General features: G+C 37.8%; 40 protein-coding genes (2 of these 40 cut by a window edge). 7 read left to right on the forward strand and 33 right to left on the reverse strand.

The features are described from left to right. Window positions 1–157 carry the start of a Crp/Fnr family transcriptional regulator gene (locus tag ABH902_RS09280; protein ID WP_404590483.1) on the reverse strand. 500 nt of this gene lie to the left of the window's left edge, so 157 of the gene's 657 nt are visible here — the first part of the coding sequence; it begins with the start codon at window positions 155–157; the stop codon falls past the left edge of the window. Window positions 158–396: 239 nt separating this feature from the next. Between ABH902_RS09280 and ABH902_RS09285 the strand changes: the two genes are divergently transcribed. Together ABH902_RS09285 and ABH902_RS09290 are read left to right on the forward strand one after the other, a co-directional pair. Beyond that, window positions 397–1,641: an MFS transporter gene (locus ABH902_RS09285; protein ID WP_404590440.1), complete on the forward strand. Its 1,245-nt coding sequence runs from the start codon at window positions 397–399 to the stop codon at window positions 1,639–1,641. Window position 1,642: 1 nt separating this feature from the next. Next, entirely contained in the window at window positions 1,643–1,825 is a 183-nt protein-coding gene (locus ABH902_RS09290) for a hypothetical protein (RefSeq protein WP_404590441.1), read from the forward strand. Between the two features lie 51 nt (window positions 1,826–1,876). Here the strand turns inward: ABH902_RS09290 and ABH902_RS09295 are convergent, their stop codons facing one another. The 8 genes from ABH902_RS09295 to ABH902_RS09330 form a co-directional block, all read right to left on the reverse strand. Further along, window positions 1,877–2,695 carry a MetQ/NlpA family ABC transporter substrate-binding protein gene (locus tag ABH902_RS09295; protein ID WP_404590442.1) on the reverse strand — a complete coding sequence of 273 codons (819 nt, stop codon included), beginning with the start codon at window positions 2,693–2,695 and terminating at the stop codon, window positions 1,877–1,879. A gap of 18 nt (window positions 2,696–2,713) precedes the next feature. Further along, window positions 2,714–3,388: a methionine ABC transporter permease gene (locus ABH902_RS09300; RefSeq protein ID WP_404590443.1), complete on the reverse strand. Its 675-nt coding sequence runs from the start codon at window positions 3,386–3,388 to the stop codon at window positions 2,714–2,716. Continuing rightward, the gene (locus ABH902_RS09305; protein WP_404590444.1) at window positions 3,385–4,116 is read right to left on the reverse strand and encodes a methionine ABC transporter ATP-binding protein; all 732 of its coding nucleotides are present in this window, start codon (window positions 4,114–4,116) and stop codon (window positions 3,385–3,387) included. Before ABH902_RS09305 ends, ABH902_RS09300 begins: the two co-directional genes overlap by 4 nt. A 13-nt stretch (window positions 4,117–4,129) precedes the next feature. Continuing rightward, on the reverse strand, window positions 4,130–5,143 hold the full coding sequence (locus ABH902_RS09310; protein WP_404590445.1) for a lipoate--protein ligase: 1,014 nt from the start codon (window positions 5,141–5,143) through the stop codon (window positions 4,130–4,132). A 434-nt stretch (window positions 5,144–5,577) separates the two neighbouring features. Next, complete coding sequence (locus tag ABH902_RS09315; protein WP_404590446.1) at window positions 5,578–7,002, reverse strand: glycoside hydrolase family 1 protein; 1,425 nt, start codon at window positions 7,000–7,002, stop codon at window positions 5,578–5,580. 24 nt (window positions 7,003–7,026) lie between these two features. After that, complete coding sequence (locus tag ABH902_RS09320) at window positions 7,027–8,886, reverse strand: beta-glucoside-specific PTS transporter subunit IIABC (protein WP_404590447.1); 1,860 nt, start codon at window positions 8,884–8,886, stop codon at window positions 7,027–7,029. Window positions 8,887–8,890: 4 nt separating this feature from the next. Continuing rightward, entirely contained in the window at window positions 8,891–9,739 is an 849-nt protein-coding gene (locus ABH902_RS09325; RefSeq protein ID WP_404590448.1) for a PRD domain-containing protein, read from the reverse strand. Window positions 9,740–9,942: 203 nt separating this feature from the next. Then, window positions 9,943–11,391, reverse strand: a complete 1,449-nt coding sequence (locus ABH902_RS09330) for a glycoside hydrolase family 1 protein (RefSeq protein ID WP_404590449.1) — start codon at window positions 11,389–11,391, stop codon at window positions 9,943–9,945. 162 nt (window positions 11,392–11,553) lie between these two features. Here ABH902_RS09330 and ABH902_RS09335 point away from each other — a divergent pair, with 162 nt between their 5' ends. Together ABH902_RS09335 and ABH902_RS09340 are read left to right on the forward strand one after the other, a co-directional pair. Further along, on the forward strand, window positions 11,554–12,342 hold the full coding sequence (locus tag ABH902_RS09335; RefSeq protein WP_404590450.1) for a MurR/RpiR family transcriptional regulator: 789 nt from the start codon (window positions 11,554–11,556) through the stop codon (window positions 12,340–12,342). 34 nt (window positions 12,343–12,376) lie between these two features. Further along, the gene (locus tag ABH902_RS09340; RefSeq protein WP_404590451.1) at window positions 12,377–12,982 is read left to right on the forward strand and encodes a hypothetical protein; all 606 of its coding nucleotides are present in this window, start codon (window positions 12,377–12,379) and stop codon (window positions 12,980–12,982) included. A 63-nt stretch (window positions 12,983–13,045) separates the two neighbouring features. On the opposite strand, the gene yeiL is transcribed toward ABH902_RS09340, so the two are convergent. Then, window positions 13,046–13,717: a transcriptional regulator YeiL gene (gene yeiL, locus ABH902_RS09345; protein WP_404590452.1), complete on the reverse strand. Its 672-nt coding sequence runs from the start codon at window positions 13,715–13,717 to the stop codon at window positions 13,046–13,048. Between the two features lie 90 nt (window positions 13,718–13,807). Between yeiL and ABH902_RS09350 the strand changes: the two genes are divergently transcribed. Continuing rightward, window positions 13,808–14,446 carry a hypothetical protein gene (locus ABH902_RS09350; protein WP_404590453.1) on the forward strand — a complete coding sequence of 213 codons (639 nt, stop codon included), beginning with the start codon at window positions 13,808–13,810 and terminating at the stop codon, window positions 14,444–14,446. A 69-nt stretch (window positions 14,447–14,515) separates the two neighbouring features. On the opposite strand, the gene ABH902_RS09355 is transcribed toward ABH902_RS09350, so the two are convergent. From ABH902_RS09355 to queG, 9 genes are all read right to left on the reverse strand, one after another. Beyond that, a complete protein-coding gene (locus ABH902_RS09355) occupies window positions 14,516–15,103 on the reverse strand; it encodes a LysM peptidoglycan-binding domain-containing protein (protein ID WP_404590454.1) in 588 nt (195 codons plus the stop codon). 432 nt (window positions 15,104–15,535) lie between these two features. After that, window positions 15,536–16,804, reverse strand: a complete 1,269-nt coding sequence (locus tag ABH902_RS09360) for a hypothetical protein (RefSeq protein ID WP_404590455.1) — start codon at window positions 16,802–16,804, stop codon at window positions 15,536–15,538. A gap of 21 nt (window positions 16,805–16,825) precedes the next feature. Further along, window positions 16,826–18,571: a glucosaminidase domain-containing protein gene (locus ABH902_RS09365; RefSeq protein WP_404590456.1), complete on the reverse strand. Its 1,746-nt coding sequence runs from the start codon at window positions 18,569–18,571 to the stop codon at window positions 16,826–16,828. Between the two features lie 19 nt (window positions 18,572–18,590). Beyond that, entirely contained in the window at window positions 18,591–19,664 is a 1,074-nt protein-coding gene (locus ABH902_RS09370) for a hypothetical protein (RefSeq protein ID WP_404590457.1), read from the reverse strand. 741 nt (window positions 19,665–20,405) lie between these two features. Further along, on the reverse strand, window positions 20,406–22,355 hold the full coding sequence (locus ABH902_RS09375) for a heavy metal translocating P-type ATPase (protein ID WP_404590458.1): 1,950 nt from the start codon (window positions 22,353–22,355) through the stop codon (window positions 20,406–20,408). Window positions 22,356–22,543: 188 nt separating this feature from the next. After that, a complete protein-coding gene (locus ABH902_RS09380) occupies window positions 22,544–24,178 on the reverse strand; it encodes a peptide ABC transporter substrate-binding protein (protein WP_404590459.1) in 1,635 nt (544 codons plus the stop codon). A 15-nt stretch (window positions 24,179–24,193) separates the two neighbouring features. Further along, a complete protein-coding gene (locus ABH902_RS09385) occupies window positions 24,194–24,571 on the reverse strand; it encodes an OsmC family protein (RefSeq protein ID WP_404590460.1) in 378 nt (125 codons plus the stop codon). Window positions 24,572–24,776: 205 nt separating this feature from the next. Next, the gene (locus ABH902_RS09390; RefSeq protein WP_404590461.1) at window positions 24,777–26,102 is read right to left on the reverse strand and encodes a metallophosphoesterase; all 1,326 of its coding nucleotides are present in this window, start codon (window positions 26,100–26,102) and stop codon (window positions 24,777–24,779) included. Next, window positions 26,099–27,265, reverse strand: a complete 1,167-nt coding sequence (gene queG / locus ABH902_RS09395; RefSeq protein ID WP_404590462.1) for a tRNA epoxyqueuosine(34) reductase QueG — start codon at window positions 27,263–27,265, stop codon at window positions 26,099–26,101. The genes ABH902_RS09390 and queG overlap by 4 nt, the downstream gene beginning before the upstream one ends. Window positions 27,266–27,546: 281 nt before the next feature. Between queG and ABH902_RS09400 the strand changes: the two genes are divergently transcribed. Next, window positions 27,547–29,358: a MucBP domain-containing protein gene (locus ABH902_RS09400; protein WP_404590463.1), complete on the forward strand. Its 1,812-nt coding sequence runs from the start codon at window positions 27,547–27,549 to the stop codon at window positions 29,356–29,358. Between the two features lie 186 nt (window positions 29,359–29,544). Here the strand turns inward: ABH902_RS09400 and ABH902_RS09405 are convergent, their stop codons facing one another. After that, on the reverse strand, window positions 29,545–30,591 hold the full coding sequence (locus ABH902_RS09405) for a zinc-binding alcohol dehydrogenase family protein (RefSeq protein ID WP_404590464.1): 1,047 nt from the start codon (window positions 30,589–30,591) through the stop codon (window positions 29,545–29,547). A gap of 294 nt (window positions 30,592–30,885) precedes the next feature. Then, window positions 30,886–32,340, reverse strand: coding sequence for a MucBP domain-containing protein (locus tag ABH902_RS09410; protein WP_404590465.1), 1,455 nt, complete (start codon window positions 32,338–32,340; stop codon window positions 30,886–30,888). Window positions 32,341–32,625: 285 nt separating this feature from the next. On the opposite strand from ABH902_RS09410, the gene ABH902_RS09415 reads away from it, so the two are divergent. Next, a complete protein-coding gene (locus tag ABH902_RS09415; protein WP_404590466.1) occupies window positions 32,626–33,741 on the forward strand; it encodes an NAD(P)/FAD-dependent oxidoreductase in 1,116 nt (371 codons plus the stop codon). Window positions 33,742–33,990: 249 nt separating this feature from the next. Here the strand turns inward: ABH902_RS09415 and ABH902_RS09420 are convergent, their stop codons facing one another. The 12 genes from ABH902_RS09420 to ABH902_RS09475 all read right to left on the reverse strand — a co-directional run. After that, window positions 33,991–39,501: an InlB B-repeat-containing protein gene (locus ABH902_RS09420; RefSeq protein ID WP_404590467.1), complete on the reverse strand. Its 5,511-nt coding sequence runs from the start codon at window positions 39,499–39,501 to the stop codon at window positions 33,991–33,993. A gap of 351 nt (window positions 39,502–39,852) precedes the next feature. Then, window positions 39,853–46,236, reverse strand: coding sequence for an InlB B-repeat-containing protein (locus tag ABH902_RS09425; RefSeq protein WP_404590468.1), 6,384 nt, complete (start codon window positions 46,234–46,236; stop codon window positions 39,853–39,855). A 200-nt stretch (window positions 46,237–46,436) separates the two neighbouring features. Then, window positions 46,437–47,753, reverse strand: coding sequence for a glucosaminidase domain-containing protein (locus ABH902_RS09430; RefSeq protein ID WP_404590469.1), 1,317 nt, complete (start codon window positions 47,751–47,753; stop codon window positions 46,437–46,439). A gap of 221 nt (window positions 47,754–47,974) precedes the next feature. Then, window positions 47,975–48,547 carry a hypothetical protein gene (locus tag ABH902_RS09435; RefSeq protein WP_404590470.1) on the reverse strand — a complete coding sequence of 191 codons (573 nt, stop codon included), beginning with the start codon at window positions 48,545–48,547 and terminating at the stop codon, window positions 47,975–47,977. Beyond that, window positions 48,544–48,855 (reverse strand): hypothetical protein, encoded by a 312-nt coding sequence (locus ABH902_RS09440; protein ID WP_404590471.1) that lies wholly within the window; start codon window positions 48,853–48,855, stop codon window positions 48,544–48,546. Before ABH902_RS09440 ends, ABH902_RS09435 begins: the two co-directional genes overlap by 4 nt. Further along, window positions 48,852–50,246, reverse strand: a complete 1,395-nt coding sequence (atpD, locus tag ABH902_RS09445; protein WP_404590472.1) for a F0F1 ATP synthase subunit beta — start codon at window positions 50,244–50,246, stop codon at window positions 48,852–48,854. Before atpD ends, ABH902_RS09440 begins: the two co-directional genes overlap by 4 nt. Then, entirely contained in the window at window positions 50,240–51,094 is an 855-nt protein-coding gene (locus ABH902_RS09450; RefSeq protein ID WP_404590473.1) for a FoF1 ATP synthase subunit gamma, read from the reverse strand. Before ABH902_RS09450 ends, atpD begins: the two co-directional genes overlap by 7 nt. 8 nt (window positions 51,095–51,102) lie before the next feature. Next, entirely contained in the window at window positions 51,103–52,602 is a 1,500-nt protein-coding gene (locus ABH902_RS09455; RefSeq protein ID WP_404590474.1) for a F0F1 ATP synthase subunit alpha, read from the reverse strand. Then, on the reverse strand, window positions 52,599–53,759 hold the full coding sequence (locus tag ABH902_RS09460; RefSeq protein WP_404590475.1) for a hypothetical protein: 1,161 nt from the start codon (window positions 53,757–53,759) through the stop codon (window positions 52,599–52,601). Before ABH902_RS09460 ends, ABH902_RS09455 begins: the two co-directional genes overlap by 4 nt. Before the next feature lie 9 nt (window positions 53,760–53,768). Further along, a complete protein-coding gene (locus tag ABH902_RS09465; RefSeq protein ID WP_404590476.1) occupies window positions 53,769–54,014 on the reverse strand; it encodes an ATP F0F1 synthase subunit C in 246 nt (81 codons plus the stop codon). Between the two features lie 13 nt (window positions 54,015–54,027). Beyond that, complete coding sequence (locus tag ABH902_RS09470; protein WP_404590477.1) at window positions 54,028–56,412, reverse strand: hypothetical protein; 2,385 nt, start codon at window positions 56,410–56,412, stop codon at window positions 54,028–54,030. Then, window positions 56,409–57,671 carry the end of a hypothetical protein gene (locus ABH902_RS09475; RefSeq protein WP_404590478.1) on the reverse strand. Its footprint extends 4,659 nt past the window's final position, so only the last 1,263 of its 5,922 coding nucleotides appear in the window; the start codon falls outside the window, past its right edge — the gene reads right to left on this strand; it ends in the stop codon at window positions 56,409–56,411. The genes ABH902_RS09470 and ABH902_RS09475 overlap by 4 nt, the downstream gene beginning before the upstream one ends.

A 57,671-nucleotide genomic window follows, 5' to 3' on the forward strand; every position in this document is an offset into this window, starting at 1 on the left:
CGTCTGGAGAAATAACACTTGTTTTGATTATCCCGCTTTTTAAAACGTAAGCATAGCGATCCTGCAACCCTTCGTAGGTCAGATAACTCTTTTTCTTTTTTACAACGACTCGGAAAGAATGTTTGTCTAAATACTCCTGTAATACATGGCTGTCCATCAATGTTAACTCCTTATTCAAATTCTTCTACCTTCTTTATTTAAAATGATACCACACCAAAAAACAATAACAAATGTTAACGTCTTTTGCTATTTATTTTTGATAATGACTTTTTCTTTTAACAAAACCGCATTTTTTTCTTGGGATTTTTTTGTATAGTAAGACCTACAAGGATATTTCAGAAAATTATATGAATTTTCATTTTATCCATACATAAAAGAAAGAGGGAACAGTTTACAATGTCGGAACATGTAAAAGAAAAATTATTCAATAAAGGATTTATTAGCATCACGTTAATTAATTTTATTGTTTATCTCGTTTATTATTTATTAATGGTTATTATTGCAGTAATCGCTCAGGATGCGCTGCACGCAACGTTAGGTCAAGCTGGTCTGGCTTCCGGTATTTATATTATTGGTACGTTAATTGCCCGTTTGTTTATGGGTAAGACGCTTGAATTGATAGGCAGAAAAGCTGTTTTGCGTTATGGTGCATTGTTTTACTTGATTACCACGATTGCTTATTTGTATATTCCAAGTATCGGTATTCTTTATTTGGTTCGTTTGCTTAACGGCTTTGGCTACGGAACAGTATCTACCGCAACTAATGCGATTGTCACTGCCTATATTCCCAAATCAAGACATGGCGAAGGTATTAACTATTATGGCTTAAGTACCAGCTTAGCCGCTGCAATCGGTCCATTTATTGGGATGATTTTGTTAAACACAATGAATTTTCACTTTATCATTTTATTTTCAATTGTTTTGATTTTGTTGACAACGATTGCCTGCTTCATTTTCCCAGTAAAAAATATTCAGTTATCAGCGGAACATAAAGCCAATCTTTCTCGCTGGACTTTGGATAGCTTTATTGAAAAAACAGTGATCTTTATTTCATTTATTGGCTTTTTGATGGGACTTTCTTATTCAAGCGTGTTATCTTTCCTATCTTCTTATGCCAAAACAATCGACTTGGTTGCAGCTAGCTCATTCTTCTTTGTCGTCTATGCGCTAGTAATTACAGCTACTCGTCCGTTGTCTGGTAGAATTTTTGATAAACATGGGGAAAATGCTGTTATGTATCCTAGCTTTGTCTTTTTGGCAGCTGGTTTAATACTATTAAGCTTTACAACTAGCAGCTGGATGCTATTTGTATCTGGTGGTTTGATTGGACTTGGCTACGGAACCTTTATGTCAAATGGCCAAGCGATTTGCTTAAAAGCCAGCCCTAACAGTCATCGTATCGGGATTGCTATTTCTACTTATTTTATTGGCTTGGATCTAGGGCTTGGTGTCGGTCCTTATATTTTAGGTGAATTACGAAATTTCCTTACTTTCCAAAATATGTATTTAGTTGCAAGTTTGATTCCGATTGTTTGTATCATTCTTTATGCAATTTTCTATAAAGCGAAAGCCTTTGATGCAACTGCTGAATCTGCGGAACAATTAAATGCACTGTCAATTAATGATGCGGAGGAAGAATAAGATGAGTACAGATGAACGTATGCTGAAAGTTTTAGAACAAACCTTAACACAAATTGAAGAACTTAACACACGGCTTGAACATATTGAACATGATCTGACTACGTTGGATTCTCACCAAATAGACATGAATCAATATGCGAGAGAATTGGTCTACGCTACTGAAAACAATAATATTATAGGATAAAAAAATGCAGCAAGGGTGATACCTTTCGCTGCATTTTTTATAAATATTTACTTAAAAAGCCGGTACTAAAGTTTCACTATATTTCGTTTCCAAAAGCTCTCTGACTTTATCGCTGGTCATGGCTTTTTTCAAGGCTTTAATCTTATCTGAATCTTTATTGTCTTCTCTGGCTACCAGACTAATCGCAAAGCGGTCATCAACCTTTTTTTCCAATAGAATCGCGTCTTTTGGCGTCAACCCAATTTTTGCAATATAGGTTGGGTAATTGTAAACCATGGCGATATCTTTTTCGTTATATGCTTCTGCCAAATTCAATAAGTCAACGGAAACCCATTCCAGCTTCTTAGGATTTCCCACTACATCCTTGATTGTGCCGTTAAAACCAACGCCGTCCTTTAATTGGATTAAACCCGCATCAGCTAATATTGCCAACGCCCGTCCTTCATTTGAAACATCGCTTGGTAAAGCGATTTTAGCGCCTTCCGGCAAGTCTTTGATCTCTTGATAATTTTTAGAATAAAAACCTACTTTGGCATTATAGATTTTTTGTACGACAACTAAATTGCCGTTTTTTTCTTCGTTAAATTTTTGCATAAAAGGTTCATGCTGGGCAAAATTTGCATCAATTTCTTTATTTAATAATAGCTCATTGTATTGAATATTATCATTGACCTGCACTAATTCTACCTTATAGCCTGGTTCGATATTTTTACCGGCAAGCTCAACAACTTCAACAGTGGACGGGATATGAGAAGCGACCTTGATGACTTTATCCGTCTTTTTTTCTGTTTCCGCCTCTTTTTTTCCTGAACATCCGGCAAACATCAACGCCGCAACAGCTAACATACTAATAACTACTTTTTTTCTCATCTTCTTTCTCCTAACTCTCTATTTTTTATTTATTTTTTGAGCTAGCCAGCTCCCGCTGATCTGAATCATGCTAACCAAAAGAATCATCATAACAATTGCTGTATACATCACGGCATATTCATACCGTTGATAACCATAACGTAAGGCAAAATCCCCAATACCTCCGCCTCCAATGACGCCCATGACTGTCGAATAAGACACCATACTGATAATAACTGTCGTTAATGATAGTACTAAGCCCGAACGCGCTTCTACATACAAAAAGCGAAAAATCAGCTGCCGTTTCGTACTGCCTAACGCCTGCGCTAATTCTATAATATCCTCTGGCACCTCCAGCAATACCTGTTCTGTAAAGCGCGCATACAAAGCCACTGCTACCACACTTAAAGGCAAAGCCGCTGCATATGTGCCAAAAGCAGTTCCAAGTACATAACGAGTAAAAGGAATTAATGCTACCACCAGCAATAGAAAGGGAAAGGAACGAACGATATTAATGTAGCCATTTAAGAATAAACTAAAAAAACGGTTCGTCTTTGTCGGTGCCTTTTGCATTAAATAAACAGCTGTTCCTAAAGGAAGTCCCAGTACTATAGCCGCTATAATCGACAATAAAATCATAATGCCGCTTTCCGTCAGCGCTTTGGTTAATTCTGGTAAATAATAACTAATTTTGTCAAAATAAGCAGTCATCATCTTAAATTCTCCTGCACTCTTTCGTAATAGGAATTGTACTGTTCCTCTTGACTACTATTCGTAATTGCAAAGACCTCCAGTACCTTACCATTTTCCAAAACAGCGGCTTTACTGCAAAGCTGCTTAATCAACGATAATTCATGACTGACAACGATCATGGTAGTCCCGAAAACCTGATTGATTTTCCGTAATAATTTCATGATGTCGTGAGCATTTTGTCCATCTAACGCCGATGTCGGTTCATCGCAAAGTAAGATTTTGGGCTGCGTAATTAATGCTCGCGCAATCCCCACCCGTTGCTTTTCACCGCCACTGAGCTGCTTTGGATATTGCCGTTCTTTGTTCTGTAGCCCAACAAACGCTAATACTTCCTGAACCTTAGCAGCCTCATAATTGCCAGCTAAGCGCAAAGGCAAAGCGATATTTTCATGAACGGTCTGGTTGTACAACAGATTAAATTGTTGAAAAATCATCCCGATCTCCTTACGCTTTTGTCGCTGCTGTTGTTTTGTCAGCTGTTTTAGATCAACGCCGTCAATTTTAACCTGTCCTTGGGTCGGCTGCTCCAGTGTATTAATCATCCGTAAAAGAGTTGATTTTCCGGAGCCGCTTTCGCCAATGATACCGAAGATATCACGAGCAGCGATCGTCAAGTTCACCTCTGTTAAGGCAGCTACCTGATCGGATCCAGAGGTATAGGTTTTTGAAACATTCTCAAAAGTAATCATTTTTCTCCTCCGCTTAATCAACGAGTAATTGAATAAATTCTGCTTTGCTCACATGATTAAAATAATCCTCAATGGAAATCCCCTTCAAGGCTTTTTCCAGCGCTGATCGTTCATAGCGACAGCCGACTAACAAAGCTGCGATTTCTTTTGTCTCTTTTTGCCCGAAATAGTCGCCGAAGATCATGATCGAGCTAATTCGACCTTTTTCTACCGAAATATTTGCTTCAAGTAAGCCGCCGGTAAATTTCGCTTCTCTTTTTATAGTAAATCGCGGTTCTTCACCAAAAACCCAGTCCTCATTGCCATAAATTTCCGCTACCAACTGATCAATTGCTTCTTCGTCCGCTGCCGTCAGCTGATATTCCTTAGAGGCAATTTCGTCCATTGAAGCTGCATCAAACAAGTGCAGCAACAGCTGATTACGAAACTCTTCTGTGGTGATCGTCTGATATTCTTCCTTGAGGTATGGTTTTAAATTCGTCACACGACCTCGTACGGATTTGGTTCCTTTGCCCGCCAGTTTTTTTTCTGAGACGGTCAGTACGCGGCTTACCTCTTCTAAATTGACATCCAGCATTAAGGTGCCATGGGAATACATTTTTTTATTTTTGATGTACATCGCATTTCCAGAAAATTTCTTCCCGTCAATCATCAAGTCATTCCGACCACTGACCTGTGCATCAACTGCACCCATGGCATGTAAAGCTTCAATAATCGGCTTCGTAAATAGTTTGAAATCGCCAAAGGCTTCGTGATCTGCATTCACTACAAAACTAAAGCTAAGGTTGCCTAAATCATCGTAAACCGCTCCACCGCCTGACAATCTTCTGGTAATTGTAATTCCGTGCTCTTTCGCGTAGCTCAAATCTACTTCAGCCCGAACATTTTGGTTTCTGCCCACAATCACACACGGCTTTTGAATATAAAATAAAATTAATGGTTCCTCCAAAGAATACTGGTTTAATAAATATTGTTCAGTCGCTAGATTACGACGGATATCTAAAGACGGCATTAAGACATAGTGCATGCGCTCCCTCTTTTCTGCTAAAGTGCTTTCATAAAATTTGCTATACAATCATTCCATGTTTACCATTAGTCTATCATTCTACGATTGAATGTTACAGTTTTTTGCTCATAAAAAGCTTTTAATATAATAAACGAGCTTTTTTTATATAACAGTTTTACACACTGTTACACTTCCTAACACAGCAAAAAGATTGATAAACTAAAAAGTGTTTGTTTACCAATCTTTTATACATAAATTCAGACCATTGTGTGAGCAATGTTGTTGGGATGTTTTTCGTCATAGCTGCTATTTTCCAGCATTCGTACATAGACAAAGGTGCTTCTTCCTTCAGGATATGACTGTTCATCGTTCCTGTCTGTTGCTTTGCTCCTTTCTATATTCTACAAAAAAGACACCTCTAGTAAATATACGCTAGAAGTGTCCGTTTTCATTTTTTATTTAAATGTTGGCTTTTGACTAATTAATTCTTGGTACCAAGTGAAGGATTTTTTCCTTTTCCGAGTGAGATCGCCTGTTTGATCGTCCTGTTTGTCAACGTAGATAAAGCCATAGCGTTTTTTCATTTCACCGGTTGTGGCACTGACCAAATCAATCGGTCCCCACATTAAATACCCGAAGCAATCCACGTAATCCTCTACGATAGCTTTTTCCATTTGCTCCACATGCTTTTGTACGTATTCAATCCGATAATCATCTTGAATAGTGCCGTCTGCTTCGACCTGATCAACTGCTCCTAAGCCATTCTCCGTAATAATGATTGGCAGAGCATAACGGCGATAGAGATAGTTCATGATATACCGCAAGCCGGTCGGATCAATCGCCCAGCCCCATTTACTTTGTTCCAGATACGGATTTTGCGTACCACCGAAAAGCGTTTCTTCTTCCTGATCATCGCCTTCGTAACGAGCCACACTTGAAGAATAATAGTTTAAACCGATAAAATCCAGCTTGCCTTTTTCAAAGGCCGCAGCATCTTCTGCTCCTATTTCTAGTTTAATTCCTTGCGCCTGATATTCTCTTAGCTTATATTCCGGAAATTTACCCATACACATTGCATCAATTTGATAAAATTCGCGGTCGGTTTCCTTTAAAGAATTCAAAACGTTTTGTGGATCACAGTTCAAAGGATACGCTGGAGTTAAGCCAAACACACAGCCTACTTGATTGCTCGGATCAATTTCCCGCGCCAGCGCAACAGCTTTGACACTGGCTAAGGTCATATTGTAGCTGATTGTCGCTAACGTTTGTTTCTTATCCTGCAGGTCACTATATTTCAACCCGGCAATAATATACGTAAAAATATCAGAAGCCTCAGTTTGCGGATCAATATGATTCATTTCGTTAAAGGTCACCCAATAGCGCACCTGACCTTTCAACGCTTCAAACATTGTTTTACAGTAGTTTAAATAAAAATCAATCACTTTCGGATTTGTCCATGAACCGTATTCTCTTACTAAATGGACCGGCATTTCAAAATGATACAGCGTCACAATCGGTTCGATGTTGTGCTTCAACAATTCTGCAACAACCGCTTGATAAAATTGAACGCCTAATGGATTAGGGCTTGCTTCATCGCCCTTAGGATAAATTCTAGACCAGTCAATAGATATACGTAGTGCTTTAAAGCCCATTTCAGCAAAAAGCGCAATATCCTCTTTGTATCTATGGTAAAAATCAATCCCTGTATGTGACGGATAATCTTTACCCGGCTTGATCGTCTGACAAATCTCACGCGGTGTTTCATAGGTTCCTTTTGTCACTAAATCCATAATGCCAAGCCCTTTGCCATCCTGATCCCAAGCGCCCTCGCATTGATGGGCAGCAATACTGCCGCCCCATAAGAACTCGTTTCTCTCCATTCAATTATCTCCCTACTTCACTTTTTACAAAATAACGGTTAAACATGCCTCTTGCTCTTGATCGACAATTTTTTCTTGTGCTGCCGGAATTACATCTAAATATTCGCTGGTATTTGTAATAACCACAATCACCGTCGGATCATAGCCGGCTTCTTTAATCCCTTCAAAATCAACCGTTGAAAGTAATTGTCCCTGTGTTACTGTATCTCCTTGCTTTACAATTGTATCAAAAAAGCGGCCATCCAGCTCAACTGTATCAATGCCAATATGAATCAACACCTCAACACCTTGTTCTGTTTTGATGCCAAGTGCATGTTTTGTTGGGAAAACCACCGTAATTTCACCCGCAATCGGTGCAACCACTTGCTTGCTTGTTGGAATAATACCTAAGCCTTTACCTAAAGCTCCAGTAGAAAAGGCCTGATCATTAATTTCAGCCAACGGAACGATCTGACCTGCAACAACACTGCTTAGCGGTACTTTTTTCAAGCCAGTATTTTTTTCAGGATGCTTTTCTGCTGTCGGTTCAACTGCTCCTTCTTCATCTTCTTGAGGAATCCCCAAAACAAAAGCGGCAATCGCAGCAGCCACAAAACCAATCACTACGCTAATAACCATAAAGACTAAATTGGAAATATCCTGATTATCCGCATAAGACGGCAAGCCCATGAGACCCCAAACGATGGAATATGTCTTGACCTGCATCAAGCCAGCAAACAAGCCGCCGATACCGCCGCCAATCATCACTGCTATAAACGGGCGTCTGTATTTGATAAAAGCTCCGTAAATAGCCGGTTCAGTTACACCCATTAAGGCACTGAAGCTGACTGTTCCGAATAATTGCTTTTGCTTCGCGTCCTTTGCACGTAAGAAATACCCAAGCATCGCTCCGGAAACCGCAATATCAGAGATCGTTGCCGCAGCTAGAAAAATCGGGTCATAACCCATTTTATTCACAAAGTTTAGCGCTAAAGGCATCATGAAATTCCCTGCCCCCAGCATGATTAAAAACGGCTGCAGTGCTGCATAGAGCATAACAACAATCCAGCTACCAAATGTATTGTGCAGCACTTCAAAGAACCAGCCGATACCGTCGCCAATCCAAATACCGATTGGTCCAAATACTAGTAGCGTTACCGGTAAACAAATGACCATAATCAACAATGGATTTAAAAAATATTGTAAAAATTTAGGTACATATTTCTTTAAAAGCACTGTTAATTGCCCCATAAACCACACTGCCAGAATAATCGGGATAAATGAATTCGCATAAGTCATCTGCGGCAGCTGAATGCCGAAAATACTTAAGCCTGCGACATCATTAATAGAACTGGAAACCAGCACCGCTGCCAAAGCAACCGCTAAATATGGACTAGCCTTTAAGCGCTTGGCACATGACATGGCAATAAAAATCGGTAAGAAGAAAAAGACAGCCGAACGAATGGAATCCAGTAATTGATACGTCGGACTTTCTGCTGAAATCAGGCCAGTAATTGAAAATAGCGAAAGAAAACCAGCTAACAATCCGGAAGCAATGATTGGTTCGATGACCGGCGTCATTGTTTCAGATAAAAGATCCATTACAGCTTTTAACGGATTCTTCTTCACACGTTCAGTTTCTTGCTCAACCGTAGGAGCCAAGCCCAGCATACTGATTAATTCTGCATGTACCTCATTGACATGCGTGCCGATGATTACTTGATAAGCAACATTGTTGGAAACAACATCCAACACACCGTCCAAAGCTTTTAGCTCCTCTGTCTGCGCTTTTGAACGTTCTTTCAAGGTAAAACGCAGACGCGTCATACAGTGAACAACTGCCTGAATATTTTCTTTGCCGCCGACAAGTCGGATAATTTCTTCATTAAATTCTTGGTATTTCATTTTCCTATGTCCTCTCTTTTTGACTCCGATTCGTCACGCGATGGATGTGAAGCATCAGATAGGTTTCTTCGTCAATTGTCAGATCACAGGCGTATTTTTGCTGAATATAGACTCTGATTTTTTGTACACATTCATAAGCATCTGCATATAAGGATTTGATTTGTTCATTTAAAATCGCATCACTTTCTTCATGAACATTCTTCGTAAGAATCCGTTGAATAAAATACTGCAAATGCGTCATCAATCGCATATAATTCAGCGAGCCTTCATCTAGTTTTAGTTGAAAATGATACTGAATAATCGACAGAATATCTCTCAAGCTCTCCATTGAACGAATCGTTTCGTCTAAATTATTCTTATCCTCCTGCAAATTGACAAAATGAAGCGCAATCGAAACCGCCTCGTCTTCTGGAAACGATAATTGAAATTGTTCATTAATCAGCTCCAGTGCATACATGCCAATATCAAAATGCTGCGGATAAAATTTCTTTACTTCCCAAGTTAATGGGCTGCGAATAAATTGTCCTTTGGCTGCACGTTTCAATGCAAATTCAATGTGATCCAGTAAAGTCAAACTTAGATAGTCATTTGATTTTTCACTTAATTTTTCTTCTCCGTAAGCAATGATTTGGTTGACTAATGTAATATGGCTGGCATCAGAATGAGACAATAAATAACTAAAATGCTCCAGCATATCATTAGAATCCAGCACGTAGGTTTTTTCAATTTCAGCCTCTGTGATTACTTGACCGACTTTTTTTCTAAAAGCCAAGCCCTTGGCATATACAATGACCTCATTGTCTCCTCTGCTTACGATCGCAACATTGTTGTTTAAAATTTGACTCACTTTCACTTCGTTTACTCCTTTCCAGAAAAAAAACTCAAACTACCCAGGAAAGGACATCCCTAGGTAATTTGAGTTCTGCCTGCATTATTCAGTAACATACTCTTTAAAATGACTGCCTCGTCATTATCAGTTTTTTTTCTTGCCTCCAGTATAATGCATCTTCGTGAAATTTGCAACGCTTTCATGAAGACTTTTTATCTCTTTGCGAGCTAAGCCAGATCGGCACCGTTAGTATCAATGACTTTTTTATACCAGTAGAATGAATCCTTGCGGGAACGTGCCAGCGAGCCGTTGCCTTCATCGTCTAAATCAACATAGATAAAGCCATAGCGTTTAGACATTTCACTAGTACTGGCGCTGACTAAGTCAATACAGCCCCACGGCGTATATCCCATTAGCTCCACACCTTCATCAATTGCTTGTTCCATCTGCTCGATATGACTTCTCAAATAATCAATGCGGTAGCTGTCATGAATACTGCCGTCTGCTTCGACGACGTCTTTGGCACCCAAGCCATTTTCTACAATAAATAACGGTATTTGATATCGATCATATAGCTTATGCAAGGTAACACGGAGTCCCACAGGATCAATCTGCCAGCCCCAGTCACTTGCTTTAAGGTAAGGATTTTTCTTAGAAGCTAGTAAATTTCCACTTGTAGTATCCCCAGTTTGTTCATGAGACGCGATACTGCTCATATAATAGCTAAAGGACATAAAATCAACCGTTCCTTCACGCAGAATTTGATCGTCGTCCGCTTCTTTTTGAATGGTAATCTCATGCTCACGGAAGAATTTGTTCATGTAGCTTGGATAATAGCCGCGAATTTGGACATCTGAATAGAATAAATTCGTATGATCGCTTTCAATACTTTCCATTACATCCAATGGATTACAGGTTTCCGGATAAGCTTCCATACGCGCCAGCATACAGCCGATTTGTGCTTCCGGTATAATTTCATGACAGGCTTTCACCGCTAAAGCACTTGCGAGAAACTGGTGATGTGCAGCCTGAAATTGTGCTTGCAACAGGTTCTCATGACCGTCAGCTAAAATTCCACCGCTTAAATAGCCGGTCATGCCGATAATATTAATTTCATTAAAAGTCAGCCAATATTTCACCTTGCCTTTGTAGCGATTAAATAACACACGTGCATAACGCTCAAAGGCCGCAATTGTTTCACGACTTTCCCAGCCATTTTGTTTAAAGGCTAAGCCTAAAGGAAATTCATAATGCGAAATTGTCACTAACGGTTCAATGCCATATTTCAAACATTCATCAAAAACAGCGTCGTAAAAAGCCAAGCCCGCTTCGTTCGGCTCCAGCTCATCGCCATTTGGGAAAATCCGCGGCCAAGAAATAGACAAACGAAAGGTCTTAAAGCCCATTTCAGCAAATAAGGCAATATCTTCTTTATATCTATGATAAAAATCAATTCCATAACGCTTCGGATAAATACCTTCTTGATCTTGCATCGCAAATTCAACGTCTGCTTTCGTGGTTGGTTTTAACAGGCCTGTCATGCTAATGCCGTTTTCTTTTACATAGCGAGCGGTATCTGCTGTGGACCAGCCTTTACCGTCTTCTAAAAATGCTCCTTCAAATTGATTGGCTGCTGTAGCGCCGCCCCATAAAAAATTTTGTGGAAATCCGCTCATTTTTTCCATCCTCTCATGCTTCTTTTTAGTGTATAATTGCTTTAACAGCATTATCTTAGCACGAGCGGTGGAGAACTTGTTTTTTTATTTTCCGCACGATTTTCATTATCTCCAACCATTTTCACCTTTATGAAAATAGACCTAGCAAAGGAGCGTTTCCGTATGCTTGACCTCTTTGATTTTTTTCATTATCTAAATACTAATAAACGGGACACCACCTATTCCCGCATTATCATTTATCTCTTCACACATCTGAATGAAGTGCGTATATTGACAATTACCGAAATTGCCGAGCGCTGCTTTGTTTCACCTGCTACATTGACACGTTTTTGTCGGCATTTCGGGATTCAATCATTCAATGAATTAAGAGAAGCGCTGGTTTCCTTCGGCACACTAAAAAGACATAATGGTCTGCGCATGAAAGAACAGGAATTGACCGATTTAAAGGCTGATCCGCAAAGCTATTTAGCCGCTTATGGGGCCGAAATTACTACTGCCGTCAATGATGTGATACAAACGATTGATTTTGAACAGGTTGACCAGCTGCTAGCTACGATTCATCAAGCCCAAGACGTCGTTATTATCGGCTACAGCTCCACGCTTGATTTAGCTCGAGAGCTGCAAACGGCCTTTATTTTAAGTAAAAAACTGACCTTTGTCGCAGAAACCGAGGAACTCCAGCTGTCTTTAGTTGAAGAGCTTCATGAGGAAGCTGTCGTACTTGTAATTTCTTCTTATGGTTCTCTGTTAAACAAAAGCAGCCAGCTGATCCGAAAAATCACAGACAGTCCGGCAACCTCAATTCTTTTGACCCAGCATACACAAAATACAATAACGAATTTATTTGATCTTTCCATCAACGTGACGCAAACAAACTATGTGCGGATCGGTAATTACCCTCTGACTTTTTTTCTGGATTATTTGGCCAGACGTTACGCCAGCTTATATTAAGCTGTACTCAATCTAAACAATAAAGGAGAAACACATGGGCTTTTTTGATAAGTTTAAAAAAGAAACAACTGCCAATTCTATTGATCTCGATCAGGAAGCTGCAAGAATAGCGGCTATTTATAACACCTACCCTGAATTTCCGGCAATGGCTGAGGATCGAAATGTTGATGAATGGCTGCTATCCATAGCAAATGGCACCAACAAGCTGGTTCCTAAAGAAAATATGATTCGAAATGAGGATCACTTACTGCCAGGTGAAGTGATTTTACTGGACTGGTTAAATGGAAGAGCCTCAACAACCGACGAGTTTCCGGACTTTTTCGAGCTGGAGCTGGGTATCCTGCCGCTTGTTGCGGCACAAGAGCTGGTTTCAGAGGATTACGTAGCTATTTTAAACGATAGTTCGGCTCTACATTATTGGTCATTAGAGCAATTGAATGACCTTTTGACTGAAAATGGCTTAAAGGAATGCTCATCAAAGGAACGGGCACTTCGCTGTATAAAAAAAGAATTTTCGAATGCTTATATTTTAAATATCGTTGCTCCCGGCATGTACGTTTTAACAGAGAAAGGCCAACGAATTATTGAAAAATATGCTGAGTTTATTCGTAAGACCTTGGATACACCACCAACAGATTAGCAAGCAGTAAAAAAACGAGTCAGAGATAGGTAGCTCCTTAGAGCAGTTATCCTGACTTGTTTTTTATTCAAGAACCCCTTTGGCTAATTGAGCAAGCTGCTCTCGTTGTATAAGGAATTTTCGGCCTTCTTTTTTGATCATTTCTGCTTCCTGCAAGGCGTGTAGCGTATACAGCAAATGTCTGTAACTAACTCCTAAAAATTCCGCCGTTTCCGTATGCTTTTCGGAATAAATACCGGCAACTTCCGTCTGCAGTATGTAGGCCGCCAGGCGCTGTTTTAATTCATAATTTTGATTATTGGAAAAATGCTCGACACGATTTAAGACCTTTTTTCCTAAATATTTCGCAATAATGGTTAAAAAATGCGTATCCTTCAGCAACAATTCCCGGGCTTTCACATAGGGCAAGGCAACACATACGCAGCGGTCAAGCGCCTCTACATCCTTCACCTGTTCTTCTACCTCCAGTAGTGTTAGCTCACCAATAAAATCCTCACTTCCTAAAAATTGTAGCAAAGATCTGCGGCCATTTTCATGAATTTTGTAAATTTTTGCTCTGCCTTCTAGCATAAAAAACAAATGCTCCAGCGGTTTATCAAAACGGACAATATATTCTTTTTTTTCATAAACAAATACTTCCGCCAGCGATAATAGCTCCCCGGAAAAATAAGAACGGAGGACAGCTTCATGCATTGACGTAACGGCCTCAAATTGATTTAATGGATATTTTTTCACGATTCCACTCCCTACTATGAGATATCTCCTATTATTATGAACCGTTATCGCTTAAATTACTACTAACAAGATATTCTTAGGAGGTTTCTTATGAAAAAATTTTTTATTTCGCTATTTTTTTATGCATTAAGCGGTATCGGCATTAGCTTAACCATTAAAGCCGATATTGGTGTCAGCAGCTTTAACTCATTGAATGTTGCCCTTGCAGCAGTTGCCCACAGCCAAATCGGGACGATTACTTTTTTAATGAATTGCTTGTTTTTATTGCTGTATATTCTTTTATCTAAGCAAAAAATGTATGTACAGTATCTGATGATCTTTATTTCTGTTTTAAGCTTAGGCAGCATAATTAATATTATTACTTATAATCTTTTGGGGTCCTTTTATTTGGAGAATTATATTTTACGCCTACTACTGTTTATTTTCGGCACTTGCTTGGCCGGGTTTGCGACTGGAATGATTATTGCTATTGGCGTTTTATCCTTTCCGATCGAAAGCTTATGTCTTAGATTGTCTGAACTAACGGGATATTCATTTCGTTGCTTCCGTTATGGAATTGACGGATGCTCAATTTTAATTTCTTTGGCACTTTCCATAAACTATCAACAGCCGCTATTTGTTCGGGAAGGAACATTGATTAGTTTACTCCTGTTATCAGGCGTCATTTCTGTGACAAAGAATAGTTATGAAATGATTTTAGCGACTAAATCCATAAAAAAAGAAGTGTAAGAAAAGCATTTTCTGCTTTTCTCTACACCTCTACTATTATTTTTATTGTTTTAAAAATGATTGAATGGATTAGTACCAGCCATTAGCCATCCAGAATGCTTGAGCTGCTTCCCAAGAACCATAACGTCCTGCAACATAGCTATCCGCTACACGTTCTTGATTTGCTTCAGAATAGTCTCCATTTAAGTATGAAGCATCTAATTGGTATCTACCAATGTATCTACCATTTGTCGCACTATAAGAACCGCTAGATTCTTTTTGTGCAATCCATTCCTTCGCAGAAGATGTAGTGGCTGCTGTTGTTGCAGCTGGTTGAGCTTCTACTGCAGCTGGTGCTGCTTGTGCAGTGGTTTCTTCAACTGGTGCTTGTTGTACGGGTGCTTGCGTTTCTTGTACAGGTGCTTGTGCAGCTTCTTCTACCGTACGAATAACTAATTGATCACCTTCAAAAATCATGTTTATGTCAGCAATACTATTGTCTTTAGCAATTTGGTTTACCAGACTATTGTCTCCTCCAAATTGATGTGAAATTGTAGTTAGAGTATCTCCATTTTTTACTGTATATAAGCTATCTGCATGTGCGTCAGATGTTCCCATAAAAATTCCAAATCCAGCGGCCAAAGTTGTTCCTAATAAAATCGTTTTAAGTGATTTCATGTCGTTCTCCTTTGTATAAAAATATTTTTTTGTCGTTGTTTTATCGACTTTGCATACTTTAACACCTAAAAATATTTCATAGGTGAAAAAGCAATGACAATACGTTACGAGTTGTTGTATTTCGTAACAAACTGTAAAAACAACGCTGGAAACACCTGTTCGTACTGGGTTTTCATTTTTCGTTTTCATGTAAATAAAATGATTTTTTTCAGCATTTTTTCTTTTTTTATTTTTATAAATGCTAAAATATTACAAAATTCGCGAAATATTACAAAATAAAGGTTGATTTTTTCTTACATGTATGTCCAATTTCACCTCTCTTTTTTCTTCCTCTAGAATATTTTCAGCTCATTCAAGCAATAAAAAAAGAGAATTTACAGCATATTTGCTGGTAACTCTCCTTTTTGCGTGTTAATATTCATAAATAAAAGTTTAAGACTTGTACTCTTTTTGCTCAATTACTGATTCTAATAATCGATTTTCAGTTTGAATAATATCAAAAAAAGCACTAATCTTTTCTAATTGCTCATAATCAATTTGGTACAATTTTACTTTCGGTTTGAAAAATAGAAAGCCTGAATTTACCTTTACTCGTTCATTAATCAAATGGCATTGCTCCATCATTGCTTGTAGATCCATTTCAGATACGCTATTTTTGACCTTCTCTACACGTGCGCGTTCATAAATCCATTGATCCTTAGTGACGGTCATTCGTTCGGTAATTGTGACTAGCTGCCGATTTAAATGCCAGGATTGTTCAATAAACTTCGCTTTTTTATACATATCATCATAGTGGATCAAATCAATTCGGACTGTTTTATACCATTCTTCTTCTTCAAGAGTGATTTTTTGATGCTTTTTAAATCGTTTTAACCCACTGACCAGTAAGCTATTTTCAATCGCCAGCAGTTCATATTCCAATTTTTCTTTTGCCACACGCAAACGTTCTTTCGAAGCTTTTTCTCGTTTAAGGCTTTCTTTTAAATAAAGAATATCATTTTCTACTGCTGAAGAGTCTACAACTTCCGATTCCTGCCTTTTTTCTTTTGGCATGGCCGATATCGGCTCAGCATCAATCACTGTTTTTTTAGCTTTTTTCTTTTTAGTTCGTACGCGAGCTGCCGGTTTCGGCTCCTCAACCGTCACTTCAACTGGAAAACTAAGTGTGCCAATAGTAGACGCTGTTTCTGGAATAGCTTCTGGCTCCATACTTTCTTCGATGTTTTCCTCATGGAAAGCAGAAACAAGCTTTTTTTCGAGAATGCTGCTGACGGATTCTTTTGCTGAATAGCCCATTTGTTTCAAACTGGATAATACTGAAAATTGAATTGGTTCCTCTTTCTCTTCAATGGATAGAGGAATTAATTCACAAAAATAAGTGCTAAAGGCGCCCTCGACCACTTCCACGATTTTAATCCAAATAAATTGCGGAAACAGCACGTTTAATTCTTCCAATAAAACATCCCAATTTAATTCGATTTGAAAAAATTGAATTTCAATATGCTTTTTTATTGATACAGAATTAAGTTTTCTGGAAAGTTCATTCTTTTCCAGAAAACTTAATGAAATACCTGTTTTACGTTCATATATTTTGTCACAGGCTGCGATGATTTCTTCCGTTTGATTCTTTTGATAGAGAACGGTACCTTTAGTGAATGGAATTGCCTGCTGGTGAAAAAAAACATCAAAATGATCATTCATACGACCGTTCTCCTTTCTTTTTTAGGATGGTAGCTCATAATTTGGAACCAACACAAGTAGTTGGCCTTCCGTTAAGAAGTATTGATCCAAATCATTCCATTCTTTTAATGACCAGACAGAAACACCGGTCTTTTTAGAAATGCTGGCTAAAGAATCGCCTTTTTTCACTTCATATGTCTGTTTGGTTTTCTTACGTGTCGCAGTAATATCGTAATTTTTTGATTCAGTAGTCGTTTTTGCTTCTTTAGTAGAAGAAGCTTTTGTTGTTTTTTCTGAGTCTTTGTTTACTGTCAATTTATCGGAAAAAGCGTTGGATATTTTTTCAACCATATTCAATGAACGATCCACGGCTTCTTCTTCTTTTGCTACTACAGTAACTTTTTCTTTTTGTTTCGGAATATTTAAACGTTGACCGATATAGAGTGTACGACGGTCTAATTGATTTTTTTCTAAAATAGCTAAGGTAGATAAGTCATAAAGTTCGCTAATAGATTTTAAGGTTTCTCCTTTTTTCACCACATGGGTAAAGAATTCAACCTTTTGATCTGTTTGCTTATCTTGTTTTTCAATCTTATCGAAGCTTGTATTGAGCGTTATCTTCTTGGCTTTTTTGTTGGTTTTTAAGGTATCATACTGCGTTAAATTGTATGCTTCAATTAGTCCATTTAATTTCGAAGCATAGCTGGTATCCGTTGCATAACGCCCGGTAAGAAACTTAGTCGCATCCTTATAGGAAGAAGTATTTGATTTCCAGGTTCCTTTATAAAAAGAATTGCTAAAATCTGTACCCCCTCTAAGCAGCTTTACGTAGTCACCCAATGATTCTTTGTACGACGGATATTTTCTAAAAGCAGAACGAATAGTGTACATACTTCCGGAACCATTATCTTCACTTGTTAAAAAGCTCGCGCTAGCTCCTTTGTAATCTCCTTTAATACCAAATAAATTATAATTTGGCGCAGAGGCTAATGCACTGTTTCCAGATGCACTTTCCAGAATGGCTTGTGCAATCATCACTGATGCGTATAGATTATTTTTACCGGCAATTGTTCGAGCATCTTCGCCAATAACCTTAATAAAGCTTTTCGTTGTTAAATTAGGGCTAATGTGAAAGACTTCGTCAGAACCAGCTGCACTGGCTCCCGCTGTATTGCCAGTATAGGTATTATTGCTTGACTGTACCGGCTGATTCACTGTCGGAGCTGGCTGTTGTACTGGACCATAAGTCGGCTGCTCAGGCTGTGGCTGTGGTTGCACAGGTTGAGTTGGTTTCGGTTTTGGCTTTGCTGGCTTAGGTTTTGGTTTTGACGGCTTCGTACTAGTTGATGATGTACTGCTAGTAGAATCAGTAGTCGTTCCGGTTGTGCTGGTCGTTTCGCTTGTTTCATCCATCGTTCCACTCGTACTAGAGCTTGTGGAATCGTTTGTCGTCTCATCTGATGTGCTTGACGTTGTTTCATCTGTCGAGTCCGTACTGCTGGTAGTAGCTTGTGTGTGTGTGGTGCTACTCGTTGTTGTAGAAGACTCGGTCGTTGATGAGCTGCTCTCAAGCTTGTCGTCTGTATCAGTACTTTCTGTTCCTTTTTGTTCTTTAGTTGAAGATAGAACGGTTACTTTCTCTTGTTCATCGGAGTCAGCAACTGCCCGATCGTCTGCTTCCTTAGCAATAATAGGTTGAACATCGGTAACAGAAAGGACAGCACTTGAAGACAATAACCCAACACTTAACAATCTTAGTTTTTTACTATTTAAGTTCCTTTTTTTCATATTGTGTCCTCTCTTTTTTTTATTGATAATGATCATCTTTAACTAAATTGATGATCTGATTAAACGCTTGTTCAGATTCTTCTTTTACATCTTTAATACGTTTATAGTAGTTTTGGTATTCCTGCTCAGCACGTTCCAAACGTTTTAAGACTGCTGTTTTACGTTTCGTATCTTCATCAATCATTTGCGCGCGCTGCGTTGCTTTATTGATGATTTCCTTGGCTTGTTTTTTAGCGCCTAGTAAGACTTCGCCGATGTCTTCTTTAGACAATTGTTCACTTTCAATAGCTTCTTTTTCAGCTAAAAGCTTTTTCGTTCTCTCTAATTCTTGACGCACTCTTGCCAATTCTTCCTGTGCTTTAGTATCAACTGCCGGTTCTTGCGGCATAATCACAATCCGATCCTCAGAAAGCTTATCGATTTCCTCTTGTTTTGCCAGCAGCTCTTGCTCATATTGCTTGATTTTTTCGGCAAAACGCTCAACCTTTTTACGATTCAAGTCATTTTCATCAATTTGTCGATTACTGTCGCGTAAAAGATTATTATATTTACCCTTGATTTGTTCAAGTTCCGCCATCCGAGCTTCGTAGTCCTTCGGCACAGCCTCGACCATAGAAAGCTCGTTTTTTAGCGATTCACTTACTTGGCGGGAAGCTTCTAATTCTGTTTGCAGCTGCTTCACTTCTTTTTTATATTTCCGTAGTTCTGCTCTCACTTCATCTAACTCGTTTTGAAGCTGTTCGTTTTCTTCTTGGAGTTCTTCTAATTCGGCATCATCGATAACTTCAGTGACAGGCGGACGTTTTTTAGACTTTTTAGCACTCGGAGCTTGTCTTTTCTTTTTTGTTGAGAAAAGCGACCGTGACTCATCTTCGTCTTCGTCGTCATAGTCATCGTCATCATATTCTTCATCATACTCATCTTCGTCTTCTTCATCATCATAATCATAGTCGTCATCATCTTCATCGTAGTCGTCATAGTCATACTCATCTTCGTCGTACTCATCATCATACTCATCGTATTCATCAAAATCATCGTCTTCGTAATCGTCATATTTCTTTCTTTTCTTGCCTCTGCCAAATATTTTCAGCATACTTTCACTTCCTTTTACTAAAATAGGCTATTATTCTTTGCTTACTGGTTATAAACATGAAATTAATCATATGAATGGTTGATTTATGTATATCCGGTAATTTCTCTGATACTATTTATATCCAAATATCCTTAAATAACTGCGAAACAATAACTCCAACCTACTTCAATCGCTTTTATTAGAATTGATTTTACTCTTAGCTATCCTTTCTAACTTCTGCCATTTAACTTTAATGAACCAGCAACCATTACAAGCTCAACTTTAATATTTGATTAAATATTCCTTATAAAATCATACCTACCTTTTTCTATTTTAGCAGATATTACCTCAACAAACAAACTGATTTCGCGGTTTATTTTTACTTTTGAAAACTCAAAATAAGATTGAGATATCTTTCTAAAAAAAAAGAATTTTATCATATAAAATAGATGTTTTTTTATAAACTAAAGCTTATTCGTAAAATATAGTAACATTTTCCATACTTTTTTAATTTTTTTTGCCATTTCTTTCATTTAAAGACCGGTCAATGCATCATTCGTTATTGTAAATCACTGAAAAAGGACGTTAACATTAACTTACAGCGCAAGAAAAAATGTATATTTATGTTATTTTTTTGTTTTTTATAAGCAATATAAGTACAACCTGCTTTTTTTTAAAATTAAGAGCCTATTCTTTCGTTAAAGGTATCATTTTTAGACATAAAAAAGAACAGCCTTTAGTCAAAAAGCTGTTCTTTCTTCTTTATTTAGACGGAATTAACAAGCGTAATCCATTAAGAATAACCAGCAGGGTACTGCCTTCATGAGCAACGACCCCCAATGTGATATCCATTTTCCCAAGAATATTCAAGGTTACCAGCAATAGAACAATCAGCATGGAAAAAATAATGTTTTGCCAAACCACTCGATCCAAACGTTTAGCTGTCTTATGGGCATAACTAAATTTGGTCAAGTCATTTTGCATTAATACTGCATCTGCAACATCAATCGCGACATCTGTCCCGTCACCCATGGCTACACCAATATCAGCGGTAACAAGAGCCGGTGCATCATTTACGCCATCTCCTAGCATTGCAACACTGCCAAAGCGTACTTTTTGTTCCGCTATAATATCCGCTTTATTTTCCGGAAGTACGTTGCCGATGACTTCATCAATGCCAATTTGACGTCCCACTGCTTGTCCCGTTTGTTCTGCATCTCCTGTAATCATAGTCGTATGAATTCCCTGTGCTTTTAAATAGCTGATCACTGGTTTTGCTTCTTCATTAGGCACATCCATCATTGCAATAAGACCGATCACTTGGTTATTTTCAGCAAAGTAAACGACCGTCTTTCCTTCTTTAGCATATTGCTGATTGTGTGTTTCGATTTGAGCAGCTACTGCATGGAATGTTTCTGGTTTTCCAAGTTGAAATGTCGCTCCGTTATAAGTAGTAATCAAGCCTTTACCGATAATATTTTCTACTGAAAGATCTAATTCTTTTTCTGCATGAAAATTTTCCAAAATCGCATTGGCTAAGGGATGGTTAGCTGTTTTTTCCATCGCAACAATCCGGTCGATACAGTCTTGTTCCGTTAGTTCTGTTTGACTCGTCAAAAAGTAAGCATCCGTGACAACTGGTTTCCCTTTCGTTAATGTGCCGGTTTTATCAAAAGCAACGGCTTTAATAGTTGCCAAATTAGCCAGATAAGAGCCTCCTTTAAATAAGACGCCGCGTTTGGCTAAATTGGAAATGCCGGATAATGTCGCCGGAACAGCACTCGCTGCTAATGCGCAGGGAGAAGCTGAAATTAGGAAGACCATTCCCCGATAAAAGCTTTCATTCCAGCTCCAGTTAAAGATAAACGGGCCTGCTAGAATAAACAAAGGAACTAAAATCAAAACAATCGTCACGTAGCGCGGCTCCAGCTTTTGAATTTTCGTCGCTGTTTTGGATAGATTGTTTTGCGATTGATTGACTAATGTTAGAATCTTAGCAAAGACTGTGTCGCTGCTGTCTTTGGTAACCTCCATTGTAAAGGTACCATTGCCGTTAATTGTACTGCCGAAAACTTCATCTCCTACTGTTTTTTCCCGCGGGATGCTTTCACCATTAATAGAAGATTCGTCAATGGATGTGCTGCCTGACAAAATTATACCGTCTGTAGCAATCTGATCACCGTTGCGGACTTGTAGCTTATCGCCGATTTTCAAAGCAGCGACATCCACTGTTTTAATCGTACCGTCTGCTTGGATTAAACGTGCTTCTGTCGGATTCATCTTTAGTAAATTCGTAATTTCACGTTTACTGCGACCTTCAGCATATTCTTCAAGAAAATGCGCGCCGGCAAAAATTAAAATTAACAAGGCACTTTCTTCAAATTTACCGATGATCATGGCGCCAAAAGCCGCTAAGGTCATTAGAATATGCACATTTGGTACGAAGGTGCTTTTGGCTTTAGAGGCTTGTATCGTATCTGTCATTCCTTCAATAATAATGTGATAGCCTGATAAAAAGGTTGCGCCGACAAAAAGAAGTGTCTGAACAAGACTGTTTTCTTTAAGGAAAAAACCTGCAATAAATAAAACGAAGCCGGTAAAAAATAAAATGACTGGGGATTTCCCGTGACTGTGATGATGGCTGTGACTGTGTCCGTCTTCGTGTTTATGCTCATTCGTGCATTGGTGAGTGTGTTGCTTTACTGTTTCCATAGTGATCCTCCTTCTCTTGTTTTCTGAAATAATTCATTAAACTTTCACATGAATAAACGTTCATATGTTATATACTTATAATACATGAACAAGCAATCATATGTCAAGAAAAATTCATCTTTTACTGTAAAAAAAGCCTTGTCCTAACAAAGGCAACTTCGTTAGGATAAGACTTTTGAATGAAATGATTAATCTTTTGCTACTTTAATGTACTTAAAGCTATAAGGCGAGCCGAAGCTGTGCTTCACTACACCAGTAATTTTTTTCTTTTGCAGCAAAGCCGTTTGCTGCTGATAAATTGGTGCAATCGTGTAATCCTCTGCCAGCAGAACATGCTCTGCCTGAAGCAGATCATTCCAGCGTTCCAGCTCATCTGCCGCATGTGTTTCCGTCGCCGCTTGAATCAACTGATCGTATTTCGGATTATTATAATTAACATGATTCAACCCGGAAGTAGAAGCGAACATATCTAAAAAGGTAATCGCATCTTTGAAATCTGGCATCCACTGACCAAAAGCAATATCATAATCTCCCGCCAAATAACGTTCTTGCAGATTGTTGCTTGGCAATGTTGTAATTTCAAATTTCACCTGTGGCAATACTTCTTCGATTTGACTCGCTAAATATTCAGCCGTCTTTTTCTCAGTGTCTGAGTCTTTGGTTAAATACACCAATGTTACTTCTTTCTTCCCTAATTCGGCTAAAGCTTGCTCAAAGGCTTTTTTGGCGGCAGCCGAATCGAAGCTTTGCTGTGTGCCATTTTCTTTACGGAAATCTTCGCCCGTCTTTGGGTTTTGAACAAAATTCTGAGGAATAAAGCCAGTAGCAGCAATGGAACCGTCGCCCAGCACATTCTTCACAAAGGTTTCCCGATCAATTGCTAAAGCAAGTGCTTTACGTAAGCTTTGATTAGCGAGCAGCTTGTCTTTGCCCTGATTGAAACGCAGATAGCCCATTTTGGTATCATTCTGATTTTGGAAATCAGCATCATTTTTGTATTGCTTAGAAAATTCGCCATCTAAAACCACTCGATCCAGTTCTCCCGTTTGATACAAATCAACGGCTGTACTGGTTGATTTTACTACTGAGGTTTTGATTTCATCAATTGCAACATTTTCCGCATCCCAATAGTCAGGATTTTTCACGTATTGCCAAGTATCTGAATTTTGTTCCCAGCCTTCCAAAGTAAACGGTCCATTATATAAGGTAGTCTTGCTGGAGGTTCCGTAGCTATCCCCTTGTTTTTCCGCAAACGCTTGATTGATCGGGAAAAAGGTTTCAAAGGACAACAGCGAAGTGAAATAAGGAATTGGCTTGATTAACTGTATCTCCAGAGTATAATCATCCGCTGCCTTCACGCCCAGCTGTTCCGGTTGCATGTCACCTTTATAAATCGCCTCGGCATTTTTAATGGAAGAAACAAATAAGCTGGCATACGATGGGGCGGTTTCCGGCGTGACTGCTCGCCGCCAAGCATAAAGAAAATCTTGGGCTGTCACAGATTCGCCGTTTGACCATTTCGCATCTTTTCGCAAAGTAATGGTATAGGTTTGCTTATCCGCGCTAATTTTCGGCAGCTCTTTGGCAACTGCTGGAATCGCTTCGTCTTTTTCGTTCAACTGATATAAGCCTTCAAGAACTTGATTCTGTGCATTAAAACTAGTGAAATCCTCTTCCTGTGTGGTATCCAGTGTCAGCAGCTCTGCTGGTTCTGTAAAATGAAGCTGTGTTTTCGTTTCTTGACTTTCTTTCGTTTCATTAAAATTGCAGCCCGCTACTAACACGGACAATACCAATAAACTAGCGGCCAAATATTTTTTCATTTTATTTCTCCTTTTTTAGACGAAGCTGACAGTTTCAGTAACGACAATTTCAGGGTCCAGCGATTGCATAACCGGACAGTTTTTACTAATTAACTTTAAGGCCCGTTCTGCTTTACCCTGCGCTTCTTGTGCAACTTGTAATGTGAAGAGAATACTTACTTGACTCAGCGGTTTCGCTGGTTTTTCTTCTGTCCGTTCGTATGAAATCTGCACATTTTCAATCGTAAAATCAATGTGAGAATTGGTTAAAATTTTTTCGTAAACATAGGCTCCGCAAGCACCGATTGACGCCACTAAAAGTTCCACCGGCGAAAAACCAATCTCCTTTTTTAAAATCCAGTTGCCGCTTTGATGGGCTAGCTCAAAGCCTTTTTCACCCGAGATTAATTCCATTTTATTCACTCCTTATTCGTTTCATTTGACTTGTAATAGCGTTTTCTTCATCCTTTTATCATAGTCTAAATTTCTCAAAAAAGACAATAGTTATTTTCAACATATGATAGTTTAAAGCTATCAATAACCCAAAAAAGAAGCTGAGATAAAACTTTTTCTGCGTTTTACCTCAGCTTCACTGAAACGACCGTGCTTTATTTTCCAGCTAAAAGTGCTTTTGCCACTGATTATCTGGTTCGTTTTTATCCTGAATAATCGAATCAACGTAATCTTTCAAAAATGGACTGTTTTCAGCAATGATCTGATAGCCATTTTCCTGCTTGAGCTTGGCGACTTCCTGATCAGTGCTAAAATCATTGCCGGCGAAAAAGCGCTCATTTATTTTCCCTACAAAAGCGGCACCTGCCTTTAACTGCTGCGGATCGGTCAATCCGGCACTCGCCAGCTGTGCATAACCTAAGCGTTCCCCATCTTCGATCAAAACTTTTTGCATATATTTGGCGTAATTCATGCCTTCAGGCAATATATTTTTGTCCTGTGCCCATTTGTCTACATCATTATGCTGTTTTTTATAAGTGATGGCCTGCTTCGTTAGCGTCACCACTCCATAGCTTTGCGGGGCAATGGCGAAGGAGCTGGAAATGATCTCCGTAATTGGCTGTTCAGCAGTCGTTTCTGTCATAATATCTTGTGCATGAATATGTCCCGAAAAGACGACAGGCACTTGATATTCGGCTAAGATGTTTCGTACCTCGTCTGCGTTATTCAGCACGTAGCCATTTGATAGCAGTTCGTTATGCTTATACAAATTGTGGTGCATAAAAACCAGCGTCTTTTTCTTGGCAGCCTGTCTTTCAGCTAATTGATTTTTCATCCAGGTTAGCGTTTTTTCGCGTATAGTGCCGCCGGTTGAAGGTCGAGTGAGTTTTTGATCGTCCTCCGGATAAATGTTCGTATCCAGAAAAAGAAAATTATAGGTATCATTCACTGAAACTGCATAGCTTAAAGAATTTGGATCATTGCTACTGTCTTTATAGCCGCTGTCAGCAAATATTTTTTGAAAATCTTCGGTGGAAATAGCTGCCGTGGCTTCCTGCTTTTCGCCGACAAATTTTCTGGCCCATCCATCATTAATGTCATGGTTTCCGGGAATCACAAAGACTTTGATCCCCTGCTCCGTCAGTTGCTTCAGCAGCTCTGCCAATTTTTCAGCGCTCACTTTTTCTCCATTTAAGGTTAAATCACCGGTAATAATCAGCATATCCGGCTTTTCTTTTTGCGCTTTGGCGATCAGTGCCTGCAGACTTTCTTTTTGATAATCCAGCTCCTTGCCGGCAGCGGTTTGCTTAATTGCTTGGAAAGCGGCTCCTGAATCAGTTAAGCTTTCATCAATGTAATGGGGATCGCTAATCAGCCAAAAGGTCACCGCACTTTTGCCAAACAATGATTGCTGATCCTTTTTTTCTGCATAAATGACACCTAAAATAATCGCTAGAATCATGAGGCCCATTATACTAAGCAGCTTTTTCATTTAGTTACTCTCCGCTCTTTTTTTGATAATTGTACAATCGCCTGTTGAATCTCTTCGATCACTTCTGCCTCTGTTTCTTTTGCCAATAATTCGGTTAAAAGCTGCAGCCATTTGTCCGCTTCTTTGTTACCAAGCTTACCAATGGCCCAAGCGGCAGTTCCTCTAATGACTGGTCGAACGTCTTCTTTAGCACAAGTATATATTTCCGGCAAAGCAGAGCGGTCGCCTACATTTGCTAAAGCAATCAGAGCATTTCTTTGCAACGGTTTTTTCCCGCGCCACGCTCCGGCTAAATGACCAAAATTTGCTTTAAATTCCTTGTTGGACATAGACAGCATCGGTTTTAATTTTGGATAAACAGAATCAACCTCAGGCTCCATTTCTTCATGAAAATGAAAATCCTTTCCTTTATTATACGGACAAACCAACTGACAGATATCGCAGCCGTAGACTACATTACGCATCTTTTTGCGGTATTCTTCCGGCATCATGCCTTTTGTCTGGGTTTGATAAGACAAACAGCGCTTCGCATTCATACTACCGTTGCCTAAAAGTGCTTGTGTAGGGCACGCCGTTACGCAGCGCGTACAATCGCCACAGCCGAACGGAACAGGCTCATCCACTTCAAACTGAATATTCGTAACGATTTCGCCTAAGTATACAAAGGAGCCGAATTCCTCAGTAATTAACAGGCCATTTCTGCCAATAAAGCCCAAGCCAGCCCGCTGCGCCACCGCAACGTCGACTAATTCTCCGGTATCTACCTGCGGAGCAAAACGCCAATGTTCCTTTTCTTCTATATTATTAGCCTGCGTCTGAATAAAAGCAATCAGCTTATTTAAACGGTCCCGCAAAATATCATGGTAGTCAATGCCCCAAGAGGCTCTGGCAAACATGCCGCGTTTTTCATCCTTTGGAACAGGCTCACTAATCTTTGTAGGATAGGCAAGAGCGATGGAAATGATTGTTTGCGGATTCTCAAACGTTTTTTCCGGATAAATTCGTTCTTCCACTACTTGATGCTCAAAACCAGAATTAAAGCCACGTTCACGCTGCTCGTTTAAGGAATCTTCCAGCTCATAAAAAGGTTCAGCTGAAGCAAAACCGATTTTATCTATTCCCAATCGTTGACTTTCTTCAATGATTTTTTGTTTTAAGCTCATATTTATCTCCTCCATTTACCGATGTTCATAGTTTCATCAGCAAATGTCCATTTTATTTTTGATACATACATAGTACACCAAAATTTGTTTCATTTAAAATATCCGATTTTCTTTTTTTGATCACAAATAATCAATAATATTCTGAAAATTAAAGATAAATAATCCAATAAACTTAAATAATAAATTAAAAAATGATAAAAATAAGAATAATAATTTGATTTTTATGATAAAATAAAAATAGCACAATTGTGTTTTTATTAACAAAATATGGAGGAATAATTTTGAAGAACATTAAACTTAAGCAACTGTACAAAAATAAAACGTTTTGTACGCTGACTATTTCGACACTTTTCGTGCCGCTTTTATTTTCCCGGTCATTTGTTTGGGCTGAGGATACTAATAATGCTGCCACGATAAATACTTCAACAGTGGAAGAAACTACATCATCCAGTGAAGCAACAACAGCAACTTTGACCACCGAGTCGACTGGAGCAACCACCGAACAGACTGTTTCTGCAAACACACAAACATCAGAAACAGCTTCAACAGCGGTCTCTTCTGCTTCTAGTGAGTTTACTGAAAATGCAGTAACGCCTAAAGCTTTTGCCAGCGATAGTGTCACGATCCCAGACCCGGCATTAAAACAGGCAATTTTAACGAAATTAAATTTACCTGCTGGTAGTGACTTGACTAAAACTGATATGAAAAAGCTGACTATTCTCGAATTAACGGACACGGCCATCACTAGTCTTTCCGGATTGGAGTACGCTACAAATCTGGGAACATTTTCAATCAACGCTAATTTAATCATTAATGATTTCTCTCCATTAGAATCATTAACTTCCTTAGATTACGTGACATTGCAGACGTCATCTTTGAACTCAGCGAATTTCCCAGATCTAAGTAAAAGTACGAAAATTGTCAACCTGCACCTTGGTGCGACCAATATCGACAATACTGTTTTTGATAAGATCGTCAAATTAAAAGAACTGGATCGACTTTATCTTGATTCAAATATGAAAATTACAACGATTGAGCCTTTAAGCGTTTTGCCGAAATTAACCTCTTTATCTATTCAGTTTTGTGGCGTGACGGATTTCACTTGCATTTCAAAATTTCCAGTATTGAATAATTTGGCAGCCCATGGTCAAAATACCGGTCGTCAAGATCCGGCAACAAAGGTGAATCGTGCCTCACTAAATTATGATGCACAGACTCAAAAGTTATTCTTGCCATTTTCTATGATGCCCAATCGTGTAACGAATTTTGATGGTTACATGCTGCCGTTTACGAAATCCAACAGCGCTAGCAATACATATCTTGATTTTGACGATGTTCAAATTCCCGGTAATCGTTTAGAAATTACTGATGCCGGTATTACTATTTCAGATGTGACTAAAGATGAATACTATGCGATTAATACTATTGAATACAATGCCCGAATCGATGCACCGGCTGGTTCTTATGCATCACCGCCCAACTTTACTTTCTATTCCATTTCATCGGGTACCTATTTGCATAAATTTATCGTAACCGGTCAGCCAGTAACCATTCATTATCAGGATACGGCTGGAAATGAGTTATTGCCTAGCGAAGAAGAGACCGGAATGGTGGGTGATCCCTTTACTATTTCCCCGAAAACAATCCCGGGATATACGTTAAAAGACACACTTGGCGCTACCAGCGGAACCTTCACAAATACAGATCAAGAAGTTACTTTTATTTATGAAAAAGATACGCAACCTAGCAGCTCTACCAGTTCTAGTTCAACAAGTAGTTCATCAAGCTCTACTAGTTCTAGTTCAACGAGTGGTACATCAAGCTCGACCAGCTCTAGTTCAACAAGTGGTACATCAAGTTCAGCTACTGCTGTAATACCAACGCCAGTATCCAGTGATTCTGATTCAACTAATAGTACAACAGCGGATCAAAGCATTCACAGTAGCACTTCAGTAAATAAAGCTGCTGCTCTTAGTAGAAAAAAATTGCCGGCAACTGGTGAAACAGGTCAAAATAATGTGTTGCTGTTCGGCTTGGCGTTACTTAGTCTGTTTTCCATCACAGTTATTTTTAGAAAAAAACATGTAAAATGAACGCTTAAAGAGGTTGAGCCAAAAGTCGTTTAGGTTCGAGCAATTGGAGTAAAATCCGACCAATATGTTTTTTATATTGATCGGATTTTATGAAATTGCCGAAGAACCTGACTTTGAGCCACCGTTTATTCGTAAGTAGTGGGCGAGACAAAACTAAAAAACAGTTTTGTCTCGCCCACTACTTATTCAGATAATTTCCGCATTAAAGAGACCGCTTATCACCGTTTTCCCATGCTCATGACCAGACTCCACTTGCGCGGTGGCTGCTTTAAGGTTTTTAGCATTAATCCCATCAGCATAATGAGTATGAAGAGTAGAGGTTAGCTTGCCTTGCTCAACTAGCTCTGCAATTTTTTGCAAACTCTCGCCTTGAGTCTCAATCCTCTGATCATAATCTGTTTTAGCAAACATATACTCCCAATCGAAAGAGACTGATTTATTTTTCAACAAATTCATAGCTAACGGTTGTTCTGTTGCAACAATTGTTCCAATGTGCCCGAATGGCTTAATTAATTCTGATAAGCTTGGTAAATAAGAATGAATATCATACAAAACAGCGATATAGTCTAACAGTTGAATATTCTCTTTTTCAATTTGGGGCTTGATTTCTTGATGATAATCAATTGGATGAGCCACGCCATTTTCCCGGAGCCAATCAAAGTTTTTCGGGCTGCTCGTCGCAAAAATTTTCAGTCCAGCCCAATGAGCCAACTGACTTAAGATAGAACCTACACCACCGGCACCATTAATAACTAGAATCGATTTTCCGGCATTCGCATTTTCTTCCGGCACTAAACCAAATTTTTCAAAGAGCAATTCGTAAGCAGTTATTGCAGTCAACGGCAGTGCAGCAGCTTGTGCATCCGTAAGATTTGTAGGTGCTAACGCTACAATCCGTTCATCCACCACCTGCATTTCCTGATTACTACCAGGCTTCATTGTTGTACCAGCATAAAAAACACGATCGCCTCGCTTGAATTTGCTTACTTTACTACCTACTGCGATTACTTCACCAACACCATCAAAGCCTAGTACACGCAATTCCTTTTGTTTTTCTGTTGCTTGTCTCAGCTTTGTATCTACTGGATTGACAGAAACAGCTGTTACTTTTACTAATAATTCGTGCGCATTGGGCTCTGGCAACGGCTGCCAGGCGTCAATAAAGCTTCGCTCATTGTCAATCGGCAATCCTTCGTAAAATCCTACCGCTTTGATTTGCTTTTCAGTGGTCATCTAGTTTTCCTCCTTCAATCTTCTTAATTCTAGTATGAAGGGAAATCTTGAGATTTGATACTTATTTGCTTAAAAATTAGAGCGGCTGGGATAAACATTCATGACTCACAAAACAGAATGAAAATAAAGTGAACAACCTACAGGCAATTTCCCGTCATACCAGAAATGACAGAAGTGCTTGTAGGTCGTTCACTTATTGAGGTTCTTCTCCAAGTAGCCTTGAAGGTCAAACTAGACCATGCTACTTATATGCTCCTGCGATTACTCGTCGCACGAAAAGATCTGTACCAAACATTATTCTTCGATTTTTCTTTTTTTGAAAATCAATAAAGCACCTGCCGCTAAAGTAACAAATCCTAAACCAGCTAATCCACTGGTTTCTTCACCTGTTTTTGGCAGATTTCCTTTTGATTGGTATTGTGTATCTTTATTATTTGTTGAGGTTCCTACTTTTGCAGGATCATTCACGTAGTTATTAGAATAAGCAGGGCCGTAATAAGTGGAAGTAGTTCCTCTATCTGTTTTACGATAAACTAATGTAACATCATTCGTGCCGTTACCAAAAGTACCGGATAAAGTAGCGTTAGAATTAGAAAGAGATGATTCGAGTTCTTTGTTATTCGCACCTACATATTCATACCCTTCAATTGTTGGAGGTGTGACATTCCAGCTTCCTTTGTACAAGCCGATTAACGATGTATCTTCTTGGTCCATGATTAAGTTGCCATCTTCATCAACAGCTGAAACAACAACTAGTAAATGCAAATTATCCATAGCACTGCGTAATGCATTAACCGCTGAGTTTGTTTCTTCGTCTGTTAGAGCATTTTCAAACGCATCCACTGCTTTACTTAAAGCCGTTTCAAACACAGTTTTGTCATTAAAATATTGTTCGGAAACTCTAGAGCCTTCCAAATTACCTGCTTCTTCTAAAATAGCTACCATGTGTGTTCTATCTACTAAGCCATCGTAATAACAAGCAGTTGTAACGATGCTGATCGCATTTTCAACAGCCGCTCTATTTGATACTGCAAGTTGACCATTAATATTGCCTGAAGAATCTTTCACTGTATTTAACACAGCATTACCAGAATCAATAGCCTGTTTGACAACCGCTTTTTTAGCGTTAACAGATGCTGGTGTATAGGCTTCGTTGTTATTTTCAATACTGGTTAAAAATAATTGTGCCTTTTCAAGTGAATTTTGCAAAAGATTAACCAACGCTATTTCTTCATCAAAATTTTCTACTAAGGCATTTATTTTTGCGCTGATTTCTGCAATAGCTGCCAGTAGCTCCTGATCTGTGGCGATGGTGCTTGTTAATAAAGCCTCACCTGTGTTAATTGCTTGTTGCAAGGCAGTTTTTGTTGCTTCCGTGTAATTGCCTAGAGCCATGACTTGTTTTGCTTGGTCAATAACTGCTCTTAAAGCCGTTTTGTTTGCTTCACTCGCAGCTGGTTCTGTAGCAGCTGGCGGTGTCGTTGAATTTTCTGTCAGCGTCGGTGCAGCTTGCTCTGAGCTGACTGCTGGTTCACTTGTTCCTGTTGTTTCTGATGATGCAGTCGTTTTCGTTTCTTCACTCGTAGTAGTACCAACAACGTTTTCAGACGACTCAGTTGTTTGAGTGTCTGTCGCTTCAGAAGTTGCTACAGGTTGTTCTTCGTTTGCTGCAAAAGCAGAAATCGGTGCAGTTAAAACCTGCGTGCTAATTAATGAAGCTAAGATAAGCCCTTTTAAAGATTTTTTCATTCCATTCCCTCTCTTTCGAATAATCATAGGTAGGAAAAACTCCTCCCTTAGCTTTGAGCTTATCATAATTCCGCTTTCATTTTTTCTCATTTATTTTATTAATCATTTAAATTTGTGAGAATTTTTATTTTTTTATTATTCTTTTTTCCGTGAACTTTATTGTTTTTTTACTTAATTTATCTTTGGAAACCTTACAAAATAGAGGGAAGTCGGTTTTCTTGCAACCTTAAAAAGAGTATGCAACAATAAATTGGTTCATTCTAACATTTTATTAAGGAGTTTCTTATGAAAAAATTAGCAATTATTGGCGGTGGTATTATTGGCATGACCTTAGCCAATTATCTTGATTTAAAAAAGTATACTGTTACTCTTTACGATAATCCCCTTGGTCAAGCAACCAAAGCAAGTGCTGGTATTATTTCCCCTTGGCTATCTAAACGCCGGAATCAGCGCTGGTATCGTTTAGCAAAGGATGGTGCTGAATTTTATAGTAAATTGGTTCAGGATTTTACTTTACCTACAAGCGTTTATCAACAGACAGGAACACTGATTTTGCGTAAAGACAATGAGCTTACTCAACTGGCTGAACTGGCTTCTGAGCGAAAACAGCAAGCACCTGCTATTGGGGACATTCACTTATTAGCGGCTGAACAAGTTCATGAAAAATTACCTCTATTAAAAAAGCAGCCTGCTTTGCTGATATCCGGCGGTGGAAAACTCGATGGTGCTGGTTATTTAAATAGCTTACGACAACGAGCCGCTAATGCTGGCGTAGTCTTTCATACAGGCAATGCACAGATTAAACAAAAAGCAACACACTGGACAGTGACTACTGGTGCAAACACAGAGGAATTTGATGCCATTGCTTTATGCAGCGGCGCTGGTTTACCCAATTTGCTATCCTCTCTTGGTTACCAGACAGATATCCGGCCGCAGAAAGGGCAGCTGCTTGTTTTTGAAACGGACTTCACTCGAAGTGGTCATTGGCCGGTAGCTATGCTTGACGGAGAAAGCGACCTTATTCCCTTTGACAATGGACGGATCTTAGTAGGGGCTACACATGAAAATGATGGCAAAACAGATCTAACTCCTACTAAAGCTGCGTTCACTCATCTAAAAGAAAAAACCTTGCCTTTTCTGTCAGCACAGGACTTCTTTGAAGCCTATCCTGTGTCTTATCGGATAGGAACGAGAGCCTACACTGCGGATTTTGCGCCGTTTTTCAACACTTTACCTGATACGCCTACAGCAGTAGCTGCCAGCGGACTAGGTTCATCTGGCTTAACAACTGGGCCTTATATTGGTTTTCTTTTAGCGGAGTATTTCAATTCTGGGCAAAAAAATTGGGAGGACTATCAAAAGCCGATCGAAACTTATATACGGGAGATCAGCTCACTTTAATGAATTGCCTATTTGTTTGCTTAAATCACCATTGTTTCACAAGCAAAACTTGAGCAAAAAAACTATTTAAAAATTTATTAGAGAAAATAGTCTATTTCTAAACATTCAAGCTGTATCTATATCTAAACAAGTTGCTTTAAGTTAAGTACAAAATTCAAAAAAACTAGAACAAAACTAATGATCTTTAAAAGAATCATAGTTTTGTTCCAGTCTATTGATTTTGATTATTTTATTATTTATCCATTTAAATCAATTCCTTTTCCATTTTAGTCTGTACCCTAAAATGGCTATTCCTATTAATAGGAGACCAGAAAAAATTATTAATGGTGCAATTTTTTCACCGCTATTTGGTAAAAGCTTTTTGTCAGTTGACTTTTCCTTGATAGTTTTTTCTTTGATTGCACTCCCTTCCTTATCTTTACTATCGCCTTTGTTGGTAGTTGGCATATTTTTATCTTTTTTATTGTCGGTTGAATTATTTTTTAAGGATTCTTGCTTCCATTGTCCGGTTAGTGCTAATCCGCCAGCTGGCATAAGAATAGTACCAGAATACATTTCACCATCTGCATCAAACCAACCTACAAAGATATGGCCTGTTTTTTTAGGCTTAGCTACTTCATCCAGTTTTACCTTCGTACCCGTTGGTTGAACAATTGTCTCAGGTTGTGTGGCAATATCGCCGCCATTAACGTCAAAAGTAATCGCTTGATCTAAAGCAGTCCATTTCGCAACGAAGACAGCTCCGCCTGCCGGTACTATAAACTCACCAGTTAATTGTTGATCATTTTCATCAAACCAGCCAATAAATTCATAGCCATCACGGGTTGTCGTATAGTTTTCAATAGTAATAACGGTATTGGTTTTAGCCACTATAGAATCAACACCTACTCCGCCATTGGCATCAAAGCGAATCACTTGGTCTGCTTCTTCCCATTTAGCTTTAAGAGATAAACCACCAAACGGCACCGTAATCGTTCCACTTACTTGCATATTTCCATCGAACCAACCAACAAATTCATAGCCCGGTTTAGTCGGAATAGTAATCGCATCAATGTCAATTTGACTATCTGTCGGCGCCATAATTTCATTTGATTCTTTGCTAGTACCACCGTCAAAGTCTAGCGTAATCATTTGGTCTAAGGCTTTAAATTTAGCCACTAATACTACGTCTTCAGCTGGCATTTTATCTGTAGCAAAATTCCATGGTTTATTAGCATTTTGAGCAAACCAGCCAGTAAATTCATACCCTCCTGATGCTTGTGGATCTGTACTTGGCTTAGTAATTAAGCCGTTGTATTCTACTTCGATAGTTGTTTGATTTCCTTGATCATCAAAGGTTGCTTGATAATGATTGATTGCGTATTGAGCATAAAGGGTGACGTTTCTAGCCGGCATACGATTCTTAGTAAACTCCCATTTGGTTCCGCCAGTTTCTTGATCAAACCAACCAATAAATGTATAACCAGTTTTAACTGAAATATCTGGTTCTGTAGCGAATTCATCAAAGTTTACAGATTGCGTCACAGTTTTTCCTTCGTTAACCAAAGTCAAATCATAACTATTTTTGGTAAACTGAGCTTGTAAAGTAATATTTCTGTCTGGCATTTTATCTTTAGTAAATTGCCATTTTCCACCTGTTTCCTCGTTAACCCACCCGTCAAAAGTATGCCCTTCTTTCGTCGGATCAGTTGGCTTGTCTGCTACAATTGTATCATAATTGACTTGATCTGTTTTTATTGTTGTACCATCGACAACATAATTGACTGTATATTTGTTTATTTTGAAACGAGCATATAATGTGGTATCTTCCCCAGGCATTTTATCCTGAGCGAAATCCCACTTAGCGCCTCCTGTTTTTGCGGTATACCAGCCATCAAACGTATAACCTATTTTCACTGGTTGAGCAGGTTCGTTCGCTAATTCATCGTATGCGATTTTTTGTGTACTTAGATCTCCATCATTATCAAAAGTTAACACAAACTCTCCAACTGAAAAATGCGCGTACAGGGTTATATCTTGAGCTGGCATTTTATCCGTATCAAAATTCCATTTTTTACCACCAATCGCTGCATCATACCACCCAATGAAAGTAAATCCGTCTTTTTCGGGATCCGCCGGTTTGGTAATTAATTCTAAATAGTTTACTTCTTTATTAGAAGGAGCTGTTCCTTTACCTCCATTTTCAGAGATATTAAAAGTAACAGTATACGGCTTAGCAGTGTAAACTGCATATAGTTCTACATCTTCATTTCCTTGAACTTCATAAGGGAATGAAACTTTCACGCCACCGGTAGCCTTTGTGTACCAGCCATCTAATACATAACCTTCTTTAGTAGCAGTAGGCGCAACGGTAATTTTATTTTTACTGTCTGGATAACCTACTAATTCTTCTGAAACATTTGCAGTACCACCTTGTGCATTATACGTCACTTTTATTGGTGTCATTATGCCAATTGACACTTGATCAGATTGTGGACTGCTAGCAATAACATTTGATATTTTAGCCGACATTTTATCTGCGGATACCGTCACATTGTCAGTTTCTACAAAGCGCTGACTATCGTCAGTTACAGTTTTTTTAAAGACAACATCTACCGCCTGTGATTTGTCTAAGCCAAAAAATGAATAGCTTCCATCTACGCCATCAATCGTTTTAGTAATTGTCGTTTCAATAACGTTTTTAGTATCTTTATCATAAGCCGTAACTGTTATGTCATTCAGTCCCACTTCTTTGTCATCCGTCGCTCCATTACGGTTCAGATCTGCGTAAACTCGACCTTTGATCACACCTGTTTTCAAGCGAATTGCCACAGCTTCACTCGGCACATTATTAACTACGCCATTTATTTCTCTTCGAATCAGTGCTTTATAAATATTTATTTTACCAGCATCTTGATCCGCAGTAGTTTTATCCATATCAATATTAAAAACAATGAAATCTTCGCCAGGATTATCAGTTGTAGCATTTTCCATAGAATTAATACTACTATTTGTTTGAATATAGATAGCCCGAATTTCTGACTTATTCGTAATTTCATCCCAAGTTTTCCAACTGTTAGCATTAAAGTCCAATTCATAGTTAGTCGCATATAAAACAGTATAGTCATAATTATTAGCAGATAAATCTAAAGGTTCCGTCAAATTAACCGTCCACCCAAAGTTGGTATCTTGTAATTGATACGCCTGATCTGTTGTTTCCCCTCTTTTAGGGATTGGAATAATTGCTTTAAACCCTTTAACTGCTTCTCCAGAGTTATTTGAAACTTTTAAACCATATTGTGCTTGACCTTCCGGGTTCAAATCAATAATTCCATCAGGAGTACCACTATAAGCAATAAATTCTCCGCCATCGATATTAGCAGCAGTCGTTACGTTTAAATCGACATTTGCCTGAACAATCAGTGATGTTGAAGGTAAAGCTGTAAAAATATAGTCTGAATCCGACTTTTCCCCTAAGCCATATTTATTATTTGTGACCCCCATTAAGACTCCAGTGTTCACAATTGTTAGTTCTGAATCTAACGGTTCCATCATAATAATATCAGCTAATGAATATGTTGCTGTTTGACTTGTTTTAGAAATAGACACACCGATTTTTATATCTTCAGTTCGTGTTTTTTTCGCGATAGACGAATTCACATCATAATCAGGAATCGTAAACTGATAAACCGATACACCACTATTATCTTTAAATTTAGTGACTTGCACATTACCTTTTGCAACAGTAAATACGTTACCAACGGCATCAACCGCTCTAAAATCTTCTGGAACAATATTTACTCCGTTAAACTCTCTCACGTAAATGTTAATGCCCTTAAAACTAGATAGTACTCCTGTAGCAGTATCTTCCTTCACGCGAACAGAAGAATGAATCTCCCCTTTATTTCCAGCTGTAATCCGTAATCCCGTGCTTTTTATGACACCGCTAAATACATTTCCAGACGTAACATTTATAATTGATCTCGCCACTTGTGAACTCGTATCAAAGGTATCGATACTGCCATATTCCAGCTCATTATCTGCAATTTGTGTTCCTTCGACAACACCCTCTTTTATTGAGCCATAATATTGAATTCCTCCCGCCCCATATAAAGCAGAAATTAATTTAAAATTAGCCGGCACATCATCAGTCCATTCGACCGAAGCGATAAATTCGTTAGCCTGTTGTCCATGTTCTGCCAAATCAATCAATTGTTGCACAGGTGCAGTAGCAGTATTATCCGGAATCGCTATTACTCGTCCAGTTGTAGTGGTCACTTTTATATTGGCTGTTTTTTTGCCAATTGTTCCAATGCGCATTGCTTGAACATTTATATTGTCAGTATCAAACGTTGCTACAAATTTTTGATCAGTGACAGCTTCAGGCTGAATATTTTCCACACGAAATCCACCTAAATACGTATAAGGAGATGCATTTTTTAATGATATAGAACGAGTTAAATCTAATGAAGTTAACTGATTGACATAGTCTGCAATAATTTGAACGCCTACCGTGATGCCGGCGTATAAAGCAACATCAATCACTTCTTCATTGTTATAGGCTTTATAACTGACTTTACCGGTTGAAGCAACAATTAATTTACTATCAGGTTCAATTGTCGTTGGATCTATTCCATCAGCGAAAGCAACTTCATAATAAGCAGAACCGGAAAGACGTAATTGGTTAAGAGTGATCAATGCATATTTATAGTTACTGTCTTCTTTTTCAGACAATTCAGTGACTGTTGCAGATTGAGCTTGTTCAAAAATCACATTTTTTAATGCCAGACGTTTGTCATACTTTACTTCATATGACATTGAATCTAAATAGGCGCCCGCAGATTCAATAGATTGTCCTCCAGTCGACATAACTGCTGATGTTCCAGTTAAAAATGATCCTGTTTGTCCTTGATATATTGGTTTATAGGCATTTCTACTAGCAGTATAAAAACGTGGCACCACTGATTTTCCGGATAATGACATTTTTTCAAAAGCCTGATCATAAAAATTTTCATTACCTTCTTCCGAAAAGATCACTTCAATAGGATTTGTATAATCTCTACCATCTTCATTGATTAAGAAACGAGTATTCACCCCCAGAGTAATATCCATAGAAATTTCACTTGTTGTATTTACTAATTCATAGGTTACCGTTCCAGATGAGGACATAGTATCGCTATAAACCTTGGGATATTCAATGGTCGCATTGGTCACAACAGAGGCTAGCTGGCTGGGCAACTGCGAAGCGTCAAAGACTAATTTACCACCGCTTGATTTAAAACCTGGCAAGGAACTGTATTGAAATTCTTCTGACAATTTAATGACGATTTTTTTGCCTGCAACGGGTTGTGTATTAAATTTAGCAGTCAAGGACAATTTTTTATTAAATCTTTCAGTCCCCATAAACTGATCCCATGTATAAATAATTGAATTATCTTCGGCTAATGATTGATTTTCAAACATTGCGTCCGATTGTGAAACCGCTCTCGGTGAGACAAGGTCTCCTCTCTCTGTTGAATCCTGTACTTTTTCTGTGCTAGGAAGCTCTGTATCAGTCTGCACCTTTTCTGTAATAGTTGTTCCCAGTTCCGAAGAATTAACAGAGCTGGACATTACTACGTTAGAAGAATTCGTTGTTTCTATTGGCTTTTTTTGTACTGTAGATGACTCATCTGAATTTGTTCCTTGAGTTAATGTTTCTGCGAAAACGCCCATGTTTGTTTGCGAGATAATCAATATTGCAATAAGACTCAACACTTTGATTTTTCTTTTTTCTTCCATTTAGATTCCAACCGCCTTTTTAGATTACTTTCAGAAAAACAAATCATTTTTATACTTCACTAAATTTAGATTTTTCAATGTAATAAAATCCCTCCCAAAGTCTGTCTCGATATTGTTAAATGTTCCCACTTGACATATAAAACCCGTGAGAAGAATTTAGCCACCACTAAGCAGCTTTACCAAACCTGAATATCTTTACTAGTAAAGATATTCAAATTGCTTTGGAAGAGTTGAGGTAATTAAGTAATACACTTCTACGCTTAGCTTCACTCAACGCTTATTCGGATTTTAAATGACTAATTAAAAATTGATAGTCATTTAAAACTGAATAAACGCTGGACAACGCTTCAATTATTTCTTCGTTTTTCTTTTCTGCTTTTTATGCCAGATTAGGAAAATTGCGCCACTTATAATGATATAGCCCATAAAGTTTGCTACTACTTTTTCACCTGTACTTGGCAATTTGTTTTTAGCAGTGCTTTTTAGAGTGGTTCCAGAACTTGTCTTTGTTATATTTTTTGAGGACTTATTATTAGCATCAAGTTCATTCACTATATTTTTCTGCCAGTTTGCTTTTAAAGTCATGCCCCCTACTGGCATAGTGATGATACCAGCAACGTATGTTTTATTATTGTGCCAGCCGATAAAGGTATACCCTGTTCGGGTTGGTTGTTTCACTTTTGCAAGATCTACTTTGCTATTGCTAGGTGCTTTAATTGCAGCTGGTTGAGAAGCTGGATCCCCTCCGTTTATATCAAAAGTAATGGTTTGATCCGCTGCCTTCCACTTAGCTGTGTAGAGTGCACCACCATGCGTTGCAATTTGTTTTCCCGTAACCAACTCATCGACTTCATTGTACCAACCTAAAAATAGATAACCTGCTTTAAGCGTAATTTGTTTATCTAGGTCATAGGTTTCGCCAGTCTTGACAGTTAAGGTAGTTACTGGGGTACCGCCATCGGTCTTGAATTGAATGGTTTGTTCATCAGCCAACCATTTTGCTTTCAGCTTCATACCACCCGCTGGCATTGTAATGATTCCTGTTACCTGATGATCTCCAGCAAACCAACCGATAAATTGATAGCCAGCTCTTGTTGGAAGTGATATTTCATCAAGTTTAATGTCACTATCAGTTGGTGCTGTGATGCTTTCAGGTTGCGTGCTTACATCTCCCCCGTTAACATCAAACACAATAGTTTGATCTTCCGCTTGCCAGTTTGCTGTATACGTTGCACCACCTTTTATTACCGTTTGTACACCGGATACTCGTTCATCAGCTTCATTATACCAACCTTGGAAGGAGTAGCCAGCGCGTGAGGTAACTTGTTGATCCAAGTCATATGTTTCATCTACTGTCAGTCTTAGCGCAGGAATGCTTGTACCGCCATTAGCATTAAATTGAATCAACTGCTCTTCTGCTTGCCATTTGGCTTTTAACTTCAGCCCACCTGCCGGCATTTTAATCATACCTGTAATTTGTTTGTCATTTTCGTCAAACCAACCGATAAATTGATAGCCACTTCTTGTTGGTTGTGTTATATTGTCCAGTTCAACTTCACTATCTGTCGGTGCAGTAATACTTTCCGGTTGAGTAGTTGGGTCTCCCCCATTCAAATCAAACGTAATCGTTTGATCTTGGGCTGTCCATTTCGCTTCATAAGTTGCTCCGCCAGCTTTCACAGTTTGTACACCAGTCACCAACTCATTCGCTTCATCATACCAACCGTCAAACGTATAGCCGGCACGTGTTGTTATCTGATCGTCTATGTCGAAAGTTTCATTTGTCTTGAGTAAAAGGGATGCTACACTCGTGCCACCATCTGTATTAAATATAATTACTTGATCAGAAGCAGTCCATTTTGCTTTTAAGCTCATGCCACCTGCCGGCATTTTAATCGTACCTGTAATTTGCTTGTCATTTTCATCGAACCAGCCAATAAATTGATAGCCTTTTTTCGTTGGAGTTGTTACCCTATCCAAGTCAATTGGACTATCTGTTAGTGCAACAATATCCTCTACACTGCTACCACCATCTGTATCAAATGTAATCGTCTGATCTTCCGCTATAAATTGAGCGATTAGAGTGAAATCTCTTGCAGGTATTTTATCTAGTTTGAAATTCCAGATAATATCATCCACTGCTTCGTACCAGCCACCGAAACGATAGCCGGCTTTTGCCGGTTTCTTCGGTTCTGTCAATAACTCACCAAAGACAACTGTTTCCGTTTCTGTTTTCCCTTGATTATTATAAGTTACCGTATAAGTATTTGTACCATAACGAGCATATAAGGTGTGATCATTGGCAGGCATTTTATCTGTATTAAAGTTCCATTTTTTCCCGCCAGTTTGAGCATCATACCAACCGATAAATGAATAACCGGCCTTTGTTGGTGCTTCTGGTTCGGTTACCAAGGTATCATAATTCACTAACTGAGTACTTATTTCACCTTCATCATCAAACGTTAATGTATATTGGTTAACCGTAAATCTTGCATATAAAGTCAGATTATTGCTCGGCATTTTGTTGACACTAAAGTTCCATTCTTCCCCACCAGAAACTTCAGTATACCAACCGTCAAACGTATAACCCGTTTTTACAGGAATGGTAGGTTTGGTTACCAAAGTATCATAATTGACTGCTTGCGTGTCTGTTTCTCCATCATTCACAAAAGTGACAGTATACTGATTAACGGTAAAATGAGCATATAAAGTAACATCATGAGCAGGCATTTTATCTGTAGCAAAATCCCACTTTTCTCCCCCAGTAGTCTCTGTGTACCAGCCTGCAAAAGTATAGCCTGCTTTACTTGGATCCTCCGGTTGACTTACCAAAGTGTCAAACTCTACTGCTTGAGTACTTGTTATTCCGTCTACGTTAAAGGTTAGTGTATAATCCCCAGCACTAAAGCGAGCATATAAGGTTAAATCATGGTCGGACATTTTATCTGTAGCAAAATCCCACTTTTCTCCCCCAGTAGCCTCTGTATACCAACCAGTAAAAGTATAGCCGTCTTTACTTGGATCCTCTGGTTTCGTTAACAATGAATCGTAATTTGCTGTTGTTTCTTCTGTTGTACCATCTATATTGTAAATGACTTTGTAAGAATTATTAACATAGCGAGCGTATAAAGTGACATCATTGGCTCCAGCAGTATATGGAAAGCTCACTTTTGTGCCTCCTGTTTCTTGAGTATACCAGCCGATAAATGTTTTTCCTTTAAGTTCCGCTTTTGGCTCTGCTTCGATTGCTTCTCCCGGATATTTTTTGACAGTTTCTTGAGCAGTCGTTCCTTCTCCTGCATTAAGAGTAATCTTAATCGGACGAATAATTCCTGCATTAATCGTATCAAAGCCAGTCCCACTTGGTGTCACTTTAGTGGTTTGCGCATTTCGCTGATCATTGTCCGGAGTCGGTGTAGATCCGCCTAAAGTTACTGGTGAAAAACGAGTACTGTCATCTATTGTAGGATTAACAAAAACGATATCTACATTTTGATCTTTAGCCAATCCTGTAAGTTCATAGCAGCCATCCACACCACCGATTTTTTTAGTTAATGTTGATTCAATTAATTTTGTTCGATTAGAACCTGTTTCATACGCATGAACTGTTACACCATTTGCACCAGTTTCAGTAGCTTCTTTTAATCCATTTCTATTTATATCATTGAAAACTTGACCTTTGATTACTCCTGTTTTCAAACGAATAGCTACTGGTTCAGAGGGGGTATATCCCACATTACCTAAAACATTTCGATAAATCCGAGCCGAATAAATATTGGTCTTTCCTGCATGTAAATCTGCAGCTGGATCCGTTAATGCTAGTTTAAATATGACAGCATCACTAGTACCATCCGGAATAGCATCTTTAGTAACTACTTTCACCATTCGAATGTCATTTTTATTGCCAATCTCGTCCCATGTTTTAAATTTAGTAGAATCTTTATCGGTTTCATAACTCGATGCATATAGTATTTCATAATTCAGTTTTTCAGAGGGGACAATTTCTTCTAAAAGAGAGGCGGTCCACCCAAAGGCTATTTTTTGTATATGTCTATTGACATCAAATTCTGATGCAGTATTAGGTGTCAAATCTGTTTTTTCGCCAGCTTTAGGAATAGGAATTAAAGCAGTGTAACCATCAATACTGGCACCTGAATTATTTGAAATAGACAGTTGATATTTAGCTTCACCACTTGGGTTCAAATTGATGATCTCCATATTTGTATTATAGTCATAACTAACCCAAGACCCATCATTCAAATTAGCTGAAGTAATAACTGAAAAATCTTTTTGATCGATCAACTGTACCCCCACAGTGTATGGTAGGGTTCCCGCATATTCATCTGTATCACCATTGCCATTTACATCATAAATATCCGGATTGTTAAACAACGAATTTCCACCGTTTGACTTCGATGTTTTTAAGTTTTTAGTAAAAATTTGAATAAGTTCATTCCCTGGAATATAGGTAGTAGGCGCTGATGATTTGACTTTTACATCATAGGTCAGACTGATTCCGGAAAATGCCGAAAAAGATTCTCCTTTAGCTCTTCCTAATAATACATCTGGTAATTCAATTTTATAAAGAGGATAACCAGCGTTATCGACACCAGCCGTAGCTACGATTTTTCCATTGGCAACACTATATGTTTCACCTTCATAAACGACAGCGATTGAATCCGCGTTAATATTTAGATACTCTCCTTCACGAAGATACACATCAAAGCCTTTAATTACACTGGGTGAGGTTGTCTGATAAGTATAATCTACTATCTTTAAATTTGCATTTAGTGTATGTGTTGAACCACTTAAAAACTGAGTGTTACTCGAAATATTTGATGATGTAGCAAAAGTGGCATATTGGGGATCAACCACATTCATGACATTCGTTGCAGAAAGTGCTTGGTCATCATTAAACTCTTTATCTGCATCCACGATTGTCGTTGAAGCACTGAAGGTTTTAGACGCTGGCACATTCAGCAGATAACCGTGATAAGCAATAGGTAGTGTATTATAATCCGTATTAACCATCCCTAAACTTCCGCGATAGCTCGAACCACTAATTTCTCCTGCTGGTATTTTCCCCATATTATAAGAAACTTCTGTGATATACTCATCTTTTGCAACTGTACCTAAACTAGATAACAATAAATTATAACGATATAATCTATAATTTGAATGCATGGCATCACCTTGCAGCTTCGCCTTTGTAAAGGTTTGCCCTTTATTGGTTTTCACAACTACATCCGTCGCTGCTCCACCGGCTTCATGAGGAAGACTAACTGCACGTACACCAATGTTTTCATCAGTAAAAGTCATACGTACCTTTTGATCAGTTGATTCTGCCCCCACATTAGAAAGCGCAAAACCACCTAGCGTAATCATATTTGTCTCTGCTACCAAAGGATCATAGACAAAGTATTTATTCGTAACATCAGTAAGTTTAACTTGGGAAGCTGAAGCAACGTTAATCGTTTGTTGTTCGCTAGTCCAACTAGTTGTATCATTAAACTCTTGTCCATTAGCAGTAATTTTAGCCGACTCTAGAGTTAAATAATACGTGCCATCTACTGCATCCGCTGGTACTTCATAGTCAAAATTTACTGCCTGTATCCCTGTCGCTCTATTTAAATAGACCTTGTCTAGCGTAACAGCAACATAATCATAAGCTGCATCGCGTGCTCTATCAATCACTGCTGAAAAAGCTGATGTGTTTGCCGGAAATGTTACCTCTTTAATACCTGCATTTTTATTTATCTTAAACACATATTCTATCTTATCAACAACAGCATAAATTTGTAATAAAGGCGTCTTATCATTTCTTTCATCAAATTCTTTAGTTATGGTTCCTTTTTCACCGGGTTTCAAGGATAAACTCTGCTTACGTCCACTTGAATAAAGTACTGGATACACATCACCGTTTAAGATGATAGACTCAAGCTTTTCTTCTTGAATCACTGTATCATTTTCCATACTTTTAACAACAAGAGGTGTATTAAGCGTCAAACTACTTTTAGCTACATTTAAAGTTTTGTCTGTTACAATACCTGCGCTAAAAATAACTGAATTGATATCTGAATTAATTTTATAAATAATCTTACCAGCTCTAGGTTGATAGCCTGCAACAGTCTGATTGGGAACATATGTCGCATTAACTATCACACCTTGTAGTTGAGTGGGTAAAGTGCTTTCATCAAATTGCCAGTTCGACTTATTAGAATCTGTCGCTTTCATTCCAGGAAGTGAAGAAAAAGCCAGACCATTTTCTATTTTCACTTCAAGGGTTCGACTTGTTACAGCTTCTTTTGTTTCAAATTCAGCACTCACTGTCAACGTCCTAACATCAATACTTGACTGATAATTATGAATACTCACACTATCATTTTCTCCACTTAGCGACACACCATCAAAAGTAGCAAAATTTTCTGATGTAGCACGTACAGCGGGAAGCTCAGCTTCTTGCTTTTCAAAAGTACTTGCTCTTGTCTCTTCTTGCTCACTTTGCTTTGTCTCTTCTTGCTCGTTTTGTTTTGCTTCTATTGGCGGTGCCTCAGCTACTACATCAGACGCTACCGTTTCTACTGCTGTGGTAGCGGTTGTCTTATTCGTTTCTTGCTCGGTTGTTTCTTCCGTTTTATCCATACCAATAGCATTAGCTACAAATACCGGTAAGAAAAATTGAGTCGACACTAAACAAAATATTATAATCATCGTAAATAATTTTCTTGTTTTCAATTTTTTTCCTCCTTTTCCACTGAAAAACAACTTAGAATTTTTCTTTAGCCACTCTACTTTATTTTCCAAACATCACTAACTTATTCTCAGGAACACTGACTGCTTTGGGCTCCTCAGGTACTCAATTATCAGCTACAGTTTTTCTTAATTATTCTCTGCACGAAAACAGTCCAAGCCTTCCTGGACTGTTGCTCATTTTGTTATTTAGGTGTTACGTAAAGTAGGGTCGATGCGGTCTGGGCCTCAATCACTCTATAGGACACTGTTCCTAGTCCAATAGCATTCATTTCTGAGATTAAAATCGAGCCATTTTCATAAATATGTTCCACAAAAGCTACATGACCGTACGTAGCATCTGCACCTCCAACAGTAGGCGGGAAACTTACTGCCGTTCCTGTTTTAGGTTTGGAAGACACTTCATAACCTTTTACTTGCCCGCTCATTCCCCAATCCATACCATTTCCCATATTTACATCTACAAAACCGCCTAGTTGAAAAATGCGGTTATAAACATATTGCGTGCAGTTACCGTCTGCATAATAGTACGCTCCCGGATAGCTTTGACCAGCATATTCTGGAAAATCACTATCTGCATGACTGGCTGTTTGAATCAAAACGGAATTTAATTCGCTTGCGGCTTTGATCTGATCGTATTCAGTCAAATGATATTCTTCAATCAGGGCATTCAATTTCTGATCGTAGTGAATATCTGTCGCATACACACCCGTCAGTGCTTTAGTCGCTTCTTGATAAGTCGATGCATGTTCTTTCCAAACGCCCGTGTAAAGTTTTTGATTTCCAGCAACGCCTTCTTTGATTAATTTTGCGTAGTCTTCAAAAGACTTCTGATAATTTGGATACTGACGAAACGCTGCACTCACCTGATGTAAATGACCGGTACCATCATCCTCAGATGTGAACAGGGTCACCGATTGGCCTTCAAATTCTCCTTTAATCCCAAATAAATTAAAATATGGCGCTTGTCCCAATGTACTTTGACCAGAACCCGTTTCCAAAATAGCTTGGGCAATCATTACTGAAGCGTATAACTGTGATTCCTGCCCAACTTTTCTAGCAGCTTCTCCAATCCGACGGATAAAATTAGCTGCAGTTTCATTTTTATGTACTTCAAAAATTTCAGGCAGTGGCTCCATTAGATTAGGTAGCGCATCCTCATATACTGGTGGCACTTGTTCCACAGGTGTTTCCGCATAAATTTGTTGCGGTGCGCTGTTGCTTGTTATTGCTTCTTTCTCAGAAACGGATTCTTTCTCTGAAGTGTCAGAAGTTTCTGTAACAGCCTCTTCTGTTTGTTCCACAGATTCCATTCCGGGTTCTTTTTTCGTTTCACTAGCGCTAGTTGCTTGTTCTTCTGGAACTTCTGCAGATACAGTTGTTTCCTCAGTAGTCGTTACAGTTTCACTCTCAACTTCTTCTATACCATAGGCAAAAATCGGACCTAAATTGGCACTAGTCAAAATACTCAATGCACTCAAAATAATTAATTTACGTTTCATAATTTCTCCTTAAATAGTTTTATCTTCAATACTTTAAAATTATTGATTCTACACTTGTTAATGAACATCTCAACCGCCAAGAAATTTTCCACTTACAACCTCACTCAAATGAATTTAAATTAAGGTGAGCAACAAACAGACTCTGCGCCTAAAAATCTCCATAAAACATATCTTATTTAAAATTCAAGATGCTTTTTTTAGACGCTGGAGAATGATTGTTTTTATTCTTCTTGTAAATGCTGCGGATTCCTTCTTTTTAGACGTACTTTTTTTCGAAAAGAATACTGATATAACTTAACAGCAGCATATAAATATACAGTCCATGTAGTTAAAGCTGTTAATCCAAAAAACAGTAATCTAACAGGACTATTACTTAAGTAAAAAAGAATCGAAAAGTAAACTGCTAACAATATTAAAGACATACCTTGTAAAAATTTGATTCTTCGCTTGTTTTTCTCGGTTTTCTTATCATGCCAACAAATTAGTTGACTGCAAAAAGTTACTGTCAAACTTACAAGTAACATCCAAGCAGGAAGCTTTCTTATTAATGACAAAATCAAAATTGTTCCAGATAAAGAGAACGCACTTACTTGTAAAGTAACAAAAACAGATAAATAAGGGTACATCATTTTTAATCGATTATATTTTTTAAGCTTACTAAAAGAGCCTTTTGATTGAATAAAATTTTGCTTGATCAAGAAAAAAACTACTGTAAATAGTAAGAAAAACAATGCTAGAAAAAGCAAACACAAAAAAAGTTGTTGTAATATGGAAATAGGTAAGTGCTCTATCATAAAGCATCCCTTCTAATAGCCTTGTTGATTAATTGATGATAACGTTCACTAGCTTCGGTTTCATCTTTTGATACAATTTTCGCTACAATCTTTGATTCGCCTTCTTTCACAAGAACATAACCTAATGCAATATAAAAAATTTCTGATTTTTCCCCTGAAAGAATGGACAATTGTGTATATTCAAAAAAAGATAACGTTTCAATTTGATCCGCTAACACCGTTTTTTGACCTGTCCGACTATCGTAAACAAAGCCCGTCACTTCTTGTTCGTAATGCAATCCTTCCGGTGAGATTAATAAAAGCTTCACTCTTCTGTCACCGCCGATTGATCCTTTGTAACAGAACCGATAAATAGAAATTGACTTTCTGACAAATCATCATATGCGCCATTAATAATATTTTCTACATCATCCAGTAACTGATCGATTCCAACAAAAGTACCGGGCATACCAGTAAATTTTTCAGAAACATAAAAAGGTTGAGAGAAATAATTTCTTAGTTTTCGAGCTCGATAAACTAGTTGCTGATCTTCTTCACTTAACTCGCCCATCCCTAATACATTGATGATCTCTTGCAATTCGGTATAACGTTGCAAAATAAATTTAGTTTCTACAGCTAACTGATAATGACGTTGACCTACAAAAGATGCTGTCAATGCTCTAGAACTGGAAGCCAAAGGATCCACAGCTGGAAAGATACCAAGCCCTGCAATTGAACGATCTAGTACTATCGTTGAATCTAAATGACTGAATATAGCTACCGCTGATGGATCATCTATATCATCTGCAGGTAAAAAAACACATTGAATAGAAGTAATAGAACCATCTTTAGTCGAAGCTATTCTCTCTTGCAAAGCACCGACTTCTTTTGAAAGTGTTGATTGATAACCGCCCGTAATTGGAATTTTTCCTTGTAATGCAGAAACTTCTGAACCAGCCTGAATATAACGAAAAACATTATCGATAAAAAGTAACACGTCTTTTTTTTCATGATCTCTCAGATACTCAGCAATTGTAAGTCCTGACATTGCTACACGCATTCGTACGCCGGGAGATTCATTCATTTGCCCTAATACGATGCTAGTAGACTCTAAAACTCCACTTTCTTGCAGTTCGTTGTACAACCCGACCCCTTCTCTTACTCGTTCGCCTACACCGGTAAATACAGAATAGCCACCTTGTCGACTGATATTATTAATCAATTCCTGCATTAAAACGGATTTTCCAACACCAGCGCCACCGAATAGACCCGTTTTACCACCTTTTAGAATTGGGCATAAAAAATCAATAATCTTAATACCTGTTCGCATGATTTCCTTATCATCACTCATTTCTGATAAGCTGGGTGGTGAACGGAAGATCGACCATCTCTTTTCATTATTGTCCGGCTTGCCATCAATTGGATCACCATATACGTTGTACATCCGACCTAGTGTTTCATAACCAACTGGCATTTCAATCGTTCGATTTAAGTTTTTCACTCGTGCTCCTCTAGCTAAGCCATTAACTTCACCAACTGCAATAGCACGTACTCCATTAATTCCCATATGCTGAACCACTTCTGCAACATAGCTACCAACATGGGTTTTGTAAGAAAGAGCAGTACCGATTTCTGGTAGTTGTCCTTCACCATCAAATTCAATCGTCAGTACAAATCCACTAATACTAGTAATGGTTCCATAATGTTCTTGATTTAACAATTTTCTTCACCCTTTCTTATAACTGACGACCCATTGATAATATCCATCAATTCATTAGTTTGATTTTGACGATCGATTTTTCTTTTCTCTCGAATAATTTCTTCTAATTGTTTTTCAATATTATCTTTTGCTTCTTTCATCACAATTCTTCTTGTGCAATTTTCACTAGCAACAGAGTATAAAAAAACACTGTAGAGTAAACCACTGATGTAATTAGTCAGTAGCAGTTGTTCAATTTCTTCATCCGATTCGTCATAATCCAAGATATATTCAGAAGAAATATCTTCAGCAGAATCCTCAGATGTTTCCGGATAAATTTTTTGCTTTAAAGCAACCGAGGAAACAGCGCTGAGATACTTCGTAAAAAGGATATATAAAGCATCAATTTCTCCTTGATAGATACCATTAATAAATTCCAATGCAAGAGCATCAGCTGTTTCTAACGTAATTTCTTCCAACGAGATTTTTAAATATTTCTTTATTTGTTGTTTTCTTCTCAGAAGATATTCTTTGCCTTGCTCTCCAATTACATAAAAATCTACGATTTGATCTTCTTTAACTGTTGCCAAAAAATTATCAACTTGTTCAAATATATTATTATTGTATGAACCGCATAATCCTCTGTCAGAAGTTATCACCAATACGGCAATCCGTTTTTCCTGAACGTTATTTTGGGACAGATACATGTTATTTTTCACATAACGCAAATTTTCAAGAATATTTTCATAGTAATCCACAGCTTGCTCTGCACGCTGGCGTAAAAAACCAAGTTTTCCCAAAGTTGCCAATTCTGTCACTCGGACAACTTTATAAGTAGATTTCAGCGCTTGAATCTTTTTTTCTATCACTTGCCCACTCATTCAATCGCCTGCCTTATTTCTGTCGCTAAAGTCAAAATCTTATCTTCTAGCAGTTCTCCCAATTCTTTTTCTGTTTGTACAATTCGATTTAATTCGTCAAACCATTCACTTTCTTTTAATTTCTGCAAAAACAGCAGCTTAAATGATTTGATTTGTTTTGTCTCCAATGTAATTAACTCATCTTTTTTCAACAGATAAAGCAAGGCCGCTGTCTCTCCAGACGCCAAGGGAGCACATTCTTCTTGTTTAAAGATCTCCATCAAAATTCGACCTTTATCTACAATGATTTGACTTTCTTCATCTAATGCATTCCCAAAATCCAGCAGTTCTTTCAAATCATAATATTGAGAAACGATCAAATTTAGACCCTTACTCAATTGACGGATAATTGGCTGTTGCGCGTCTCCTCCTATTCGGGAAACAGAAACATTTACATCGACTGCCGGTTTTTGACCGCTGTTAAATAAATCAGCTTTCAGTAATATTTGTCCGTCTGTGATTGAAACAACATTTGTTGGTACATACGCTGACACGTCATTAGATAAAGTTTCAATGATTGGTAGAGCTGTAATTGAGCCTCCTTTATGGTCTTCGTTCATTTGAACTGCCCGTTCTAGCAAACTAGAATGGATATAAAATATGTCTCCTGGATAAGCCTCTCTTCCTGGCGGACGATTAAATAGTAAGGAAATCGTGCGATAAACATCTGCATGTTTTGTTAAATTATCTAAAACAATCAGTACGTCTTCACCTTTTTTCATCAAACTTTCCGCTAGTGCCATGCCTGCATAAGGCGTTAGATACTGAGAAGTAACACTATCGCTCGAAGTTGTCGCTACAATTGTTGTATAATTCATTGCTTCATTTTTTTTCAAGGCTTCTATTACTTCAGTGATATAGTGCATTTTCAGCCCAATTGAAACAAAAATACAATGAACGTTTTTTCCCTTTTGATTGATAATCGTATCTAAAGCGATTTGTGTTTTTCCTGTTTGACGATCCCCTAGAATTAATTGCCGTTGCCCTTTCCCAATTGGTAAAAGTGTATCCAAAATCATAATTCCTGTTTCTAAAGGACGAGTCACACTTTCAATAGACATAATTGGTGGGGTAATAGAAAACATGGGCACAAAATAATTTTTTTCCGTATCGCTTTTTCCTCGATATAAAGACTCGCCTAAAGGATTGATAACGCCACCTCGAATTTTATCGGAAATTCGGATACTAATAGGCTGACCGGTTCGCTTGACAGCCATGCCTTCTTTAATTTCATTGGTATCTTCAAGAATCCCAATTCCGACTAGTTCTTCTTGTAGATCCATAACCATTCCGTGAAATTGTCCATCGATAATTACTAATTCATTATAAAAGCTGCTTTCCAGACCTGAACAAAAAATAATTCCATCTGAGATACTGTCAACTTGTCCATTTTCCTGTAGAAAATCAATATCTACTGGAGTTTCAAATTTTTCTATATCAAATTCTTTATATTTCAAAGACTCACTTCCATTTCATAAAGATCAATATTTTGATCGATTAATTGATGATAACTTAAATCGACTGAGGTTTGAGCGGTTTGAATAATCACACCTTTTTTTATTTCGGCATGAATGACAAATTCCATCGTGCAATACGAAAGAGTGTCATCCCATAATTCTTTAAATACACTTATCTCAGTTTCGGATGGCAGGATCACCTTTACTGTGCCTTGGTAATGTCTGATGCTCCAAACTTTTTGAAAATGCTGATATAATTCTCTTACTTGCCGATAACTGTATCTGTTTAATAAATAAAATAAAAAATCGATGAATTCTTTATCTAATTTATCTAATAAACCAAATTGAGCAAACAGTTGGATTTTTTGTTCTGAAGAATAATAAGTGTTACGATAAATTTTTTTATATTTCCGACTGTTTAACGCATCCATCATGATATTGAAAGATTGATAGAATTTTCTTCGTTTTTCTTCGTTATACATTTCAAAAAGGCGCAGGATTACTTTGTAGGGTAAAGCATAGCGAATCTGCATCACAAACATTTCAGAAGTAAATTTTTCAATCGCTTCTTGATATATAGCTTTTGCTGCCATACCTTCTACTGATGAAAGGACTGTTCTAAGCTGTTTTTTCATATCCGACTTATACAGTGCTAAACTCAATGCTTTATCAGGCACAGGAACTTTTATTTCAACAGGCTCAATTAAAACATTCATTGGCTCACAAGGGCGAGCTTGTATTTTTTCTAATTCAGAAGATAGCTTTTCATATTCTTTTTGATAGTAAGCTCTTGCTTTTACTAACTGCTCAATTCTACTTTGCCAATTTGCCCGCTCTTTTTCATGATCTTTTTTTTCTGTTCGAATCACTTGCTTTTGAACATGTTCTTTTAATATGGTATCTTCTGCAAGCGATTCATCCAAGGTGCTAAATAATCGAAGAAAATAACGAATCGTCTGCCAGATAAGCATACCTAAAATTGCAAGTCCTCCAACAAAAGGAAGTAAACACAATAGAAAAAATAAAAACTGACTAATTATTTCAATTAACAGTTGAAAGAAATTACTTACGATACTACTTATCGTTCGTTTGGCAGTTTCAGTAGTTTCTATCATTTGAGCAAAAAAGTTTAATACTTCTATTACTTTATTATTCATAATTAAGCCCTAATTAATAAATGGATTGAACCACAATAGAATTACAGCAATTGCTAATGAAAATAACATCAACACTACAATCATCAATAATCCTAAAAATAATCCACCCATTACTTCCTTTTTTGCTTTAGGATTTTTCCCAATTATTTCAGTCGCTCGACTGACAGCAATTCCTTGACCAATCGTTGCTCCTAAACTTGCAAGTCCTATAACAAGTGCCGCTCCTAATAAACTTAATCCCACTACTAAATCCATGTTTTTCCGCCTTTCATTCCCTTGAATAGACATACATCATCAAGGTACCATTGTTGTCATATATTGCTTGTCTAAACTCAAATGTATCTACGCTCAATTTTGAAAGTTCCAACTCCATTTTTAATATGTTATTTTCAGAAACCGCTACTGTTTGACTATCAAATGCTTGCCAGTTTTCTTCTTGCGATAATATCTCTAAAGGTGTAGTGATGCTTTGTTGTTTCTCCTTTCGCTCTGTAACTACGGTATATTCGGCTTCAGTGGGTGCTGTCCATTGTAAAATACACATATAATTATCATTTTGTTCATTCAGAGTATTTAGATCATTTGTTTCTGTAAGTTGCTCACTATCCGTTGTTTCAGAATTCATTAAACTACTATCCGTTGTTATCTCTAGTTGATCGATTCCTTCCGACAGAGCATTAAAATTACTATCAAAGCTTGTTCCAAAAGTTAAAAACTCAGTATTTTGCTGTCGAATGACCGAACTAGCATTTTTATTATAAGAAATAATCGTGTCATCATCATAAGTCAATACTTCAGACTTAGTACTTTCAGCTTTCAAAACGTTTAAATTAAGCTGTACAGAAAACGTAGAATAGTCACCTTCAATTAATGGTACAACAGTCAGTCCCTCATCACTTTGTCCAACTATTCGATAAGGAATTGTGTACTCCGTAGTTGCATTCACCAATTTTAAAGAAACATCTTGTAATTGATAATCAACAGAAGTCCAATCATAAGCTACTTCAATTAAATTGTTTTCAGTAACGCTAGCATCCAGCGCATTAAGGATAGTGCCTGCTAATGTTTGATATTGTTTCGATTCTTTCAAAAGCAAAGATTCACCAGATGTTAAAAATAATTCTAATTGATACTGGTACTTAGTTTCCGGTAGCAAATCAGAAATAGTGAATTCTTGTCCTCCATTGCTTATTAAATTAGTATTTCCTTCAATAGAAAAAGACGTTCCGTCTTCTGCAGTTATTTTTAAACGAACACGACTCAAATCTGACATTTGTTGGTCAAGACTAGCCTTTATCGTCATTGCATCACTATTTACATGCTTTAATTGATATACAGCTTCAACCTTAGTGGTTTCAAATGGATTACTTTTCACCTCTAAAGACTGGACACCTTCACCTTTACCTAAGTCATATTGATACGTAAAGCGCAAATAGTAAGCTGTATTTGGCACTAAACCTGTAAAAGCCTCAATACTAGATGTCGGACTAATATAAGCAGTATCTACAACTTCATCCGATTTATTTTTTATAAGCTCCACTTTAGGTGAACCAACAAGAGTATGATCTACGTCAATAATCTGATAATTATAAGAAATGTTGGTTACTTCCGGATTAATATAATTTAATGTTAATACAGGAATTGCTTTTTCAGATTTTTTATTTAATTTATCTATTTTATCTAATAACGCTTGATAATCTTTAAGTGTAATAAATGAACCCGAATTACTACTCCCTTGACTAACATTACTATTTGTTTCCTCTGTGTTGCTTACTGAGCTGGTACCAGCTCCAGTTGAACCATCAGAATTTGTATTCAAACCTAATTGGTTATTGTCAGTTCCAGAGGCAGAGTTTTCACTAGAGTAATTCCGCTCAGCTGATAAAGAGTCTTCCGTATCATTTTTCTTATCTGAAGTACTTGATTTCGTTTCTTTTTCTATTTCACTTGAACTAGAAGATTCTAAAACAAGTTTTTTATTATCCGTTCCGCCAAAACTTGCCAAATCAATGACGCGATCATCAACATAATATTTTTCGTCACTAACATCAAAACGCTTTTTTTCATCAACAACTAAAGTGAGATGCCCTAAATAACGTTTTTTGGTTGGTACATCATAAACAATAACACTGCCGGTTTTATCGATTAGTAACAACGGTCGATCGACCGTTGTTACTTCTTCCTCACCAAAATAAACTTTAGCGGCTGTATTTAAAAAGTACATACGTTTTGCCAGCTTAACAATACTATTTTCAGCAATAACAGAATTATCAACTGTGTAACTGCCTTCGCTATTAAGGTTGTAAACAACCCGACTCCTTGTTTTTTCAGTTAAACCGTTAGTATCAATGACTGTAAACTTATCGGTAAAAAGAATGTCATTATCTTCAAAAAAGAGAATATTATCAGTTAAAATTTGGCGCTTTTGTGTGCCGGTTGCTGTATCAATCATTTCTTCCTCATTCCACATGCGGTACAGTACATCTCCTGTAGAAAACTGTGCAGTTTCAACATTAGAATCCATTACCACGCCAGCTTTATCCAACGTAATTTTTTCAAAATGAGCAGAAGTTTTTGAACCTAGAAACAAGACAGCACCTAAAACAAGGACTACTGTTCCCAAAACCACAATTATTTTCGCTGTTCCTTTCATTTCAGCACCTCCGATGTTTGAAGTACTAACTTATTACCAGTTTTAACTTCTTTTATTTCAATGTCATATTGGTTGATGGAATAAGGAAGCTTATATCCTCTACCCAAATCCGCCCCATCTATTTCGTATACTTTTTGTTCTTTTTTTTCATTCTCAAACAATTGATCGACATCTAAAGTTGCAGTTTTAAATACAAGACCTTCTTTTAAAGTTTTTAATAATTGATCCGCTAAAGACATATCTTTTCCTTGAACAGTGACCTCATATTTTTCATTAGCTAGAGCATCCGATTTTTTTATAACAACGTCTTGATTTGTATAATAAGCTGTTACTGTTTCTTCAAACTGATTCGTTTGGTAAGAAGCCACAATGTTATCTTTGTTCATAACTTCCACTCGCTTCACTGCCTGATCATCAGTAGGAATAGTAAGTGCTTCAACAAGTTGTACAGATGATGCTGTTTTTTTGGCTACCGTTTGGCCGCGTTCATTTGTCATAATCACTGTATACTCAGAAACATCAGATGGTAGATCCTTTGTTTGAATAGTAAAACCTTCAAGCCTTGTTGTTACATTTAAAGGTTGTATCAAGCTCTTAGTAGAACCGACATAAACTACATTTTGAACAGTATAAATTTGATTTTTTTCGCCTAAATCTGTGTCGTAAGTTACTTCAAAACTAGCCATTAGATACTCATTACTACTCATTAAAGTACTAATATCAAAAACTTCACTTACATCAATTGGATAATTTGCCGCGACTGGAATTTTTTTGCTGACAATCTCTGCACCAATTGTGTTCGTTTGTGCATTGTATTTATAAAGAACTAGTCGGCTATCAGTGATCACAGCTGAGCCATTATTGAGGTTTGACACTTTAAGCGTCAGACTAGTGCCATTTAGAATATAAATTAATGGGTTAGAAGTTACATACTCATCGCTTGTTGTAAAATCGACTTTTTTCGTCCAAGTTCTATTTCCTGCCCCATTTAAATCATTATAGGAAGCTGTAATTGTTAGAGTATAGCCAGTTGAAGGATTCAATCCCTGGAAGTTTTTCAACCAAGTAGAAGCATTAGTTCCAGTGAAAGAACCTGAGTATCCCTCAACATAAGTTGCTGGGTTCCCCGTGCTTGTTTCAGTCAATACATATTTAAATGGTTTAGTGTTGCCAGAAAGAATGTAGCCGTGAGAATCGTTATACGAAAATTTAACATCAGCCAACTTACTAGTCACGTTATCTACCTGCAACTCTGCTGT

The sequence above is a fragment of the Enterococcus sp. UD-01 genome (genome assembly GCF_044909655.1).
Classification (GTDB): domain Bacteria; phylum Bacillota; class Bacilli; order Lactobacillales; family Enterococcaceae; genus Enterococcus_L.

Bases quoted from the DNA above. Each gene is read 5' to 3' on its own strand.
- ABH902_RS09390 (WP_404590461.1), bottom strand. From the start codon at position 26,102: ATGAAAAAGCTGCTTAGTATAATGGGCCTCATGATTCTAGCGATTATT.
- ABH902_RS09405 (WP_404590464.1), bottom strand. From the start codon at position 30,591: ATGACCACTGAAAAGCAAATCAAAGCGGTAGGATTTTACGAAGGATTG.
- ABH902_RS09415 (WP_404590466.1), top strand. From the start codon at position 32,626: ATGAAAAAATTAGCAATTATTGGCGGTGGTATTATTGGCATGACCTTA.
- ABH902_RS09460 (WP_404590475.1), bottom strand. From the start codon at position 53,759: ATGAATAATAAAGTAATAGAAGTATTAAACTTTTTTGCTCAAATGATA.
- ABH902_RS09350 (WP_404590453.1), top strand. From the start codon at position 13,808: ATGAAAAAATTTTTTATTTCGCTATTTTTTTATGCATTAAGCGGTATC.
- ABH902_RS09380 (WP_404590459.1), bottom strand. From the start codon at position 24,178: ATGAAAAAATATTTGGCCGCTAGTTTATTGGTATTGTCCGTGTTAGTA.
- ABH902_RS09435 (WP_404590470.1), bottom strand. From the start codon at position 48,547: ATGATAGAGCACTTACCTATTTCCATATTACAACAACTTTTTTTGTGT.
- ABH902_RS09340 (WP_404590451.1), top strand. From the start codon at position 12,377: ATGGGCTTTTTTGATAAGTTTAAAAAAGAAACAACTGCCAATTCTATT.
- ABH902_RS09410 (WP_404590465.1), bottom strand. From the start codon at position 32,340: ATGAAAAAATCTTTAAAAGGGCTTATCTTAGCTTCATTAATTAGCACG.
- ABH902_RS09335 (WP_404590450.1), top strand. From the start codon at position 11,554: ATGCTTGACCTCTTTGATTTTTTTCATTATCTAAATACTAATAAACGG.
- ABH902_RS09430 (WP_404590469.1), bottom strand. From the start codon at position 47,753: ATGAAACGTAAATTAATTATTTTGAGTGCATTGAGTATTTTGACTAGT.
- ABH902_RS09465 (WP_404590476.1), bottom strand. From the start codon at position 54,014: ATGGATTTAGTAGTGGGATTAAGTTTATTAGGAGCGGCACTTGTTATA.
- ABH902_RS09315 (WP_404590446.1), bottom strand. From the start codon at position 7,002: ATGGAGAGAAACGAGTTCTTATGGGGCGGCAGTATTGCTGCCCATCAA.
- ABH902_RS09470 (WP_404590477.1), bottom strand. From the start codon at position 56,412: ATGAAAGGAACAGCGAAAATAATTGTGGTTTTGGGAACAGTAGTCCTT.
- ABH902_RS09370 (WP_404590457.1), bottom strand. From the start codon at position 19,664: ATGCTGAAAATATTTGGCAGAGGCAAGAAAAGAAAGAAATATGACGAT.
- ABH902_RS09285 (WP_404590440.1), top strand. From the start codon at position 397: ATGTCGGAACATGTAAAAGAAAAATTATTCAATAAAGGATTTATTAGC.
- ABH902_RS09320 (WP_404590447.1), bottom strand. From the start codon at position 8,886: ATGAAATACCAAGAATTTAATGAAGAAATTATCCGACTTGTCGGCGGC.
- ABH902_RS09305 (WP_404590444.1), bottom strand. From the start codon at position 4,116: ATGATTACTTTTGAGAATGTTTCAAAAACCTATACCTCTGGATCCGAT.
- ABH902_RS09360 (WP_404590455.1), bottom strand. From the start codon at position 16,804: ATGAATGATCATTTTGATGTTTTTTTTCACCAGCAGGCAATTCCATTC.
- queG (WP_404590462.1), bottom strand. From the start codon at position 27,265: ATGAGCTTAAAACAAAAAATCATTGAAGAAAGTCAACGATTGGGAATA.
- ABH902_RS09355 (WP_404590454.1), bottom strand. From the start codon at position 15,103: ATGAAATCACTTAAAACGATTTTATTAGGAACAACTTTGGCCGCTGGA.
- ABH902_RS09300 (WP_404590443.1), bottom strand. From the start codon at position 3,388: ATGATGACTGCTTATTTTGACAAAATTAGTTATTATTTACCAGAATTA.
- ABH902_RS09295 (WP_404590442.1), bottom strand. From the start codon at position 2,695: ATGAGAAAAAAAGTAGTTATTAGTATGTTAGCTGTTGCGGCGTTGATG.
- ABH902_RS09330 (WP_404590449.1), bottom strand. From the start codon at position 11,391: ATGAGCGGATTTCCACAAAATTTTTTATGGGGCGGCGCTACAGCAGCC.
- ABH902_RS09290 (WP_404590441.1), top strand. From the start codon at position 1,643: ATGAGTACAGATGAACGTATGCTGAAAGTTTTAGAACAAACCTTAACA.
- ABH902_RS09365 (WP_404590456.1), bottom strand. From the start codon at position 18,571: ATGAAAAAAAGGAACTTAAATAGTAAAAAACTAAGATTGTTAAGTGTT.
- ABH902_RS09420 (WP_404590467.1), bottom strand. From the start codon at position 39,501: ATGGAAGAAAAAAGAAAAATCAAAGTGTTGAGTCTTATTGCAATATTG.
- ABH902_RS09375 (WP_404590458.1), bottom strand. From the start codon at position 22,355: ATGGAAACAGTAAAGCAACACACTCACCAATGCACGAATGAGCATAAA.
- ABH902_RS09385 (WP_404590460.1), bottom strand. From the start codon at position 24,571: ATGGAATTAATCTCGGGTGAAAAAGGCTTTGAGCTAGCCCATCAAAGC.
- ABH902_RS09310 (WP_404590445.1), bottom strand. From the start codon at position 5,143: ATGCACTATGTCTTAATGCCGTCTTTAGATATCCGTCGTAATCTAGCG.